The 57,671-nt window shown below is 45.4% G+C and carries 43 protein-coding genes, 2 pseudogenes, 1 CRISPR repeat array and 1 riboswitch (1 of these 47 running past the window's edge); of the genes and pseudogenes, 18 read left to right on the top strand and 27 right to left on the bottom strand.

Annotated elements, in window-relative coordinates; genetic code table 11:
- The 6 genes from M3085_RS01745 to M3085_RS01765 form a co-directional block, all read right to left on the bottom strand.
- Positions 1 to 258, bottom strand: a 258-nt coding sequence (locus M3085_RS01745; protein ID WP_249052158.1) for a DUF3853 family protein, incomplete at its 3' end; no start/stop codon positions are given.
- Between the two features lie 223 nt (positions 259 to 481).
- Positions 482 to 1,501 carry a hypothetical protein gene (locus tag M3085_RS01750; protein ID WP_249052159.1) on the bottom strand — a complete coding sequence of 340 codons (1,020 nt, stop codon included), beginning with the start codon at positions 1,499 to 1,501 and terminating at the stop codon, positions 482 to 484.
- Positions 1,502 to 1,508: 7 nt separating this feature from the next.
- Positions 1,509 to 2,804, bottom strand: a complete 1,296-nt coding sequence (locus tag M3085_RS01755) for a YhcG family protein (protein ID WP_249052160.1) — start codon at positions 2,802 to 2,804, stop codon at positions 1,509 to 1,511.
- 69 nt (positions 2,805 to 2,873) lie between these two features.
- A complete protein-coding gene (locus M3085_RS01760) occupies positions 2,874 to 4,157 on the bottom strand; it encodes a site-specific integrase (RefSeq protein ID WP_249052161.1) in 1,284 nt (427 codons plus the stop codon).
- 249 nt (positions 4,158 to 4,406) lie between these two features.
- Positions 4,407 to 5,195, bottom strand: a complete 789-nt coding sequence (locus M3085_RS13880; RefSeq protein ID WP_317239264.1) for a hypothetical protein — start codon at positions 5,193 to 5,195, stop codon at positions 4,407 to 4,409.
- 3 nt (positions 5,196 to 5,198) lie between these two features.
- Positions 5,199 to 7,010, bottom strand: a complete 1,812-nt coding sequence (locus tag M3085_RS01765; protein ID WP_317239265.1) for a fimbrillin family protein — start codon at positions 7,008 to 7,010, stop codon at positions 5,199 to 5,201.
- A gap of 634 nt (positions 7,011 to 7,644) precedes the next feature.
- Between M3085_RS01765 and M3085_RS01770 the strand changes: the two genes are divergently transcribed.
- From M3085_RS01770 to M3085_RS01785, 4 genes and pseudogenes are all read left to right on the top strand, one after another.
- The gene (locus M3085_RS01770; RefSeq protein ID WP_178255666.1) at positions 7,645 to 7,794 is read left to right on the top strand and encodes a hypothetical protein; all 150 of its coding nucleotides are present in this window, start codon (positions 7,645 to 7,647) and stop codon (positions 7,792 to 7,794) included.
- 149 nt (positions 7,795 to 7,943) lie between these two features.
- Complete coding sequence (locus M3085_RS01775; RefSeq protein WP_225230972.1) at positions 7,944 to 8,312, top strand: cyclophilin-like fold protein; 369 nt, start codon at positions 7,944 to 7,946, stop codon at positions 8,310 to 8,312.
- 37 nt (positions 8,313 to 8,349) lie between these two features.
- The gene (locus tag M3085_RS01780; RefSeq protein WP_249052162.1) at positions 8,350 to 8,997 is read left to right on the top strand and encodes a flavodoxin family protein; all 648 of its coding nucleotides are present in this window, start codon (positions 8,350 to 8,352) and stop codon (positions 8,995 to 8,997) included.
- A gap of 45 nt (positions 8,998 to 9,042) precedes the next feature.
- Positions 9,043 to 9,177 (top strand): annotated as a pseudogene (locus M3085_RS01785) (carboxymuconolactone decarboxylase family protein); the annotation flags it as partial.
- 11 nt (positions 9,178 to 9,188) lie between these two features.
- On the opposite strand, the gene M3085_RS01790 reads toward M3085_RS01785, so the two are convergent.
- The 6 genes from M3085_RS01790 to cas9 all read right to left on the bottom strand — a co-directional run bounded on the left by M3085_RS01790 (position 9,189) and on the right by cas9 (position 19,127).
- Positions 9,189 to 9,467 carry a hypothetical protein gene (locus M3085_RS01790; RefSeq protein ID WP_249052279.1) on the bottom strand — a complete coding sequence of 93 codons (279 nt, stop codon included), beginning with the start codon at positions 9,465 to 9,467 and terminating at the stop codon, positions 9,189 to 9,191.
- On the bottom strand, positions 9,418 to 10,341 hold the full coding sequence (locus M3085_RS01795) for a helix-turn-helix domain-containing protein (protein ID WP_249052164.1): 924 nt from the start codon (positions 10,339 to 10,341) through the stop codon (positions 9,418 to 9,420). The genes M3085_RS01790 and M3085_RS01795 overlap by 50 nt, the downstream gene beginning before the upstream one ends.
- A 121-nt stretch (positions 10,342 to 10,462) precedes the next feature.
- Positions 10,463 to 10,891, bottom strand: coding sequence for a hypothetical protein (locus M3085_RS01800; protein ID WP_191710489.1), 429 nt, complete (start codon positions 10,889 to 10,891; stop codon positions 10,463 to 10,465).
- Between the two features lie 778 nt (positions 10,892 to 11,669).
- Positions 11,670 to 13,250: direct repeats of the CRISPR family, unit length 47 nt; unit sequence GTTGTGATTTGCTTTCAAATTAGTATCTTTGTCCTATTGGAAACAGC.
- A gap of 108 nt (positions 13,251 to 13,358) precedes the next feature.
- Entirely contained in the window at positions 13,359 to 13,691 is a 333-nt protein-coding gene (cas2, locus tag M3085_RS01805; protein WP_178255981.1) for a CRISPR-associated endonuclease Cas2, read from the bottom strand.
- Positions 13,678 to 14,622 carry a type II CRISPR-associated endonuclease Cas1 gene (gene cas1 / locus M3085_RS01810; RefSeq protein WP_178255980.1) on the bottom strand — a complete coding sequence of 315 codons (945 nt, stop codon included), beginning with the start codon at positions 14,620 to 14,622 and terminating at the stop codon, positions 13,678 to 13,680. Before cas1 ends, cas2 begins: the two co-directional genes overlap by 14 nt.
- A gap of 2 nt (positions 14,623 to 14,624) precedes the next feature.
- Entirely contained in the window at positions 14,625 to 19,127 is a 4,503-nt protein-coding gene (gene cas9, locus M3085_RS01815; RefSeq protein WP_178255979.1) for a type II CRISPR RNA-guided endonuclease Cas9, read from the bottom strand.
- 444 nt (positions 19,128 to 19,571) lie between these two features.
- Here cas9 and M3085_RS01820 point away from each other — a divergent pair, with 444 nt between their 5' ends.
- Positions 19,572 to 20,507 (top strand): EFR1 family ferrodoxin, encoded by a 936-nt coding sequence (locus M3085_RS01820; RefSeq protein ID WP_262921546.1) that lies wholly within the window; start codon positions 19,572 to 19,574, stop codon positions 20,505 to 20,507.
- Between the two features lie 50 nt (positions 20,508 to 20,557).
- Here the strand turns inward: M3085_RS01820 and M3085_RS01825 are convergent, their stop codons facing one another.
- Positions 20,558 to 21,025, bottom strand: a complete 468-nt coding sequence (locus M3085_RS01825) for a TIGR04076 family protein (RefSeq protein WP_225230960.1) — start codon at positions 21,023 to 21,025, stop codon at positions 20,558 to 20,560.
- A gap of 145 nt (positions 21,026 to 21,170) precedes the next feature.
- On the opposite strand from M3085_RS01825, the gene M3085_RS01830 reads away from it, so the two are divergent.
- From M3085_RS01830 to M3085_RS01840, 3 genes and pseudogenes are all read left to right on the top strand, one after another.
- Entirely contained in the window at positions 21,171 to 21,524 is a 354-nt protein-coding gene (locus M3085_RS01830; protein ID WP_249052166.1) for a winged helix-turn-helix transcriptional regulator, read from the top strand.
- 67 nt (positions 21,525 to 21,591) lie between these two features.
- Positions 21,592 to 22,128: pseudogene (locus M3085_RS01835) on the top strand (GNAT family N-acetyltransferase); the annotation flags it as partial.
- Positions 22,102 to 22,605 carry a GNAT family N-acetyltransferase gene (locus M3085_RS01840; RefSeq protein ID WP_249052269.1) on the top strand — a complete coding sequence of 168 codons (504 nt, stop codon included), beginning with the start codon at positions 22,102 to 22,104 and terminating at the stop codon, positions 22,603 to 22,605. The pseudogene M3085_RS01835 and the gene M3085_RS01840, both read left to right, overlap by 27 nt.
- A gap of 180 nt (positions 22,606 to 22,785) precedes the next feature.
- On the opposite strand, the gene M3085_RS01845 is transcribed toward M3085_RS01840, so the two are convergent.
- Positions 22,786 to 23,337 (bottom strand): flavodoxin family protein, encoded by a 552-nt coding sequence (locus tag M3085_RS01845; protein ID WP_178255976.1) that lies wholly within the window; start codon positions 23,335 to 23,337, stop codon positions 22,786 to 22,788.
- A gap of 9 nt (positions 23,338 to 23,346) precedes the next feature.
- Positions 23,347 to 23,730, bottom strand: a complete 384-nt coding sequence (locus M3085_RS01850) for a nuclear transport factor 2 family protein (protein ID WP_178255975.1) — start codon at positions 23,728 to 23,730, stop codon at positions 23,347 to 23,349.
- A 169-nt stretch (positions 23,731 to 23,899) separates the two neighbouring features.
- Here M3085_RS01850 and M3085_RS01855 point away from each other — a divergent pair, with 169 nt between their 5' ends.
- From M3085_RS01855 to nudC, 3 genes are all read left to right on the top strand, one after another.
- Entirely contained in the window at positions 23,900 to 24,271 is a 372-nt protein-coding gene (locus M3085_RS01855) for a winged helix-turn-helix transcriptional regulator (RefSeq protein WP_178255974.1), read from the top strand.
- A 72-nt stretch (positions 24,272 to 24,343) separates the two neighbouring features.
- Positions 24,344 to 26,479 (top strand): Tex family protein, encoded by a 2,136-nt coding sequence (locus M3085_RS01860; protein ID WP_249052167.1) that lies wholly within the window; start codon positions 24,344 to 24,346, stop codon positions 26,477 to 26,479.
- 2 nt (positions 26,480 to 26,481) lie between these two features.
- Positions 26,482 to 27,279: an NAD(+) diphosphatase gene (nudC, locus tag M3085_RS01865; RefSeq protein ID WP_178255972.1), complete on the top strand. Its 798-nt coding sequence runs from the start codon at positions 26,482 to 26,484 to the stop codon at positions 27,277 to 27,279.
- Between the two features lie 14 nt (positions 27,280 to 27,293).
- Here nudC and M3085_RS01870 read toward each other — a convergent pair whose 3' ends face one another.
- Positions 27,294 to 28,457, bottom strand: coding sequence for a hypothetical protein (locus M3085_RS01870; RefSeq protein ID WP_249052168.1), 1,164 nt, complete (start codon positions 28,455 to 28,457; stop codon positions 27,294 to 27,296).
- 401 nt (positions 28,458 to 28,858) lie between these two features.
- On the opposite strand from M3085_RS01870, the gene M3085_RS01875 reads away from it, so the two are divergent.
- The 5 genes from M3085_RS01875 (at position 28,859) to yfcE (ending at position 36,632) form a co-directional block, all read left to right on the top strand.
- Entirely contained in the window at positions 28,859 to 30,409 is a 1,551-nt protein-coding gene (locus M3085_RS01875; protein ID WP_249052270.1) for an alpha-galactosidase D, read from the top strand.
- A 124-nt stretch (positions 30,410 to 30,533) separates the two neighbouring features.
- Positions 30,534 to 31,712: an ATP-binding protein gene (locus M3085_RS01880; RefSeq protein WP_178255969.1), complete on the top strand. Its 1,179-nt coding sequence runs from the start codon at positions 30,534 to 30,536 to the stop codon at positions 31,710 to 31,712.
- A 77-nt stretch (positions 31,713 to 31,789) separates the two neighbouring features.
- Complete coding sequence (gene nifJ, locus M3085_RS01885; RefSeq protein ID WP_191710471.1) at positions 31,790 to 35,347, top strand: pyruvate:ferredoxin (flavodoxin) oxidoreductase; 3,558 nt, start codon at positions 31,790 to 31,792, stop codon at positions 35,345 to 35,347.
- Between the two features lie 351 nt (positions 35,348 to 35,698).
- Complete coding sequence (locus M3085_RS01890) at positions 35,699 to 36,088, top strand: DUF6565 domain-containing protein (RefSeq protein ID WP_249052169.1); 390 nt, start codon at positions 35,699 to 35,701, stop codon at positions 36,086 to 36,088.
- Positions 36,089 to 36,092: 4 nt separating this feature from the next.
- The gene (gene yfcE, locus M3085_RS01895; protein WP_249052170.1) at positions 36,093 to 36,632 is read left to right on the top strand and encodes a phosphodiesterase; all 540 of its coding nucleotides are present in this window, start codon (positions 36,093 to 36,095) and stop codon (positions 36,630 to 36,632) included.
- Between the two features lie 232 nt (positions 36,633 to 36,864).
- Here yfcE and M3085_RS01900 read toward each other — a convergent pair whose 3' ends face one another.
- The 11 genes from M3085_RS01900 to M3085_RS01950 all read right to left on the bottom strand — a co-directional run bounded on the left by M3085_RS01900 (position 36,865) and on the right by M3085_RS01950 (position 54,151).
- A complete protein-coding gene (locus M3085_RS01900; RefSeq protein ID WP_191710468.1) occupies positions 36,865 to 37,674 on the bottom strand; it encodes an N-acetylmuramoyl-L-alanine amidase in 810 nt (269 codons plus the stop codon).
- The gene (locus tag M3085_RS01905; protein WP_204499025.1) at positions 37,671 to 38,204 is read right to left on the bottom strand and encodes a peroxiredoxin family protein; all 534 of its coding nucleotides are present in this window, start codon (positions 38,202 to 38,204) and stop codon (positions 37,671 to 37,673) included. Before M3085_RS01905 ends, M3085_RS01900 begins: the two co-directional genes overlap by 4 nt.
- Positions 38,205 to 38,492: 288 nt before the next feature.
- On the bottom strand, positions 38,493 to 38,975 hold the full coding sequence (locus tag M3085_RS01910; protein ID WP_249052171.1) for a lipocalin family protein: 483 nt from the start codon (positions 38,973 to 38,975) through the stop codon (positions 38,493 to 38,495).
- A gap of 6 nt (positions 38,976 to 38,981) precedes the next feature.
- On the bottom strand, positions 38,982 to 39,809 hold the full coding sequence (locus M3085_RS01915; protein WP_249052172.1) for a DUF1573 domain-containing protein: 828 nt from the start codon (positions 39,807 to 39,809) through the stop codon (positions 38,982 to 38,984).
- A gap of 16 nt (positions 39,810 to 39,825) precedes the next feature.
- Positions 39,826 to 41,943 carry a subtilase family N-terminal domain-containing protein gene (locus M3085_RS01920; protein ID WP_249052271.1) on the bottom strand — a complete coding sequence of 706 codons (2,118 nt, stop codon included), beginning with the start codon at positions 41,941 to 41,943 and terminating at the stop codon, positions 39,826 to 39,828.
- A gap of 35 nt (positions 41,944 to 41,978) precedes the next feature.
- Entirely contained in the window at positions 41,979 to 43,964 is a 1,986-nt protein-coding gene (locus M3085_RS01925) for a hypothetical protein (RefSeq protein WP_249052173.1), read from the bottom strand.
- 14 nt (positions 43,965 to 43,978) lie between these two features.
- Entirely contained in the window at positions 43,979 to 46,717 is a 2,739-nt protein-coding gene (locus M3085_RS01930; protein ID WP_249052174.1) for a DUF4458 domain-containing protein, read from the bottom strand.
- A 30-nt stretch (positions 46,718 to 46,747) separates the two neighbouring features.
- Entirely contained in the window at positions 46,748 to 48,724 is a 1,977-nt protein-coding gene (locus M3085_RS01935) for a DUF5003 domain-containing protein (protein ID WP_249052175.1), read from the bottom strand.
- 29 nt (positions 48,725 to 48,753) lie between these two features.
- The gene (locus M3085_RS01940) at positions 48,754 to 49,662 is read right to left on the bottom strand and encodes a DUF4984 domain-containing protein (protein ID WP_191710462.1); all 909 of its coding nucleotides are present in this window, start codon (positions 49,660 to 49,662) and stop codon (positions 48,754 to 48,756) included.
- Between the two features lie 14 nt (positions 49,663 to 49,676).
- On the bottom strand, positions 49,677 to 51,194 hold the full coding sequence (locus tag M3085_RS01945) for a RagB/SusD family nutrient uptake outer membrane protein (RefSeq protein WP_204499021.1): 1,518 nt from the start codon (positions 51,192 to 51,194) through the stop codon (positions 49,677 to 49,679).
- A 26-nt stretch (positions 51,195 to 51,220) separates the two neighbouring features.
- The gene (locus M3085_RS01950) at positions 51,221 to 54,151 is read right to left on the bottom strand and encodes a SusC/RagA family TonB-linked outer membrane protein (RefSeq protein ID WP_249052176.1); all 2,931 of its coding nucleotides are present in this window, start codon (positions 54,149 to 54,151) and stop codon (positions 51,221 to 51,223) included.
- 798 nt (positions 54,152 to 54,949) lie between these two features.
- Positions 54,950 to 55,171: riboswitch (cobalamin riboswitch) on the top strand.
- A 64-nt stretch (positions 55,172 to 55,235) separates the two neighbouring features.
- Between M3085_RS01950 and M3085_RS01955 the strand changes: the two genes are divergently transcribed.
- Complete coding sequence (locus M3085_RS01955; RefSeq protein WP_249052177.1) at positions 55,236 to 57,248, top strand: TonB-dependent receptor plug domain-containing protein; 2,013 nt, start codon at positions 55,236 to 55,238, stop codon at positions 57,246 to 57,248.
- A gap of 11 nt (positions 57,249 to 57,259) precedes the next feature.
- Positions 57,260 to 57,671, top strand: the beginning of a protein-coding gene (locus M3085_RS01960) for a YncE family protein (protein ID WP_249052178.1). The gene runs 686 nt beyond the window's last position; only the first 412 of its 1,098 coding nucleotides appear in the window; it begins with the start codon at positions 57,260 to 57,262; the stop codon falls past the right edge of the window.

Here is a 57,671-nt window from a genome sequence, read left to right on the forward strand (position 1 = left end):
ATCCACGATAATCTTGCGCCCTATCTGGGTGATGGCCTTGTCTATTTTTCCGCTTTTCTTTATGCGGTTGGCGGTAGGCAGGCTGCACCCGAACAGCTTGGCTATGCCGAGTATTCCGTACACATACTTCCTGCCTGTGTCCGTTACGGGCTGCGGCTGCGCTTCCGGCTGACCGGATGCGTGCCTGCTTAACATGATGAACTCTTCGCCTGTCATCTGCCAGACGGGTTTGGATAATAATTCTTGGATATTTGTCATAGTCCAATCTAATTAGTCGTTAAACAATCAGCCCTGCGCACTGGCTGTTATTTCTGTTCTCGAACGATGCAAAATTAGATATGGATACGGGTGGTAAGGATGGGGATGATATAATCCGAATTTCGTTGTATCTTATTGAATATCAGAAAATAAAAATACCACTCAAAAATTAATTTGAGTGGTAAAAGTGGAACTTTCGTAAAGAATCAGGATATATCACGGATTATCTGAATATATGTTCCATTTCCTTGGCGAAATTCTGGTTGCTGTCACTGGGGAAATCAGAAACTGGCTCCTTGTACTTTGACTTGTAGTAGCTGTCATCAATATCCAGCAGTTTCAGTATTCCGGCTTTCCATTTGTCCCTGTCCTGTTTGGGGAGCTTTTCGCTCATGAGGAATATCAGATAACATACACGTATCTTCTCTCTCGGTTTGGTTTTCAGCTTGCAGTTGCAGGGGTGCAGGTTCATGTTGGCATAGAAATCCGGTGCGGAAATTTCTTCGAACTGTTCTCCCACACATACCTCATGAATGAGCGAAAGTAATTTCATGCTGAAGTATTCGTGTCGTTCCGTTGTTGTTTCCTGCTGGCTGACCGGTTTGCCCGGCTCGTCCTGTCGTTTCCCGTCAGGAATGTATTTCTTCAATATATCCAGAAAAAGACAGCTTTGGCGGTATATGTCCGCACAACGGTTCTTCATATATTGGAATGCCTCATTTCTTGCAGCCTTTTGCAGGTCATAGAGTTCGTTCAGTCTGGCTTTTTCCCTGTCATATTCAGCCTTGCAGCGTTCATATTCTTTTTCTGCCTGTTTTTCCTCTTCGGCAGTATGTTCCCGGTAGCCAATGGAATCATACCTGTTGTTGGCTTCATTCAGCGGCTTGTTCAGACTTCTTGTGACATCCAGCTGGGCTTCAATTTCAAGGGAATACCTTTCCATGTGCTGATGGCAGACACGCTCTATGGCACTGTTACTTATGGGGCGTGTTTCATAAGCCTGTATGCTCTTTTCTATTTCAGTTTTCAGGCTGTTGAGTATCAGGGTGTATTGTTCTTTTTGCCTGTCAAGCACCAGTTCAAGGATGGCGGCTTCAAAAGATTTCATGTCATTGTACTGCTGACAGAAATCGGAAATAAATTTCTGCCTGTCAAAAGAAAAAGTGCTGTTGTCTATATAGTCCCTGTATATTCTGTTGAGTTCCCCGTATCGGGGAATCATCGTCTGTATATTGTCTGCCATAGGTGTCCTACTTTTGTCTGTTCTTTTCATTGTCAAGAAGCATCGTCAGTTCTTCTTCCACCTGTTCTATGCTCGGCAGTGCCGATTTCAGGTTTTCCGGCACAGCCTTGCTGAGCTGATAATCGCTGATGCCGATAGGCTGGTCATAGCCGGTCAGCGCATATTGTGCGACAATCTCATCCTTGCCTTTGCACAACAGCAGCCCGATGGTCTTGTTGTCATTCTCTCCCCTAAGTTTGTCGTCCACCACATTGATGTAGAAGTTCAACTGCCCGGCGTATTCCGGTTTGAACGGGGTAGCTTTCAGTTCCACGACCACATAGGCATGGAGTTTTATGTTATACAGGATTAGGTCGGCATAGAAATCGCTGTCGCCAATCTGGAAATGCTTCTGCCTTGCGACAAAGGCGAATCCGCTGCCCATTTCCAGCAGATAGCGGGTGACGTGCTTCACCAGTTGTTCCTCTATGTCCCTTTCGTCCGCACGTTCTTTGGCTTCCGCCAAGTCAAAAATATACGGGTCTTTCAACAGGTAGTTGGCAAGGTCGCTTTGGGGCGCAGGAAGCGTGGCGGTAAAATTATTGACCTTGTGGCTGTTGATTTGCCTTTCGTACAATTTGCTTTCAATCTGCATTTTAAGAGTATTGCTGCTCCAGCCCATTTCCACGGATTGCTTCATATACCAGTAATCGACACCCAACGGAAGGGAACTGTTCAGCAGAATCACATGGCTTGCCCAATTGATTCTTGCAACAGGTGATGCCAGGAACAGTTTTTCTATGTCCTCAATCGCTATTTGGTAAGCGGCAGCGACTGTTTGGGCTACATCCTGAATTTGTGCAAGAGGTTCTTGCACAATTGCAACTTCCTTGTTGTCTGAAGATTGAATTTGCGCAAGAGGCTCTTGCGTAAATGTCATATTGTTCAGGCTTTGAAGTTCATCCGTGATTTTCTGCACACTTGGAGCAAGTAATTTCGTATCGGTTTCTATAAAACTCCGTAATGCGCCCAATGGATAGGAGCGTGCGAACTGGCACATATAAGCCAAGTTCCTGACCGAATATCCTTTCTTTTCGGGATAACTGAACCGTATCGCCTGCGCCAGTCTCTTGATGACCTTGCCGCCCCAGCCTTGTCGGTTCTGGTGGTACAATATGTAATTGCCCATCTTCCAGTAGTGGAACAGCATCTGCGCATTGGCGGCACTGATGAGCCGGACTTGCGCCTGTTCAATTTCTGAACCGATGGCATTGACGAAAGCCTCGAAACTTCTTTTCTCTATGTTGTTATCGTTGTTGCTCATTGTTGTATGTATTGAAAGTTACAAAGATATGCCCAATAACAGGCATACCGTGAAACTTGCTGATTGTTTTTATAGTTGGTTGAATTTATTCATTGCATTTGCCTTGATGTCATCTGCGATGTCAATGTAGGGTTTCATGGCTTTATAATCACTATGTCCCGTCCATTTCATGACCACTTGTGCCGGGATACCGAGAGCCAAGGCGTTACAAATGAATGTCCTTCGTCCGGCATGGGTACTTAACAATGCGTACTTTGGCGTAACTTCATCTATACGTTCATTTCCTTTATAATATGTTTCCCTTACAGGCTCGTTGATTTCGGCAAGCTCGCCCAACTCTTTCAGATAATCATTCATTTTCTGATTGCTGATGACTGGCAGTGCCATGTTGTCCTCAAAGTGAATGTCCTTGTATTTTTCAAGTATGGCTTTGCTGTATTTGTTCAGCTCTATGTTTAGGCTGTCCGCCGTTTTGACGGTAGTAACTTCTATGTGGTCGGATTTGACGTCACTTCGCTTCAAGTTACGGACATCCGAATACCTTAGACTCGTAAAGCAGCAGAACAGAAAAACATCCCTGACACGTTCCAGATATTGTTTGTCTTTGGGTATCTGATAGTCTTTCAGTCTATTCAATTCGTCCCATGTCAGAAAGATTACTTTCTTTGAGGTGGTTTTCAATTTCGGTTTGAATGTATCGTATGCAATGTTTTGATTATATCCCTTTTTGAAGCTCCATCGCAGGAACCATTTGAGGAATCCTATCTGTTTGCCGATGGTACTGTTTCTCATGTCTTTTTTGTCACGCAAGAAGTTAACATACTCGTTTAGTCCGAACTCATCGAAATGCTCAAAAGTCACATTTTCTTTGAACTCTTTCAGGTGATTTTTTACGGCTGCAAATTTTTCGTATGTGGATTCTGTCCAGTTGTTCTGATTGCCACATTCCTTGACAAACTCATCAAATACCTCCCAAAAACTTATTTTAGTATCTTCCTGCTGCTCCTCGTTGTTATTTTTCATTTTCAGATTGAACGCATCTTTCAATTGTTGGGTGGTCGGCATGGTTTCCTGTACCTCAAATTCTTTGAACACGTTTTGAATTTCGGCATAGTATCTTAGCAAATCCGCATTGATTTCGGATGCGCTTTGCTTTAACTTATTGGTACATCCGTTCTTTACACGCTGCTTGTCTGCATCCCACTTGGCTACATCAATGCGGTAGCCGGTTGTAAACTCGATGCGGTGGCTTGCGTATATGACACGCATACGGATGGGAACGTTCTCCACGATTGGAACTCCGTTCTTTTTGCGGCTTTCAGGTGCAAAAATGATGTTTCGTTTGATGTTCATGAGTGGGTGTATTTGAAATTCTGCACCCAAATATACACCCAAAAATTGAAATAGCGAGCGATATTCAATAATATTTAGATTTAATTATGATTGTAATAAGCTGGTTATTAATAGGTATTTGCGATTGTATGATATTTTGAGATAGCACAGGTTCGAGAGCCTCTCTCTCCGCTTCCAACAAGAAGAACCGCTGAAAGTTCAGCGGTTTTTTTGTTTTTATATCCTATGTTTATTCCGCCGTAAAAACGGCTATTCTTGAACAGGACGTAGACCGTACCCGGCAGAACGGTAGTAGTTGCCCAAAGGGTTCACATACGACGACCTGAAGTTCAGGCGCCACCCGCTACTTTGGTTGTGCGGTCCAGTCGACCAATAGAAGCCGTCGCTGTTAATGAGGCTAACCTTGCCGTCGATATAGTTTCGAGTACCCGATGCAGGAAAGAAAATCTGTTGTCCGGTCCTGTTGGCTTGGGCGTAGAAGTTCCAACCATTGCGCGTACTGTCCCAAGTACCATTGGCTGGATAAGCAGTAGAGCTGCTGCTTCCTGTTGTTGTAAATCCCGTAAATGCATTGCTGGCAGGAAGTTTGAAACCGACAGGGCAGGGATTGTAAATGGTTTTGACGACCTGATTGTCATTGGTAGAATACGTATTGTTGTCGGCGTCCCATAGGTTGTAGTAGGCATTGTCTCCCTCTTTATTCTTTTGCATTACATCAGGTTTAAGTATATAGTTCCTGATACATTCTGCTCCATACGAGAATGACTCCACTTTTACATTATTGGCAGAAGATGTGCCGTTTACATCATACCATATTTTATTGCCGTTCACACCGTTGGACGGACGGAACGGGTCCTTGCGTCCCCATTGGTAATAGGGATGATTACCACCGATTGTGACGATTGAGCTTTTTTGGGAAACGACAATATCAGATGTCTGTTCACCGGCTGTAAAACGCACTTTGCAGTTACGCGCCTCATAGGTGACGGTCTCTCCATCACACCATCCGAGGGGAACCGGCATGAAGCTGTATTCCACATTCTAGTGATTGGTCACTTCAATAACATTGTCTACATCTTCGTCTGTCACCCAAATGTGCCAAGACCAGAGGACGTCGCCCGAGGCATCCTTGACTGCAATCACCGCATTGCCTTGCTGTATGGTGTTCTGGTCCACCTTGAAAGAGATGTTACCGCCATTGCTTCCGGCATTGTATTTTATTTCGCTGACCAGCGAGGGGGCATCTTGCCAAACCAGTTCCGCTTTTGCGGGAACACATCCGTTGTCCGTGAGATAAGGACCGGTAATACCGGCTCCTGCATGGTTGATGAGCGGGTTCAGAATGTTGGGGCTTGATGGGGCAGCAGAGCTATACGCGGAACTATTGGTCGCTCCGTCTTTGATCGCATTGCCATAAACCAGCGGAAATGAATAATATCCCGGAGCATCTATCACATAACAGTTGGCAGTATTTTCAATCGCGGGTCCACCTTGCCCGTTTGCCAAGTTGTACGGTGCTTTTTCCGTTCCCTGCCCGACCCTCTGTTCTCTTAATATCCTTGTATGCGGACTATCCGTTGTGCCTGTCTGTGCGCCAACCGTCGCGTTGAGGGATGCTGCGGTCGTACTGCCCACACCACTTGCCGTGAATGCGGTGAGCCAGTCGGGTCTTGCATCGCTCCACGTCTTTCCATCATCGGTAGAGAACTGTGCCTTCCATTTTACGGGTTCTTTTTTCCCCTGACTGTTTTGCCGGTAACTGGTCACTCTGTAGGTTTTCGTCTCTCCGGCATAGGTAAAGTCGGCAGGACCGTTGACGGTGAGCACGTAGTCCCAGTTGACGGAAGTGGTGGATATTTTGTAGGTTACAGTTTTTCCCATCGGCCACACTTGTTTTCCTATATTCCCGGTCAGGATATGTTCTGTTCCGTCGTTGAAAACCACCTCGATCACCGCACCGTCGGGGAGCGTCTGCGGAACCATCATGAAGGTTTGCGCCTCTGTAGTGATGGCTTCGTTCGGTGTTCCACTGGAAGCCTTGCCCAGCGTTTGGGAAAAGTCCTTCACCGCACCGATACCGCTCCATGTATGTGTGCCGAAGTTATAAGTACCTGTGGAATTCACTCCTTTCAGCGTTACGCTTTTTATAGTACCCGCCTTCATGTCGCTACCGCATACGAATCTCACGGCAGTCAATGCGTGGCGGAAAGTAAGAGCGACCGAAGTGTTGGAATTGCCCGGGAGCTCATCGGATGCTGCCACAAGCAGGTCCTGTTGATTGGTCACATCATCAGGTATCGTACAAGTAATGGTCGGCGCTCCGGATGCTTCCCGACCGGAAAGGCGGTAAGCCTCATTACCCTTCGGAGCATAGGCAAAGAATTTCATCTTATAGGCACTGCCGGGCCAGTAATTGCTGGATGATGGCATCCACGAGTCTCCGGTTTTGCTGACAAGAACGTCATACATGTAATTAGGGGTTTGCGTGCCGTTCCATTCACCCGTATAGGAATAGGCCGACACTCCGAACGTTTCGTACATGTTGCCGACATTTACCGGGGTGGCACGGGTGGACGGGATTGTATTATTCGCAGACAGAGGCTCTATGCTGTCAGTATAGAGGGTGTGCAGGTAAAGGAGATTCATGCCGTCAGTCTTCAAGAGAGAGGCAGACGGATGCGTGTCTTCTGTTGTTCCCCTTGTTCCGACGGAAAACCATGTATTCTGAACATCCGATATAAACCTGATACTGTCTGAGACACGTATCATTTCATCGTCATCTGTACAAGAAATCATGAAGCACAAACCTAAAAAGACAAGTGAGAAAAAGTAATGTTTTATAAGATTATTCATACAGTCAGTCATATTTGATTTTATCGTAACAAATATAAACCGATATAAGAATCTCATAAAATATGGGGCATGTACATTTTCTTTTGTTATATCTCTAAAAATAAGAATGTTATATTGTTTTCCGATATACATCTGACAGTACCCTTATACTCAAGATTCTAATTCAAGGTTTAAAGGAGCTGCGTTCAGCAGCTGTCTTGGCTCGTTATCATGTGAAGCACACACGAAAATGAAAACAGTTTATTAAGCCTTCTCCAGCCTATCCGGAGGCTCGAAAAATTCTATGGGTAGAACCGGGCAACGCTATGGGTAGAACCTCTTAACACTACCGCATGGGATGGATAACACTAACGGTAGCGTTTTTTCAGGGCATAGCGGCGGAGAATTTATTAAGAGATAGGCTATGTGTGCTTTAGCAAAGGTATCGGCATACTCAAACGAAGAAACAGAGGAGAAGGCTATTAAAATGCCGAATACTTTGAGCAAATATTACCACATCACCTGAAAGATATAATCTGTAAATGAGGTACAAACCTCAGTAAATAGGTTACAGACCTGAACTTGAATGTGGGTTATCTTTGCAGAAAAGATAAGACGATGGAAGATAATATGAAAATGTTTCGGTAGTTTCTGCATGAATCGGGTACACGGCGACAAAGTAAATGTATGGGCGGCTAAAAAAGCTATCGAAACAAGCGGCGGATTGTGCCGGTGCATACCGTGTCCGCAGCATTTGGATATTCCCGACTTATTGAAACAAGTAAAAGAGACTATGGGAAAATAAATCTACAAGACTCAAAGAGATGTGAGGATTAAAAAATACACAAGGTTATGAAGTTCATGAGAGTAATAATACTATTGTTCACCATCGTATCAATAAGTTCATCGGTGTTCGGACTATCGGATGGAATAAACGACAAAAATCACAAATATATGGAAAGAAATTCAATCAAACTAACAATCAAAAACGGCGAAACATTTACCGCTACACTCACTGACAATTCGTCGGCAAAAGGCTTAATGGAACTGCTTTCAAAAGGAGATATCACAATCGAAATGGAAGATTACGGGAATATGGAAAAAGTCGGACCGCTGGGAACAAACCTTCCGCGCAATGACCGACAGACGACAACCGGTCCCGGCGATATCATTCTTTATCAAGGCAAATATTTAGTAATTTATTACGATACCAATTCGTGGAATTTCACACGGATAGGTAAGATAGACAACGCTAACGCTGCGCACTTAAAATCGGCTTTAGGAAATGGCAACGTTACCGTTACCCTCTCATTAAACCGATAGTTTCTTACAAACCGACCATGAAATACAACCTGAACTGATGGAACGTAGAGACTTTTTCCGCAAATCACTGCTTGCGGCTGCCGGAAGTGTTGTCTTGGGCAGCGGCTTGGTGAAAGCTGTAGAAAACTTGAATACTAAAAATAATGGCAAAATGAAGATAACAGTGTTAACCGGAAGTCCCCGCCGGAATGGAAATTCTGCTTATCTGGCAGAACAGTTTATTAAAGGGGCACAAGAAAAGGGACATGAAATATTCCGTTTCGACTGTGCATTTAAGCAAGTAGAGCCATGCCGTGCCTGCAACCGCTGCGGAATGGACGGCCCGTGTATCATAAAAGATGATTTCAACGAGTTACGTCCGCACCTGATAGAATCTGACATGGTGGTATTCGCCACGCCAATGTATTATTTCGGTATTTCGGCACAAATGAAACGGGTGATAGACCGCTTTTATGCCATCAACGGACAGATTAAAGGTCATTACAAGAAAGCTGCTTTCTTAATGACTTACGCCGACACCGAAAAGAAAGAAGCCGAGCCTATGCTTCTACATTACCACACGCTGATGGAATATCTCGGATGGGAAAGCGTGGGCGAGGTAGTAGCTTCGGGCGTATGGACGGCAGGATCAATACGCAACACGCATTACGGAGAACAGGCTTATCGATTAGGGAAAAGTATATAACCAACACCATAATGAAGAAATATATTATCGCAATCGTATTCTTTCCTGAGCCTAAAACAACGCGAGATGATAACTTGTGTTACCCTTGCTATGATGCAGACACTTCCACAGCTAAAAGCTCATGCCGGGGCTGCACTCAATGTAGGGGTTACTCCCGTCGAACTGCGTGAAGCCATGTACTCACCGCACCGTTACCCGGTAATCTGAATGAAGATGTATCGCGCTTTCTGACAGATTATTTCTTTAGCGAAATCTATACGCGCGGTACTCTCTATATTAATAGAAATGGTAGAAAACTTGGTACTTACCGATACCCAACCGCTTATTCCGAACCTGAGAATCAAATAAAACCATTTTCCCATTGATGAGCCAGCAAGAGTTGCCACCAGCTTCACTGCCGGTTCATCAATGGAAAACAAGTCATCTGCTTTCCGATATCCCGCCACGAACGATGCTATTCCGGTATTCATTGGGAGTACATCCTGCCACTTTCTTAAATAACCTGCTAAGATGATGCGGATATTGAAAGCCGGTTTCGTAAGCTATTTCACTCACCGTCTTATTGGTTTCCAGCAAGCGGTCTTTTACCTTATTGATAATGGCAAGATGGATGTATTCTATCGCTGATTTGCCTGTCTGCTTCTTCACCAAATCGCCGAAATAATTGGCGGAGAAATGAAGCTGGTCGGCACACCATGCCACAGAAGGCAGCCCCAGTTCAACCGGTTTCTCTGTATCGAAATAACCGTCTAACAGCGTCTCGAAGCGGGTAAGAACGTCACTGTTGATGGCTTCGCGGGTAGCAAACTGGCGATCGTAAAAGCGGAGGCAATGGTTGAGCAACACCTCGATATTGGAGACGATGATGGAACGGCTGTGTTTGTCGATGGTGTGTTGCAGCTCTTCTTCTATCTCGCCGAAACAGTTGAACACGGTCTGACGCTCACGCTCCGACATGTGTAGGGCTTCGTTCACTTCGTATGAGAAGAAAGTATACTCTTTCATTCTGCGGGCAAGCGACGTACCTCGAATCAAGTCAGGATGAAACAGCAGGGCATAACCTTGCGGATGTATGGTTTCCCCGTCGTCGTCAATGCCAGCCACCTGTCCGGGCGCAACGAACACGAGCGTACCTTCCTGATAATCGTACTTGCTTCGTCCGTAAACCAGCGGTCCGTGAATCTTCTCCTTGAGAAAGATGCCGTAAAAGTTGAAACACTTGCGGCGGTGAACCAACACTTCTACTCTCGACAAATCCACAAAACTCACCAGCGGATTCAACGTTTCCAGTCCCAAAAACACATTATAATCGTGTATCGTATTCAAATTCAATATTTCGCCCATAACGTCCTGCATTTTTCATGAAATCATCCCAAAGATATTGATTTTCCCTGATTAACAGGCACATCCGCAAAGCCTTTCAGTAAAATGGGTATAAAGATCAGTAAAATGTGTTTTTCCGTAATCACAGAACCTCAATTTTCAACTTACAGCACCTTGCTCCTTGTAAAATAGACTGACAAAGCGTAACACGAAACTGGTGACTTTTCCACAAATGATGCAAAGCATAAATTACGCTTTGACGAGAACATTCACACAACAAAGGCGAAGTAACATAGCCTTCCTTATATAACCCGCAAGTACATTCCAAGAAAGTAAGACCATACACCCTACCCTTCTCTACCACCTCACTTTCCACTCCCGATAAATCGTTTGCTTTCAGGAAGAAAACATCCATATCACCCCCAGCCTTCTCGTAAAGTTCTTCATAAACAGAAAGTACGCCATTCTTCACACAATTTTTACCACATTCAAAGAAAAGCCGCTCCCTCTCTTCACCCGACAGTTTTTCCAATCCTTTTTCAAAACCTTTAAACCAGCTTGAGACATCCATAACTCATTTGTTTACAAAAATTACCAAAAGCAAAAGTAACGATTATCAAAGGAAAAACCAAAAGAAAGCCGTATATATCCCCCTCAAAAACGCAACCGTTAGTGTTACTCATTCCATGCGGATGCGTTACCCATTTCTACCCATACTGTTACCCTGTTCTACCGTTAGCGTTTTTCAAGCTCTCGAACAAGCGGGAGGGAGGGGATGATAGACTTATCCACCTTTAACTTCATTGAAAAGAACTTCATATACACGGATCTTCGGTGTTATTCATTTGTCATTCAATTTTAAAATTGTATATTTGTGACGAAGTCCTGACTGAGCGGAGTAATCAAGCGTGCCAACACCTCGGGGGCGATGGGGCCACGTGAAGGCTGATAATGACAGCGCGCAGGCAGGATGAACCCCAAGTTGGGATATGACACCGGCTATCCAATCCGGACTGGCGGAGAGCCACGGGCTGGCTTCCCTTTACGGGCCGGACGGACGCAAGGACATATCTCAGCGTTTTTTTTTGCCAGCAGCCCCATCGACGTTGGTCTCATATCCTCCTTTTCATATAGGTATGATTTGCTTTCAAATTAGTATCTTTGTCTTATTGGAAACAGCCCTGCATTTCATGAGGCTGCTATAACGTAAAAAGGCACTGCCCCGTCTCTTCCCTGTGTGCTTTCGCGCGGGACAACTGCGGGCAATGCCTTCTGTGTAGGCAAATATAGTTATTAAAAACCAATTATCAAACAATTCACCATGAATATTTCAGAATTCAAGAAACTGTGTTGTGATTTGCTTTCAAATTAGTATCTTTGTCCTATTGGAAACAGCGGGAGTGTCTTCCCCGGCAACCTACAAGGGTTGTGATTTGCTTTCAAATTAGTATCTTTGTCCTATTGGAAACAGCCTTTTGCTGTTTCAGGACTGCTTACATCGTGTTGTGATTTGCTTTCAAATTAGTATCTTTGTCCTATTGGAAACAGCGTATAATTTTGACCGTTTTCGTGAACGCGGTTGTGATTTGCTTTCAAATTAGTATCTTTGTCCTATTGGAAACAGCTGAAGCCACGCTACCCTTCGGGAAAAGTGGTTGTGATTTGCTTTCAAATTAGTATCTTTGTCCTATTGGAAACAGCAAGTTCAGAGGCTGTAATCTGATTTTGCATGTTGTGATTTGCTTTCAAATTAGTATCTTTGTCCTATTGGAAACAGCGGATATTGAAGCCGGAAGAGTTGAAGAAGCGTTGTGATTTGCTTTCAAATTAGTATCTTTGTCCTATTGGAAACAGCGGATATTGAAGCCGGAAGAGTTGAAGAAGCGTTGTGATTTGCTTTCAAATTAGTATCTTTGTCCTATTGGAAACAGCTTCGTACATAGGCGTGTCACTTTTTCAAGGGTTGTGATTTGCTTTCAAATTAGTATCTTTGTCCTATTGGAAACAGCCAAAAAGACATGTGGAATTACACAAACTATGTTGTGATTTGCTTTCAAATTAGTATCTTTGTCCTATTGGAAACAGCTTCCAAGCGAATAGAATCCATAGCATTCTGTTGTGATTTGCTTTCAAATTAGTATCTTTGTCCTATTGGAAACAGCAAAGTACCACCTGAGAGAGCAATACGACCCGTTGTGATTTGCTTTCAAATTAGTATCTTTGTCCTATTGGAAACAGCAACACGCAGTGGAACGCAGTTATTAACAATGTTGTGATTTGCTTTCAAATTAGTATCTTTGTCCTATTGGAAACAGCATTAACTCTTTAGAAAAAGGTAACAAATGGTTGTGATTTGCTTTCAAATTAGTATCTTTGTCCTATTGGAAACAGCTCTGCAAACGAATAGATTTCGTAACCTGTTGTTGTGATTTGCTTTCAAATTAGTATCTTTGTCCTATTGGAAACAGCAACGGTGACGTTTTGAAAGTTGCATTATTAGTTGTGATTTGCTTTCAAATTAGTATCTTTGTCCTATTGGAAACAGCGGTGATAGCCAACGGAATAAGAGCGAACAGGTTGTGATTTGCTTTCAAATTAGTATCTTTGTCCTATTGGAAACAGCGGAACACGGGTAGATAACCAAGACACGGCAGTTGTGATTTGCTTTCAAATTAGTATCTTTGTCCTATTGGAAACAGCTTCAGAGCTATACAAACATGAGATACAAAAGTTGTGATTTGCTTTCAAATTAGTATCTTTGTCCTATTGGAAACAGCAAAGAAACATTCGGATTATCATCAGGAGTCGTTGTGATTTGCTTTCAAATTAGTATCTTTGTCCTATTGGAAACAGCTAGCCCAAAATGCAAAAATGTATGGATTTGTTGTGATTTGCTTTCAAATTAGTATCTTTGTCCTATTGGAAACAGCTGAATATAAAGAATACACTAATATTCAGTCTATTACAAGTATTTTTAGAAAAAGAAAAAAATGCGTTTCCAATCATAAACCCCGTCTAAAGAGGCGGGATTTATGATTTCAAAATAGTTCTAACTGCTGTCCTGGAGTCTTTACTCCTTGCGGCTTTTTTCCGTAAAAAACTTCTATCTGCGCAAATTGCTTATCCGTTATACAAAGAATACCTACCTGCCCAAACTCAGGAAGAAAAGATTTTACTCTTTTAATATGTACCGCTGCGTTCTCACTACTCGCACAATGACGAACGTAAATGGAAAACTGAAACATAGTAAAGCCATCTCGCTGTAAATTCTTGCGAAAATCCATATAAGCCTTTTTATCTTTCTTTGTTTCCGTAGGTAAATCAAAAAGAACCAATACCCACATAACCCGATATTCACTAAAACGATCCATTAAAATCCGGATAAACAATTCTACGTAATTCGCCTGTAAAACATTTGTAAAGAGAAGCGGTAGTTTGAGATACAGCAACCATGAGAGGACTACGCTTCCTATTAATATTTACTTCAATAGTTGGGATTGAAAGCAAAGCTATTTTAATTTCTTTTGTCAACAAAACATCAGCTCCGTATTTGAGATATAGATCAAAAACCAACCGATCTACAAATGGACGGTAAGGTTCCATGATATCATCTGCCAGACAATAGGCATTATAACGATTATGATGATGAATACCTAACGTTGGCAATAATCCACTAATAACCAACCCGCGCGCTACCACCGCACGTAGAATCGCATAACCATAATTGAGTAAATTATTGGGTGGAACTCCTTCACGCTCTCGAGTAAAACCAGTTATATCTGAAAATAAGTTTTTCCAATAATAAGCAGCAGCACGAGCTTCTAAATTTTCAGGATCACCACTCCGTACTTCGTTTGCCCATATATACATACATTTTGACATGTCTCCTGTACAAGCAGACAATACTGCAGCCTGATTAGTTATCTTAGCCTGAACCGTTTGTTGCCACAATTGTTTTCTCAGAGGCAAGGAGGCTTCTAATTGTTTCCGGTAACGCTCGTTTTGAGTAGTGTTACCATACAAAGGTAACATCAATCCTACAGGCATACTTTTACTGTCGCATGTTATCAATGCACTATTATTCTCCAATAATGCCTCAATAACACCGGAGGTAATCGTAATCTGCCGATGATCTAAAATCACCAATCCAATGTCTTCTATCGGCTTCGTTACCAAAGATTGACATTTCATTGTATCCGGAAGCGAAGGATTATTCTCCACTTCCGGAAGTTTGATTACTAATTGGGCGTTACGTAATGACAAATAAGCAGGATTGCTGAAATAAAGAGTTTTCTTAATCATAACTATTTAATCAAATTACCTAATCTGTCTACATTGATAGGAATACATATCTCTTTTATAGACTGTTTGTCTTTTGTAAACTCATCTTTATATTCATATTTATCAACAATCATACTGGCCACAAAATATGGTAAAAAGTAAACCCTGCCTCCTGTACAACTAATCATTCTATAAATTCTGTTCTCATCTAACGGGTAACAAATATGTCCGCTCTTCAATTCTTCTTGCGTAGGAAGATACACCAAATCATTGGGCGATAATACATATTTAGGCGAATTGCCATTTTTATCTTCCGGTGCAGGTGATAACCCACGCTTCAGGCGATTTATTACCACATTTAATGGTATAGTTGCATAACTTCGTTTTCGGGTTATCTCACCTGTTTTGGGATCTTCTTGTTCCGTCTCATAAATGGCAAAGAATAAATTCTTAGCCGCTTCCACAAACTTAGAACCTTTATTCCCTTTCTGGCCTACTGCAAACTTATCTGCTTTTTCATAAACGCGTACCTTACGGATGGGTTGATGCCATTTACCATTATTCAACAAGACTATATTCTTATTCATTTCCTCTATACCTTCCGGTGAGAAAGCTTTTTGTGCTACATTTCCATTCGCTTCCAAATGACGCAACAATATCTTTTGGATACCTGTATCTGTTACTTTTTCCGTTATTTTCTTTTGATTGAAACTTGAATCCAACGGTTTACGAGAAGCAAAAAACCGGTCTTTTGTCTCGTTAGAAAAATAATAGATTTTTATTCTCTTCAAATCCACATCTTGCCAAACATCTTTATGCTCTTCGAAATAACCTTTTATCTGCTTTTCATTGAAATGCAAACGCAACAATTCCTTCAACTTCTTCTTCAAATCTTTTTCTACAATAGCATTCGGATTTTTTATGGCGTTTTTCAACGCCACTGTTTTTATGTCGCGCAAATTCACTTCACCGAAAACAGTCTCCTTATGCAAAGATTTCCGGATAGCCCATTCTTTTTGTTTCACCATCTTCTTTTTACCGTCTACATAACGTTGATAATAATTCGTCGTTTTATTGATAACACGAAGATTCTGTTTGAAACTGACAATTACATTCCGCAAAACAGCATATACATCTTGTGTAAATGAATCCCACGGCTTCTTAATCATCCAACAATAATTTCCCTGAGCATCCACTTTTTGTTTATCACATAAAAGACGCTGCAAGTCATAACGAGAAATCTTTGAATTTTTACAAGCCGATTCATTGCTAAGATAATTTACTATATTACGCCCTGCACAAGCTATCACAATAGCATCCATAGCATGATGACGATGGTCAATCCGCTTCTTATTAAATCCTTTCTGAAATTCTAAAGGTACAGTAGGAATAATATGAGCATTGGCACTGACAGATGTAAAACAAGTATTGCCACTTAATTTATTCAGTTGCTGAAAGCGTGGAAGAATAATTTTATTCCATACATCGTTTATCCCCCAATCTTTCTTCAATCGGTCTGTTACACCACCCGTACAAACAATCACGTTCTTTGAGATATCTTCTTGCTCGTCGCTTTCACGCACAATGTTAGAAAGTAAAGATTTTACCAACTTACTAATATAACGACTATCATTCAACTGACGAGCAATGAATTGTTCGGGAATATCATCCATCATCAATTTTTTCAGTTTGACCGGATTGCGAGAATAATTATCCTTGACAAATCTTTCATAATCCTCAACAGAGAAGACATTGATACATTTGCCATTTGCCAATAATACCTTTTCGCCGTGATGCTTAGATATAAATTCATGACCGAGTAAATTTGTTTTCAATTTATTCACTTCCGATTCACATATCACCTTATTGCTGAAAGAGTCATCGAAATAGCGAGACTGAGGTATAATATGTTCAATCTCATAAGCCGGTGTAAATAATTTACCCAGTGGTATCATCTCTCCCGTATAAGGAGAACGGTATTTTTGTTCCAGCCAAAGTTTATACTTCAATACCTCTGATGTAGTGGGACGTTTCTTTATATCGCTTTCATTAAATTTCTTAATGATGGTAGCTATTTCATCTGATATTTCACTTACACTATTGAGAACCCCTTCTTCATAAATTCGTAACAATTCTTGTTGACTTGGAGAATACGGACGAACATTTTCAATCTCAAATTCAGGATTCATAAACTCTACAAGCATCGCTTTAATACGGAGATTTGCATTTTCATTTTCCTGCATCTGGCGAGTCATTTTAGCGCGTTTATCTTTTGGATTTTTCATTTCACGCCCTAACTCCACATGGATTTCATCAATATGTCCTACTTGCCTCCATATATCACGAACTGTACGTAATGTTTCAAGAATTATTTGTTCTACGATGGGGTTATGTAACGAATGCTGTTTAAACTTACGCAAATAATCATCAATATCGGCAGGTTCTGTCCATTTTTTGACATCTCGTGCCTCAGAGTGACGATTATACACAATATAACAGGCCAACCACAGCGGGAGCCCTCTGAATGAAGTTACATCCGTCAGATGAATAGCCTTTTCTCTTACCCGATTTCGAATGGTATCATCATACTCTCCCGATATCATTTTATCAATACGCCTGCGTGTCTGTTCATCAATGTTATCTTCACTCCAATATTTCCCCATCCGCATTAAAGGCAACAGTTTTTTTATAGCCTTAGCTGAATAAGCTCCATAATCTTTCTCAAAAGGCGGAACAGACTGGAATACTTCAACAAATTTTGCGGCAAGTCCATATCTTTCTGCAAATTTGTTTAATGCTTTTTCTAATTCATTTTTATCCGAAACAGAATAAAGAATATGCCATAAATCTTCTTCGGTCGTAGAGTTCAAAAAAGAAGATGCTATGCCTGCTTTATTCAACCATTCAAGAAGAAGTGCATGAGTCTCATTACATGGATAGGATTTATCCTCCACATAATTCCAACGATACTTATTAATATCATTCTTTTTCAAGCCGAAAACCGGGCATTTCAATATACTGTCTTGCTTTATGCTTTTTTGCTCACACAACCAATCGAATAATTCTGTATAATCATCTTCCGTCTTTAAAAAATCAGAAGTAACGTCTACATCATAACAGGTTTTTCCATTGTCTACTTGTTCTTTCTGATATATACGTAAGTTCGCGAGAAATTGCCACAAGCGGAATTCCTGATACAATGGGTGAGACTTGGCAATACACTTCACTCCGAAATGCTCTATCTCTCCTGTTTCTTTATTTGTACAAGTATATTCCTCGTAAGGACAGTCAGCGATCAATGACTTTTTACTCTTTAACGGACGTTGATAAAACAAGATATCTTCAATGAACAGATAAACAAGATTACGACTGGCTATTTCATTACGATGTGCTTCATTCAGAGAATAGAGTTCATTGATACAAGCCAAATACAGGTCTCGATTACGGAACTCTTCATGAAACTCTTTCTGTTTTTCCAGAATCTGATACAATTCTTTCTTATAATATTTTCGTTCGATGGTCCTTACCAATTTTCCACGTACTTTCTGACAAGGCATTTGCAACAAAGTGTCATAGATGTAAGCACCCACTGTTTTATCTGACACATCTAAATCATGCTGTGTCTTAGTTTTTATCAATTCCCATTTTTCATCCCATTCCTGCTCTGAAGGAATCTTGAAACGGCAACTTAATTCACCATTTTCATCGTATTTATCATTACCATCCTTATCAATATCAACAGATGCTATAATGTCTTTTTTCTGACCAATCCAGTCTGGAATTTCTTTCTTAAAAATTTTACCTTTTGAGCCATCCTCCAATACTACGGTAAGAACTTTCATCCCTTTATAAAGTTGTCCTGTATCAATAATATCAATAACTATCTGACTATCGAAATACTGACGACTTTTAGCAGTAGTAGATGTATTGGTTTCTTCCCCACGCAACTGATAATATCCCCGTTTTTGATTGAAATTAAGCAAAATCCATGCCAATTCTTCTTTCCGAATCTTTTGGGTAAGTGCTTTCTTTCGCAAATAATAAATGGTCCAATCGTATGGCACTTTCCGACCGTTATCAACCAAAGCTGGCTGAAACTGACGAAAATCATTCAACATTTCATCAAACGAATCTTGAAAAATAAAAACGGGATGCCCCTGTTCATCCTTATCCCAAGACAATTTAGGCTCTGCATAATCAATAAACCGTCCGTACCGGTCTATATAACGAGCATAATGAGCTGGCAAAAAGCCAAGCAAAGACAAAACCCGATGTAACCTTTCACGCCGTAAATTAGACCGTTCATACAAACGGCGTATACCCCGGCTTTGTGTACGGTCGGCTGTCTGCGATTTTGAATTTCCTTTATCAAAATCGCCCAATATTGCTGCATCCATCGGAATTATACGCGAACCTGCACTGTCTATATTATGTAATTGTTCTTTCCCTTCTTCATTTGTCGAAGCCTTAATTACGGCCCAACCAATACTATTGGTTCCTAAATCAAGTCCTAAAATATTCTTCATAACGTGTTTTTTATAGCATAAAAATTCTCTTATTTTTCAAAGTTATAAAATTTCCGCAAAAGACTTGGCTATCTTTAACTATTATATTATATTTGCAATACTATTTTGAAGCAAATCACAATAAGGATTATTCCGTTGTGAAAACATTAGGTTTCCCTCGACCTTAACGGGGGATTTTTTATTCCTCTCATTTTACAGCGCTCAAGAAAAATAAGCATTTGAATTACCTATTCAATTATTAATCTTTCTATCAACGGAGAGCATACCGCAAGCATAAAAACCTAATTACTTCCATTGTTACAGAAAAGTCGTTTGCCAACCTCCACAAGATTTACCGCATTTCTGCCTTTCTTTTACTGTAAAATAGGTGAATTATTCTGTAATTTGTGTATTAATGGAGTATGTGATTCGGCGTACATTTGTAAAAACTAAAAACAAGTGTCTATGGAAAAAGAACATACCGGAGGAATATCTCGCCGTTCTGCTCTCAAGCGGATGGGGGCGTTTATTGCTGGAACGGCTGCATGGGGAATGACTTCGCTTACCGGGTGTGGCAAAACGGAAAAGAAACGTATCATTCTTTATTTTACGGGGACGGGGAATTGTTTATATGTGGCACGTCAGTTAGCTGACGAGCATACTGAGCTGCTCAGTATTCCGCAGTTGGTAAAGGAGAAGCGTTACGAACTGGAGGCGGACGAGATTGGTATCGTTTATCCTATCTACGGACACATGCCGCCCAACATGGTGCGCGAGTACATCAAACGGGCGAAACTGGCGGCGGGATATAAGTTTGCCGTGCTGACTTACGGCAGGCGCAAATGTAATGCCGTAGGGATATGGGATGAGATTACTCAACGTGCCGGATGTCCTTTCGATTATATCACTACGATGATTATGGTGGATAACTGGTTGCCGAATTTTGATATGGCGGAAGAGATGAAATTAGACAAACAGATTCCCGAAAGTCTGAAGCGCATCACCTCCGACCTTCAGGCGAAACGCCACTGGCACGAACCTTTCAGCGATGACGAACGTCGCCAACATGAGGGATTCATGGCTTATACGGGGCTTGACCCGGAGGTAGGATTCCTGATGCGGAGCGAAAAATATTTTGCAGTAACAGATGCCTGCATCGACTGCGGAATCTGTACGGAGGTTTGTCCGCGAGGTAATTACAAGCTGACTTCGCAGGGAGTGGAGACGGAGGGCGACTGTGATTTTTGTTTTGCCTGCATCCAGAACTGCCCGCAGAAAGCAATACAGTTCAAATCGCTGCCCGACGACCCGTTGCTTGCACGCGGCGAGATAAATCCTAACGCCCGCTACCGTAACGAGCATGTTTCGCTTTGGAGCATCAAGGAGGCAAACCGACAATAAATTTCCGAAGGTTCGATTCGGGTCGGTTTGCCTGTTGCAGAGACTCGGTGTTATTCTTCTTCGTCCAACCGTTCGAGCTTGAAGATAACCGGGCGTGTGCCGTCGTTACAGCAGGTTATCATGACTTTCTCGTCGTTTGTCCAACCACGCATAATCGAGCCGCCTTGCAAGGCAGCATAAACATACCGGCTGATGCAGTCCCATGCTTCCGAACAGAATCCTCCGTTCAGCATACGGAAAAAGTTGTCGCTGTCTACGATAATTTCTTGTCCTTCATGAAAATAAGGACAGGGTCCCGACTGTGGGTCTGCCAGATACTCAGCTTGCAGGTTTTTGTAACATTCTCGCTTTAATACGGTTATCTTACATTTGTGTTTCATACGTTTTTTATTATAATGATTCAATGATTCCGTCTGAATAACATTATAGAACAGCTCATTGCCTCCGGCAGGCAGACAATGGGTGCCCGCTGCCGCAACAAGTATGCTTGCCGTTTTGAAAAATTTGCGCCTGTCCATACGTCCGTTCTTTTACCCGCAAAAATAAACGATTGGAAAAAGCAGGTCAAGTAGGGTCGAATTATTCAGATAGGGATAAATTTCTCCTTTTTATATTCGGGCAAAACAATTATTTTTGTTGGCAGAACCATTATCAACGGAACTTATGTATAAAAAGAAGATACCTTTAGACCTTGATTGCGGAGTGGCTGTGGCAATGGAAGTGATGGGCGGAAAGTGGAAATCATGTATCCTCTACGAGCTGGAAAAAGGCTGCAAGCGTCCCAGCGAACTGCACCGCCATTTTGAAGACACCAGTCCGCGTGTCATTAATCAGCAACTGAAGGAGCTGGAACGCCACGGCATGATTCGGAAAAAGATTTATCCGGAAATGCCTCCCCGCGTGGAATATTTCATTACCGACGAAGGTTTGACCTCAATACCTATCATCCGCATGTTGGAAGAATGGGGAAACAATTTCCGTCCCCGTATGCAGGAGATTTTGAAGCAGGAAAAATAAGAACTGACTTTACAGGCAACGAAAGCACTGCAATTCATACAAACCATTCAAAGAAAGATTATTACTTATGAGCAACCATCTTGAAACCTCACGACTGATTCTCCGCCCGTGGCAGGAAGCCGACGCGGAGGCTTTATATAAGTATGCGAAAAACCCTGCCATTGGTCCCATAGCCGGATGGCATCCGCACACCTCCGTAGCCGAGAGTCTGGAGATTATACGCACCGTTTTCGCCGCTCCCGAAACTTACGCCGTGGTGCTGAAAGAAACGGGCGAGCCGGTAGGAAGCGCAGGCATCATGTTTACCGACGGGATGCACAGTGCAGCCATGCAGGACAACGAGGCTGAAATAGGTTACTGGATTGGCGTGCCTTATTGGGGACAAGGACTGATACCCGAAGCTGTGAGATGCCTGTTGGAAAGATGTTTCATTGATTTGGGAGTATCGGCTGTATGGTGCGGATATTATGACGGCAACAACCGGTCGAGGCGGGTGATGGAGAAGTGCGGACTGACGTATCATCACACCGAAACCGGCAATGTCTCTCCGCTCGGCGATGTACGCACGGAACATTTCATGCGGATTACAGCGGAAGAATGGCAATCGCTCCGGCTGATTCGGGAAATCGGGCGGACTGAACGTACCGATGAATTTACGGAACAGTTGGTTCGGGTATGGGAAGCCTCGGTACGCGCCTCCCATCACTTCCTTACAGGCGAGGACATCCGCCGCCTCAGCCCGTGGGTAGCTCCTGCCCTGAAGGAAACAGAAACCTTGCTCGTTTCTTTTCAAGCCGATGTGCCCGTCGGTTTCATGGGCATACAAGACCGGAAAATAGAGATGCTTTTTCTCGCTCCCTCCTGCATAGGAAAAGGATTGGGAAAACAGTTCGTGCATCTTGCCGTCAACCGCTATCAAGTTGCTTACGTAGACGTAAACGAACAGAATCCCCATGCAGCAGGTTTTTACCGTCACCTCGGCTTCGAAACTTTCCGTCGCGATGAAACGGACGATCAAGGCAATCCGTTCCCCATACTGCGGATGAAGTTGAGCAGCCCTGATTCCGACGGAAAGGAATGATAACCCAAACCAATCATCCAAGAAAACCGCAACAGTTATCCTACAAAAAACGCTTCGGTTAGCGTCACCCATCCCATGCGGAAGAACACACTCATTCTACCCATAGAACTCCATCGTCCTACGAGTAGAATTTTCAGGTGTTGGCGCAGGCACCTCCATGTGAGTATAATACACTCTGAATCAATCAGCTTTACCAAACTTTCTTGCTAACTCCGCCGCCCGTTCACATCCGTCGGTGCTGTTAATGTCACCTTCGTTCATCACACCGGTCACCAGCACTTCGCCCACCATTTTCCACTGCAACAGAGCGACAGAGCGTTCTATGGGGATACGCACTCCGTCCATTACTGCTGGGTCGTCTTCCTCGCAGCAGGCTATCAAACCACACTTTTTACCTGCTACCTTTTTCCCTCCCACCACGAAAGAAAACATGCGGTCTATCACACCCTTTATCTGTGCCGGGATGGAATACCAATAGGTAGGCATGGTAAACACAATGGCATCCGCCTCTAACATGGCAGGCGCGATGAGGTTGAAATCATCGTCAAACGAACAAGCCTTGCCCGTTTTGAAACAAGTCTGACAGGCACGGCATCCGCCTATCTTCATAAACGCTGTATCAAACTGACGCACGCTATGCCCCAGTTTTTCAGCTTCACTGGCAAATGCCCCCGTCATAGCAAAACTGTTTCCCCGCTTGCGGGGACTTCCGGTAATAACTACTATTTGCATAATGTACTTTTATTTTTGTATCGTATCAGAGTTCTGATTATACGCTTTAGCCACACACCGCCATTCGCCATCCATTTTCATCAGTAAAAGGTAGTCGGTAAAGTCTATCCTTCCACCCCATTTCTCCTCCAACACACGGACTACGGCAAGAGATTCTTCCACATCCACTACGTCGATACGCGCCTTGAAATCATTGCCTGCGCTCACTGTGTCTACATTCCGGTAGAACTGCTCAATGCTTCCGTGTTCCAACCTGCCGTCCAAATAACCGAACAAAACGGCTTCGTCGACAAACAATTCTTTGGCATACTTACTGTTGCCTTCTGCCACGCTTCTTACAAACTTCATCGCAGCAGCCTCTACTGCCTTGTATTCTTCGATACTCGCTCTCATAATAATATGTTTTCTAATAGGTTATTTACTGATGCAAAAGTACGGAACAGCCCCTACAAATACAAGTACTGATTAATTATTCGGGTACTGATAATTTATTCGGTATCTGCTTGTTCCGAATAAGTATCATTATATTTGCACCGTATTAACCAAGTAACAACGTCATGCCATGTACGAAAGAAAGATACCCATTGATTTAGGTTGTCCGCTGCGACTGACCATTAGTCTGATAGGCGCGAAATGGAAATCGTGTATCTTGGACGAACTGCGCCATAAGCCGTTGCGTCCGAGTGAACTGCACAAGATTTTTCCAGAAGCTACTCCCCGTGTGCTCGACCTCCAGTTGAAAGAGCTGGTTGAAGACGGACTGGTCTCCAAAACCATTTATCCCGAATTGCCTCCGCGTTCCGAATACGCCATCACTCCGCTGGGGCAAACACTGATTCCCATTATCGATGCCATGATTCAATGGGGAAGCAACAACACCGAACTGTTTGAACGAAAATACGCTAAGACTGACACCTCACCATCCGGTTGTTAAATTCTATATATTATCGCCGCAATTTATAAGGATTCGCTAACTTCGCGTTCCGAATCTGAACAGAAACAAGACATGGAAGAATTTAGCCGGATGATTTCCGATGCGCTCAAGCTGCCGGAACATCGCGTACAGAATACGCTTAAACTGTTGCTCGACGGGGCAACGATTCCTTTTATCAGCCGCTACCGCAAAGAGGCTACGGGCGGAATGGATGAGGTACAAATCAGCGAAATAAACGCCCGTTACGAAAAGTTGTGCGAACTCGCCAAACGGAAAGAAACGATTTTATCGACCATCGGAGAGCTTGGGAAGCTGACTCCTGAACTGAGCAAACGCATTGCCGACTGTTGGGAGGGCACGGAACTGGAGGATATTTACCTGCCTTACAAGCCGAAGCGCAAGACGCGCGCCGAGATAGCCCGACAGAAGGGATTGGAACCGCTTGCGGTTTTGTTGCTGATGCAGCGCGAAAACAACCTTGCTGCAAAGGCCCGCGCTTTCGTTAAGGGCGATGTCAAAGACAAGGAGGATGCGCTGAAAGGAGCGCGTGACATCATAGCCGAACAGGTGAACGAGGACGAGCGTGCCCGCAACCAGATTCGCCGGCAGTTTGAGCGTCAGGGTGTGATTACGGCAAAGGTGGTAAAGGGTAAGGAAGGCGACGAGGCGGCTGCCAAGTACCGCGATTACTTTGATTTCAGTGAGCCGCTGAAGCGATGCACGTCCCACCGTCTGCTTGCCATCCGCCGGGGTGAGAAGGAAGGCATACTGAAGGTAAGCATCACGCCTGCCGATGAAACGGAATGCGGCGAATGGCTGGAGCGGCTGTTCGTAAAAACTAATAACGAGTGCGCACATCAGGTAGCCGAAGCGGTGAACGATGCGTACAAGCGTCTGCTTAAACCTTCCATCGAGACCGAATACGCTGCCATCAGCAAAGAGAAAGCCGACGATGAGGCTATCCGTGTTTTTGCCGGAAACCTCCGCCAACTGTTGCTCGCCCCGCCGCTGGGACAAAAGCGCGTGATGGGTATCGACCCCGGATTCCGCACGGGTTGCAAGGTGGTGTGTCTGGATGCGCAAGGGGCTTTGCTTCATAACGAGGCGATTTATCCCCATCCGCCCAAGTCGGAATATAAGCAGGCGGCACGCAAGCTGACCCAATTAGTAGAGCAATACAAGATAGAGGCGATAGCCATAGGAAACGGAACGGCAAGCCGGGAGACGGAACAGTTTGTCACCTCCCAGCGGTACGACCGTGAGATACAGGTATTCGTGGTGAGCGAGGATGGGGCTTCCATTTACTCGGCATCCAAGACGGCGCGCGAGGAGTTCCCCGACTACGATGTAACGGTGCGCGGAGCGGTATCCATCGGCAGGCGTCTGATAGACCCGCTTGCGGAGTTGGTCAAGATAGACCCGAAGTCTATCGGCGTGGGGCAATACCAGCACGATGTAGACCAGAGCAAACTGAAAGCCTCGCTCGACCAGACTGTGGAGAGCTGTGTGAACCTTGTGGGGGTTAATGTGAACACGGCAAGCAAGCATCTGCTGACATACGTTTCGGGGCTGGGTGCGGCTTTGGCTCAGAACATCGTGGATTACCGCACGGAAAACGGTGCGTTCCGCTCGCGCCGCGAATTGCTGAAAGTGCCGCGCATGGGGGCTAAGGCTTTCGAGCAGTGCGCGGGATTTCTTCGGATTCCGGGGGCGGAAAACCCGCTCGATAACTCTGCCGTCCATCCCGAAAGTTATTCTGTGGTGGAACGTATGGCGAAAGACCTCGGCTGCTCGGTAACGGACTTGATAAAGGATAAGGAACTGCGCAGCCGGATAAAGATAGAAAATTACATCACCGACTCGGTAGGACTGCCCACGCTGACCGACATCATGCAGGAGTTGGATAAACCGGGACGAGACCCGCGCCGGAAGATAGAGATGTTTGAGTTCGACAAAAATGTACGCACGCTCGATGATTTGCAGGAGGGCATGGAACTGCCGGGCATCGTGACCAATATCACCAACTTCGGTTGCTTTGTCGACATTGGCATCAAAGAGAACGGACTGGTGCATGTATCCCAACTTGCCGACCGCTTCATCTCCGACCCCTCCACGGTGGTAAGCATTCACCAGCACGTGCGTGTCCGTGTGATGAGCATCGACCGCGAACGAAAACGCATCCAACTAACAATGAAAGGACTGAACTGATTATGGAAAAAGACATGAAACAAGCCGCTGCATACGGCTGGTTCGCTTTTTACAACGGACAAGTATTGATAGAGAAACAGGCAGACGGTTATCATATTCCCACGGGGGAAAAGCCTCCCGTAGCCGTCCCTGCGGGAAACACCGTACACGAGATAGGCAGCCTGAACGGACTTACCGCACGGGCGTATGCGCTCGATGCACCGATAGCAGAAGAAGGTACGCCGTATTTGCTGAAAGACCTGCGGGCTTCGTTCGATGTGCTTCCGCGCTGTGAATACGACCTTGCCGGAAAAGCCTCACAAATCCTGACGTGGGACAAGAACAGCCGCTACTGTCCCGCCTGCGGAGTTGCCACCGTACAGGTAGGCCCCATTGCCAAACGTTGCCCGAAGTGCGGACAGGAAATTTACCCGCGTATCTCTCCGGCGGTCATCGTACTGATTAAGAAAGGAGACAGCATCCTGCTGGTACACGCGCGTAACTTCCGGGGAACGTTCAAGGGACTGGTGGCCGGATTTCTCGAACCGGGCGAAACGCTGGAGGAATGTGTGTGCCGCGAAGTGATGGAAGAGACCGAACTGCGCATCAAAAACCTCAGATACTTCGGCAGTCAGCCGTGGCCTTATCCCAGCGGAATCATGGTGGGCTATACCGCCGAGTATGAAAGCGGAACCATCAAGCTGCAAGACGACGAGCTGAGTGCCGGAGCGTTTTATACCCGCGACAATCTGCCAGAGATTCCTAAGAAACTGAGCATAGCCCGCCGGCTGATAGACGCATGGTTGGAGGGGAAAGTATGACAGCTCTCCGCCGCTTACCCCACCGTGATGTAGGCTTGATAGCGCGTATCTTCCCGAACGGGAGTGAGCGAGAGATATCCTTTCGCGATACCGCCTGCCTGCATCTCCAGCGGGAAATCACGGCTCATCTGCTGATGGAAAGCCCATGCTTCCCCGTCGGCTGAATAATGCTCTACCACATACCTGCCCGTAGCGAGCGGATGAAGGTAACGGGCGGAAAGCACGTGCGACACCACTCCCATGTTCATGCGAAGGTTGATTTCCACACACGGATGAATCAGCAGACCGCCGTTGTCCGAGCAAATCATCATGTCTACTCCCAAATAACCTGCGTAGTCTGACGCTAACAGCAGCGAAAGCCGGCGTTCCAACTCACGGCGCACGGCATTCAGTTGTTCCACCGGAACGTATCGGGACAGCCGCCGTTCTATCTCCGCATCCGCAGCCAGCAAGTTTGCCTTGTAGTTTCCAAACCCATCCGTTTCAAATAATGAATAGCCGACAAAGTCCACCCTGCCGCTACCGTCTGCCCGAAACTCCATTGCGAAATCGCATACCTTATTATAGAAAGGCTCTGCCATGATTGCTCCCTGCGTGCGGAGTATGCGTGACACCCATCCCTCCAACGACGGACTCCACTGCGCTTCCGAGACGCGCGCCAACCCTCTGCCGCTGCCCGACCACGGAGCTTTCAGTACCGCCGTACCCCACTCCGAGACACGTTTCTTCACTTCGTCCACTGAACGGCAAACCACTGCCTGCCCACATACGAAAGGCATCCCCCGAAACCCGTCCAACACATCCACACAGCGTTGCCTGCCTGAAAGATGGCGAATCCGCTCCATGCGCTCATCGGAAAGCAGGCATCCCTCACCGACTCCCGCCTCGCGAAGCCTGTGCAGCAACGCCGGATTCCATCCCCACGGACGGTAATCGGCATCCCTCCACCCGGTAATCCACGCCACTTTCTCCGGATAAAGCGGAGACTTCCACCCCTCTACACGTCCGGCGGAATCAATCTTCACCAATGCCTCATCCTCCTCTTCGGCATACCACGCCGGAAGCACCGACAAGTCGTTTGCCATACGCCGGATTTCGGAAGGAGCTTTATAGTACGGCGTAAAGTTAGCCAAAGCCATATCATGTTCCGGATTAAAAAGATAAAGAGACTGCGCCATATCGTCTGTTTCTGTTCGGGTTTGGATTCATCGCGCAAAAATAGGGAAATTACGTCATACCCTGCCCAAAGCTTCACGGATTTTACTCTATTTGTACCGGAAAACCCATCGGAATGGAACACAAAAACGCTACCGCATGTACCAAGCATTTCTACCGCAAGCGTCAGCCCATGCTACGGCTTGCGTTGGGTAGTGCTACGGCTTGCGTTTGGAATTGCATTTAAGAGCCTGTCGTTTAAATTTTCCAATAAGTTGTTTTGCCGAGCAAAATTTAAACGAACTCTAAAGCACCTCTCAATTCAATATTTCTTTCTATATTTACCGCCGATTAACAACACGCAGGTATGAAAACAAGCACTATTATCCGACTGGCAGCAACAGCTCTTTGTCTTCTCCCGCTAATGGGAAATGCAATCCCCCCGAAAACGGAACAACCGTTTAACCCTCCCATCATGGGGTGGAGTTCATGGAACACGTATCGGGTAAACATCAACGATTCGCTGATAAGAAAACAAGCCAAAGCTTTAATAGACAATGGGCTGAAAGCGAAGGGATACGGCTACATCAACATCGATGACGGATTTTTCGGTTACCGCGACAGTACCGGACGAATGCACACGCATCCGCAGCGTTTTCCAAACGGGCTGGAGGGAATTGCCCGGTACATCCATTCGTTAGGGCTGAAGGCGGGGATTTATTCTGACGCCGGAGCCGATACCTGCGGGTCGCAGTTTGATAACGACACGAACGGAATCGGTGCCGGACTGTACGGACATGAAACCCAAGATGCCCTGCTGTATTTCAAAGAATGGGGATTCGACTTCATTAAAATAGATTACTGCGGAGCGGGATACGAACTGAACCTCGACGAACGAATCCGCTATACGGAAATACGCGAGGCGTTCGACAAGGCGGGATGCAGCAATGTGAGCATAAACATCTGCCGCTGGACTTTCCCCGGCACGTGGGCGAAAGACATCGCTGCATCGTGGCGCATCAGTCCGGACATCCGCCCGGAATGGGCTTCGATAAAAGACATCGTAAACCGGAATCTTTACCTGTCGGCTTACTGTAAAGACGGGCATTATAACGACATGGATATGCTTGAAATCGGACGAGGGCTTCCTGCCAACGAAGAAGAGGCACATTTCGGATTATGGTGCATCATGAGTTCGCCGCTGCTTATCGGGTGCGACCTGACCACGATTCCGCAACCGTCGCTCGACTTGCTGAAAAACGAAGAGCTGATTGCGCTCAACCAAGACCCGTTGGGGCTGCAAGCCTACGTAGTGCAACGCCGGTCCGGTGCTTACGTACTGGTGAAGGACATCGAAAAACGGAGAGGCAACACGCGCGCCGTGGCATTGTACAATCCATCGGATTCCGCTTGCCATGTGTCCGTACCGCTGAGCGAATTAGAACTGGCGGGCAAGGTAAAACTGCGTGACCTGATACGCCGCCGGAATATTGATTCAGCCACAGACAGCCTGTCGTACCACCTCCCGCCGCGCAGCGTGATGATACTCCGCGCCGAAGGAGAACGGAGGCTCGAACCACGCAGATACGAGGCCGAATGGGGGTACCTGCCTTGCTTCGACGCATTAGGCAAACGCGAAAAGCAAGTGTTATATGCTTTCAACGAAAACGCTTCGGGAAGCATGGTTGTAGCGTACTTGGGAGGACGCAAGGAAAACATCCTGCGCTGGGACAACGTTTACAGCGAACAGGGAGGAGACTACCTGATGACCATCAGCTACATCCCTGCCAAACACAGGCAACTGGAAGTAAGCATAAACGGAGTGACGAAGAAGCTAACCGGCTTACAGGAGAGCGAGGAAACAGCTACCGTAACCCTCCCCGTTGAGCTGAAACAAGGATATAATAAAGTAGAAATGGGAAATCCTTACGGATGGGCAACAGACATCGACAAGTTTGAACTGGTCAAGCAATGACTTACGCAGCGTTTGCTCCGTTCTTTTGCTTCCGCCGCTTTCAATGGATGTATAATTTCTGCAATCTCCAGTTTGCAATATAAGGAAGTATTCGTATATTTGCAGCGAAGAAACCCAAACATTCATGGAATCATTTTACAGGACACACAGCTATCTGGTAGAGCATACGAATGCACCCGTACGCCGCGATTTGATGGACGAAATAGACTGGAACGCACGTCTTATCGGCATTAAAGGAACGCGAGGCGTGGGAAAAACCACTTTTCTGTTACAATACGCGAAAGAAAAATTCGGGCTCGACCGCTCTTGCCTGTTTGTCAACATGAATAACTTCTACTTCTCACAATGCAATTTAGTGGATTTTGCAGGCGAATTCGTGAAACGCGGAGGAAAAGTCTTGCTTATCGACCAAGTATTCAAGCTCCCCGACTGGAGCCATGCGCTGCGCACGTGTTACGAACGCTATCCCAACCTGAAAATCGTATTCAGCGGTTCATCGGTAATGCGGCTGAAAGATGAGAATCCGGAGCTGAACGGAATCGTAAAATCGTATAACCTGCGCGGATTCTCGTTCCGCGAATTTCTGAACCTGCAAACAGGAAGCCATTTCTCACCCTATACATTGGAAGAAATCTTGACCAACCACGAACACATCGCCAAAACCATCCTTCCTCACCTCAATCCGCTGAACTATCTGCAAGACTATATCCATCATGGTTTTTATCCGTTTTTCTTGGAAAAAAGAAACTTTTCGGAGAATTTGCTGAAGACCATGAACATGATGATTGAAGTAGATATTCTTCTTATAAAACAAATTGAACTGAAATATCTCTCAAAGATAAAAAAATTACTATATTTGTTGGCAGTAGACGGCCCGGTGGCTCCTAACGTGAGCCAGCTTGCCACGGACATACAAACTTCGCGTGCCACGGTTATGAATTACATTAAATATCTTGCCGACGCGCGACTGATAAACATGGTTTACCCGAAAGGTGAAGTATTTCCGAAGAAGCCGGCTAAAATCATGATGCACAATACAAATCTGATGTACAGCATCTACCCGGTAAAAGTGGAAGAACAGGATGTTCTGGAAACGTTCTTCGTAAATACGATGTGGAAAGACCATAAGGTGAACAAAGGCGAAAAGGGTACTTCGTTCCTTGTAGACGGTAATTTGCATTTCCGCATCTGCGCCGAAGGAAGCAAGGTAAAAAGCAACCCGAACGTTTATTACGCCATGCACAAATTAGAATTAGGACACGGAAGCCAAATACCTTTATGGCTGTTCGGCTTCCTCTATTAAGATTATTCTGTCCGGTTTTACCGGAACGGAATGCGGAGAACAAATATTTTATTAACTAAGTTATAATTAGTAATCGTATGACTAAACAAAAAAAATTTATCACATGTGATGGTAACGAAGCTGCTGCTCACATTTCGTACATGTTTACGGAAGTAGCTGCCATCTACCCCATCACTCCGTCGTCTACTATGGCAGAACACGTAGACGAATGGGCTGCCGCAGGTCGTAAAAACATCTTCGGCGAAACTGTTTTGGTTCAGGAAATGCAGTCTGAAGGCGGTGCCGCAGGTGCTGTTCACGGTTCACTTCAGGCAGGCGCATTGACCACTACTTATACAGCTTCTCAGGGTCTTCTGTTGATGATTCCTAACATGTATAAGATTGCAGGTGAATTCTTGCCTTGCGTATTCCATGTTTCTGCCCGTACACTGGCTTCTCATGCTTTGTGTATCTTCGGCGACCATCAGGATGTTATGTCTACCCGTCAGACCGGTTTCGCTATGCTGTGCGAAGGTTCTGTACAGGAAGTTATGGACTTGGCGGGCGTGGCTCACTTGGCTACTATCAAGTCTCGCGTTCCGTTCGTAAACTTCTTCGACGGTTTCCGTACTTCTCACGAAATTCAGAAGATTGAAAAGCTGGACAACGAAGACCTTGCTCCGCTTATCGACCAGAAGGCTTTGGCTGAATTCCGTAACCGTGCTTTGTCTCCTAACAAACCGGTGGCTCGCGGTATGGCTGAAAACCCTGACCATTTCTTCCAACACAGAGAATCATGCAACCCGTTCTATGAAGCTGTTCCGGCTATCGTAGAAGAATATATGAATGAAATCAACAAGATTACCGGACGTAACTATGGTTTGTTCGACTACTATGGTGCTGAAGATGCAGAAAACATCATCATCGCTATGGGTTCAGTAACCGAAGCTACGCGCGAAGCTATCGATTACCTGATGGCTCAAGGCAAGAAGGTTGGTTTGGTAGCTGTTCACTTGTATCGTCCGTTCTCTGCTAAACATTTCTTGGCAAAAGTGCCTAAAACAGTGAAACGCATTGCTGTTCTTGACCGCACGAAAGAACCGGGTTCTAACGGCGAACCGTTGTACTTGGATGTAAGAGACTGCTTCTACGGACAGGAAAATGCCCCGATCATCGTAGGCGGACGTTACGGTCTGGGTTCTAAGGATACTACTCCGGCTCAAATCTTATCGGTATTCGAAAACTTGGAACTCCCGATGCCGAAAGACCACTTTACCATCGGTATCGTAGACGACGTTACGTTTACTTCTCTGCCCCAGAAAGAAGAAATCGCTTTGGGTGGCGAAGGCGTATTCGAAGCTAAGTTCTATGGTTTGGGAGCTGACGGTACGGTAGGTGCCAACAAGAACTCTGTAAAAATCATCGGTGACAATACCGACAAATATTGTCAGGCTTACTTCTCTTACGACTCTAAGAAGTCGGGAGGTTTCACCTGCTCTCACTTGCGTTTCGGCGACCATCCGATTCGTTCTACTTACTTGGTTACTACCCCGAACTTTGTAGCTTGCCACGTTCAGGCTTACCTGCACATGTACGATGTTACACGCGGTTTGCGTAAGAACGGTACTTTCTTGCTGAACACCATTTGGGAAGGCGAAGAATTGGCTAAGAACCTGCCTAACAAAGTTAAGAAGTATTTCGCTCAAAACAATATCACGGTTTACTACATCAACGCTACTCAGATTGCACAGGAAATTGGTTTGGGTAACCGTACAAATACCATCCTTCAGTCGGCATTCTTCCGCATTACGGGAGTTATTCCGGTAGACTTGGCTGTTGAACAGATGAAGAAGTTCATCGTGAAGTCATACGGTAAGAAGGGTGAAGACGTGGTGAACAAGAACTATGCAGCCGTTGACCGCGGTGGTGAATACAAGCAGCTGACCGTTGACCCGGCTTGGGCTAACTTGGAAGTTGAACCTGCTGCTGCCAACAACGACCCGGCATTCATCAACGAAGTAGTTCGTCCGATTAATGCACAAGACGGTGACTTGCTGCCGGTATCTGCATTCAAAGGTATCGAAGACGGTACTTGGTATCAGGGCACGGCAAAATACGAAAAACGCGGTGTGGCTGCTTTCGTACCCGAATGGAATCCTGAAACTTGTATCCAGTGTAACAAGTGTGCATACGTTTGTCCGCACGCTGCTATTCGTCCGTTCGTTCTCGATGCTGAAGAACAGAAGGGTGCAAACTTCCCGATGCTGAAAGCCGTAGGAAAACAATTCGACGGTATGACTTTCCGCGTACAGGTAGACGTACTCGACTGCTTGGGCTGTGGTAACTGTGCCGATGTATGTCCGGGCAATCCGAAGAAGGGTGGCAAGGCTCTTACGATGAAGCACTTGGAAAGCCAATTGGCTGAAGCAGACAACTGGACTTACTGTTCTGAAAACGTGAAGAGCAAACAACACCTTGTTGATATCAAGGCAAACGTGAAGAACTCGCAGTTTGCTACTCCGCTGTTCGAGTTCTCAGGAGCTTGTGCAGGATGTGGTGAAACTCCGTACGTAAAACTGATTTCTCAGCTGTTTGGCGACCGTGAAATGGTATCTAACGCTACCGGATGTTCTTCTATCTACTCTGGTTCTGTTCCTTCAACTCCGTATACTACCAACGAAAAAGGTCAGGGTCCGGCTTGGGCAAACTCTTTGTTCGAAGACTTCTGCGAATTTGGTTTGGGTATGGAATTGGCAAACAAGAAGCTGCGTAACCGCATTGAAGAAGCTATGCAGACTGCTATTGCTGCTGAAGGTACTCCGGCTGAATACAAAGAAGCATTCCAAGAATGGATTGACGGACGCAACGATGCCGACAAGAGCAAGGCTGCTGCCGAAAAGATTATCCCGCTGGTAGAAGCTGCTAAAGACAAATGTCCGTCTTGCGCTACCATCTACGAATTCAGAGATTACCTGATTAAACGTTCACAGTGGATTATCGGTGGTGACGGTGCTTCTTACGATATCGGTTACGGAGGTCTTGACCATGTTATCGCTTCGGGCGAAGACGTAAACATCCTCGTTCTCGATACGGAAGTTTATTCTAACACCGGTGGTCAGTCATCTAAGGCTACTCCGATGGGAGCTATTGCTAAGTTTGCTGCTTCAGGTAAGCGAGTACGCAAGAAAGACCTCGGTATGATTGCCACTACTTACGGATACGTTTACGTAGCTCAAATCGCTATGGGAGCCGACCAAGCTCAGACGCTGAAAGCTATCCGCGAAGCCGAAGCATACCCCGGACCGTCATTGGTTATCGCTTACGCTCCGTGTATCAACCACGGATTGAAGTCGGGCATGGGTAAATCACAGGCTGAAGAAGCGAAAGCGGTTGAATGCGGTTACTGGCATCTGTGGCGCTTCAACCCGGCTCTGGAAGAAGAAGGTAAGAATCCGTTCTCACTCGACTCTAAAGAACCGAACTGGGAAGGCTTCCAAGACTATCTGAAGGGTGAAGTTCGTTTCGCATCGGTAATGAAACAATACCCGACAGAAGCTGCCGACCTGTTTGCTGCCTGCGAAGAAATGGCTAAGAAACGTTATGCCTCTTACAAACGCATGGCTGCTATGGACTGGAGCAACGAACCTCATGAATAAAGAATAAAAAAACTTATATTCATTCTCACCTCAACGGTCGCTTTTCGCTGGAAAGGCGACCGTTTTTTTCATTCTTTTTAGAGCCTGTTTAAATTTTGCTCTGCCTCAATTTGAGAATTGTTTTCGAGGATGTTTTTCCGTTTTTACGAGGAGGATAGCGGACTATCTGACGAGTAAAAACGGGGAAACAGACCGGAAACAAACTCAAAAAGGGGCGGATAAAAATACTTAATCGGAAAATTAAAACAGGCTCTTATCAAAAAAAATAGTTGTCGGAAACCCTTGAATGGTTGATTATTCTAACGATATTTTTATCTTTGCAAAAACTAATTCACCAAAACACCTACGCTTATGAAAAAGAATTTAGCCAAAATGCTGATAACGGCTGTTATCTGCGGAAGTTGTCTTACGGCATGTACCGGTTACACAGCCGAAGATTACGCGAGAGAGATGAAAGAACTTGCGGAAGAAACCATGCAGAATGCATCTTCATACACGGAAGAAGACTGGAAAGAGGTGGGCGAACGGTTCAAAGAAATCAACGCGAAAGGCAAAGGACTGCTCAACGAAATGACGGAAGAACAGCAAAAAGAGATAGAGAGTCTCTCGGAAGAATTTGTCAACAAGGCAGCCGATTTCAATCATCAGGAATTTAAAGAAGAACTGAATAATCTGTTAGATAAGGCAGACAGCTTTATCGATGATGCTATCAAACAACTAAAAGAAGGAGAGGAAGAATAATCGTATGAAATATCTGATAATATCCGACATACACGGCTCGCTGCCGGCTTTGGAAAAAGCCCTGAAGTTTTACGACGAACAGCATTGTGACATGCTTTGCGTCTTGGGAGACATTTTGAATTACGGGCCGCGCAACCGGCTGCCGGAGGGACTGGACCCGAAGGGTATCGCTGCACGTCTGAACGCCATGGCAGACTCCGTTATCGCCATCCGGGGGAATTGCGACGCAGAGGTAGACCAGATGTTGCTCGATTTCCCGATTCTGTCGGATTATGCATTGGTGGTAGATGAAGGGAAACGCCTTTTCCTCACCCACGGACACGTGTATAACGAGGAGAAACAGCCGAGAGGCAAATTCGACTGCTTTGTTTACGGGCATACACATCTTTGGAAGGTAGAGCACCACGAGGGCAAAATCATCTGTAACACCGGCTCGATTACTTTCCCCAAAGGTGGAAACGAACCCACATTTGCCGTCTACGAAAGCGGCAAGATGTCGGTTTACAACCTCGATGGTATGCTGCTGAAAGAGTGTCGGCTCTGATGGGATGAAAGGCAGACATCCGTAAAAATATACCCGGAATTCCGTGACTGAACAGCCTTGACTTTTCACGAAATTCCGGGTAATTCATATCCTCTCAACGCATACGGATAAGTCTATCGACGCAAGCGTTAGTTTTCCTCGGTCTGTCGGCTTGCGTTACCTGACGCATCCGCATGAATTTCGGATGGCATTCTCGCAGAAACCATTACCTGTTTTCTTTACGACAGTTAGCTTATTTCGACTTCTTATAATCCGCCTCGATAGCCAGTGTAATCCAGTTTGCCAGTGCCTGACGGTTATCGGCTATCACCAACCGCTTTTGGTCTTGTGCATTCTGGATGTTTCCCACTTCCAAGAAAACCGCTACCGGAGCCGTTTTATTCAACACAAACAAATCACGCTCACTCACCGTTCCCCGGAAACCTCGGGTCGGCTGATGATAATCGTATTTTGCTTTAAAAGTCTGCCTGATTCCCTGAGCCAAACGCTTTCCGTATCGGCTGCCGTGAGCATAATAAAAATAAGTATCGGTTTGCTTTCCGCGTTCCCGGCTATCCACATGGATGAATACGGCACGTTTATAACGGCTTTTATCACTATGATACAGGCGATTTATGGCATCGCAACGCTGTTGCAGGCGGGCAACCTGATTCAAGGGAATAGCCTTCCCCATACACGTTTCTCGCTTGCTGTTGTTTAAAACAGCTTGGTTGCGTATGCCGTCTTTCGCATCCTGAATGATAAAATGTACCTCCGCACCGCGTTTCAGCAACTCGCGTCCCAAGCGCAGGATGATGTCGTAAGCATACTCATCTTCGTGTAAATTATGCCCCTGATACCGCCCAATACATCCGGGGTCAGGACCTCCGTGACCACTTACCAAATAAAACGTCGCTCCCTTCAGCGAACTGGACGTTACAGAATAAGAAGCCAGCGCTTTACCAAACAGCGGCTCGTAATTCTCACGTTTCTTCTTACGGGGAAACGCCGGAAGCGCCATCAGGCAGCAAAGCAAAACAATCAAAAACCTTACCTTATTCATTTCAGCAGTTCATCTATTTTTTTACAAAGCGCGGCAAATTCTTCCTCGTTATACAGGCGTGTCATCATCACGATTTTCCCCTCTTTGTCGATTAACACGTTACGGGTGATGCCCGCCTTGCGGTCGGCATACAGTGCAAAAATATCTGCTCCGGGGTCGAGCCCTAACGGGTAAGTCACCTTCGTCTGTTTGGCAAAAGCCTTTACGCGCTCTAACGGTTCGTCACGGTCGATGCCGTACAGTGCAAACCCGTCGTTATCTTTGTGTTTCTGCCAAATATCCCGCTCGATGAACGGCATCTCTTTGCGGCATACCCCGCACCAGCTTGCCGTAAATTGCAGCATCACCACCTTTCCACGCAGCGAAGAGAGTTTAACTTGCTGTCCGTCGGTAAGCGTCATTTCAAAGTCGGGAGCCGTGTCGCCCACTTTCACGATATACCCCGCAGCATCGGGGGTAACTTGTGCCTGAACCGTCATAGCGGCAAGCAGACAGCCGATAAAGGCTGCCAAAATCATACACTTCTTCATCATTTTTTCAGATATGGTTATTTATAATGCGTCAAAGTTAGAGAAAATCTATGGAAAAACCGCTGAAAATATGCAGATTTGAGGAAGGTTAATTTTTTTTGCGAAAACTCTATCTCAGACACACTTTTTAGAACAGTATCATTTCATTACTTTTTCGGGAGGGGATAGGGATGAAAACAAATCATCCGGTACAGCCGAGAACTTCGTGGCAGGAATTATCCTGCGAGGTCTCCAGCCATACCGGATGAGAAAACAAATGTCTGTTAAGGAACGTTTCTTACCCTGCTATTAATTGCCGGCATTTTCTATGCGTGCCTCTTCTACGATTTCATCGGGCACTTTGTCGCAACGCACGTATTTGCTGACGTCGTTTTCGTTGTCTTTTGCCGTCCATATCATCGAACCGCTTTCCAACAAATCGGTCACGATGTATTCATGATTCCAGTCGCCGTTCCAATAATCGTATTCGCCGCTGATTACCGAACCCAGATAGGGGTCGTCTTCAATATCGAAACTGCCTGTAATGTAGCGGGCATACATGCTGTCGAACTTCTGATACATCTCGAAAGTCTGCTCGCGGCGGTTAAACACGACATAACAATAAACTCCTTCTGCCAAAGGTTGTCCGTTCCATTCTGCCAGTTGCCACGTTCCGTTCAGGTTGGCAGGCGTTACCTCCAGTGTAGGAACTATCGGCTCATCGTCATCGCTGCACGAAGAAAATCCGCACAACAGCGTAAGCAGAAACATTAATTTAAAAATATTCTTCATATCGTTTTATTCTTTATTTAAATTATCATTCGATACAGTTTTCACCGTTATTTTCAAAGTACGGTCGGAAGGTCGTCCGTCTACTCCCTCGACTACAACGGAAAACGTCAGGCTTGCTTTTCTGTTTGCAGGCAACATCGATTTCCGGATGCTGATTACAAGGTCTGCCTCACTGCCCGGATGAATCACTTCCGGCTCGGTATGAAAATCTGCAAACTCCGGAATCATCAAAGCCGACAGGCGCAACGGTTTCTCGCCGCTGTTGGCACAAAGAATACGTCCGGTCACCACCTCGCTTTCTTCCACCTCAAGGGTCAGTTGTTTTTGTTTCAGGCGCAATTTCCCCATAAAGTAAGGATACCTCCCCCACTCGTCTGCACCCGGTATCACATTGCCAATCAGCGTCAGCCGCGCAACGGGCGTTTCAGGTGAAAGCGAAAGATAAACAAACGCATTCGAATCGACCGTACCAGGATGGTTTTTCGGGAAATAGGTCAATGTTATTTCCCGCTGTCCGCCCGAAGGAATCACCCCTTTGGCATAACCGGCAGTCATACAACTGCATGTGGTCTGTACCCGTACCAATTCAACCGCCTGACTGCCCATGTTCGTACAAACAAACTTCCGAACCACCGGTTCATCGTCTTCCGTCAAGGTTCCTACGCTTTGTACCGTTTCATCAAAACGGAGAATGGTTTCAGCGTTCTGCAACAACGGCGGATTAAGCAACGAGTCGATTTCGGCACGCGAACGGAAGCGGACATCCTGCGCTTGAGCTTTCAGTCCGCCTGCCGTGAAAACAGTAAAAATCAGTATGCAAGCAATGATTTTCATTTATACTTTCAAAAAATTACATCCATCCGCTGTCGTTTGCCTTATCGCGCACCGTAACCACGATGGTTTGTGAAGCGCCGTTACTTACCTGTACGGTTACCTGTGCCGCTCCCGTCTTGACACCGGTTACCGACATCATCGTTCCATTGACAGATACAGTTGCCACCGCCTCATCAGAAGAAGTACAAGTGTAAGTAAGGTTTTCACCATCCACAAAATAAGCAGCCAAGTCGATTGCCGACGAAGTTCCTTCTGCCACGTACATGTTGGGCACTTTCATGTCAGTACCTGCACCGGCGATGTTATTCAGCAACAAGCCGGCATCGATGATACCGCTACCCATCTTGTTTACATAATCGCCCAAGTTCATCTGAGTAGTCGAAGGCGATGCATACGTATGGTTACGGAAGTAGGTTTTAATCACACCACCGGCGTAATAACCGTTGACATCTCTGGTAGACTGTTTCAGCAAATCTACAAATTCGGCAGCTTTGAAATGGCGACGCTGTTTCACCGCATACGACAATCCCAATGCTGCAACCCCCGACACATGAGGACATGCCATAGAAGTACCTTCCATGTACCCATAAGCGGGCTGTCCGTTCCGAATCAGTGTAGACAGTATAGAACCCATCGCCTTATTTGTTTCACCATCCTGCAAATCCGATCCGGGAGTCCAGTATTCGGTTTCATCCTCACCTATTTTTCCGTAATATTCCGTATCCCCACCCGGAGCAGACAGCGCAACAATCTCTCCGTAGTTAGAGAAGCTCGACGGAGTGTAATCGGCAGCCAACGCAGCAACGCTGACGCACTTCGAATAGGCTCCGGGGTATCCCGGAAGAGCGGCATACTCGTTTCCGGCAGCGAAAATGGCTACACCCCCGTCGATTACCCCGTTAGGCGAACCGGCATTGTTGATGAAATAATCCAGCGCTTCTTTTTCGAGCGGATAAAGTTCTGCCCATTCTTTTTCAGACGTAGGACCGGGAACATAACCATCTACCGCATTTGCAGCTCCGGAGTTATACCCCCAGCTACACTGCAAAATAACAGCTCCGTTATCGGCAGCATACTTGATGGCTTGTGCTTCTTTATCCAACGTTACTCCACCGCTTCCGGCAAAGACCTGACACGACATGATTTTCACACCCGGATGACTGCCATCGCCTCCCGCGATACCGCAAACGCCTTCACCGTTGCCGTTTACGGCAGCAATCGTTCCGGCTACGTGCGTACCGTGTCCGGTATCTTCAGCATCCGACCATGTAATGACACCCGAATCGGTCACGAAATTATAACCGTATTTATCATCTTTGTAGCCGTTACCGTCGGCATCTTTTCCGGCATATTCTTCTTCGCCTTCATTTATCCAGATGTTGTTCCGCAAGTCAGGATGCGTATTCATGACACCTTCATCGAGCACGGCTACGATAATAGACGGGTCGCCGGTACACAATTTCCAAGCATCAAAACAGTTTACATCACAATCGGCTATCGCCGGCGATTCAAACCCTCTGTCTAAATTGGCATTGGCAAAATCATAATCGCCCGTATTATTGTATCCCCACTGACAGCTTAAACCCGGATCGTTGAAAGGAGCATCACTGCCCGCACGGGTCAACGCTGTACGCTGTATGGCTGCCGTACTCATATAAACACGTTTCTGATTGATGTCGTAAGAACGTTTGATACGGCTGTTTGCTTGAATCTTTGAAATTTCGCCCAATTTGCGGAGGCGGTTAAATGCCTCCTGCAAATCGGTGTTTTCATCAAATTTCACCCGATACCACAAATGCAGACCTGCTTCACGGGTACGCTCCTCGTTCTTCTTATCAACCGGGAAAATACGTTCGAAAGAATATGCCCCCAAAATATCCAACACTTCATCGGTAGAGGGAATACCCGAACGGCTTGCTACTCCTCCGCTGCGCGAAACAACAGTGAACGTTTGGTCAAGTATATCCGTCATTTTCGGGTCGAACTTAATCAACAGTTCACCATCGGCTGCATCTTCCGGCACTGTTACCTCTTCACTGCCTGAAGGCACGGAAGGCTGGTCTACCCAATCTTCATCGGCACATGCAGATAAAGTCAATGCGAACAAGGCTGTATATAAAAATCTTTTCTTCATCATTAATTTCTAATATTTATTTTTTGTTGTTTGCTTTATTCACTGGCATCCTCATCTAAGGCTACATACCTGAAATAGTAAAGCGGATAAGCTACATTTTCATACGTACTCGGGTCGCTCATGTCCGGACGATCTTTACCATAATAATAAGAATAGTTAAAGTCGTATGGTGATATATTATCGAACCCTACGATAACCCCGTCGCTATTCTTTCCTTTTTCTTGCTGGTTTAACACCATGCTGCTCGGATTCCATTCTACGAAATACGGATGGAACATAATCCAATTAGGCATCGGACCGGTCAGGAAATTCAAGTTAATAGAGAACACACGTGCGAACGGAAGTACACGAGGTACATCTGTTCCGCGTACATTGCTTGACAGGGCATTCGTTATCGGCCGGTCATCAGACAATAACCACTGGCAGGTATCTTTCGAAATCTTATACTCCCAGTCTGTAGCCGCTGCTCCTCCTTCAAAGAAATCGCTTTCAGAATAATGAGCCTTCGCGCCGAGAGCCGCAACCATTTCTTCATCCGAAGGAAGTTCGCCTTCAATGTATCCGTACGACAAACCGAAAGAAGTCAAGTTATCCCACGACAGCAAGTCAATAAGTGCCTGCCGTTCGGGGTTAACCGTTCCTACCTTACCGATATTGATACACAACCCAAGCGGAACTCCATTATAAGTATTGTCGGAAGTTGCACTTAAATCAATAAAAGCATCCGAACGACGGCAGCCCGACAAATCAAGCATTTTCAAATTGGGGAAATTATCTTTGTTGATAACAGCCGTCAAATCAGCCAATGAAGCGAAGTTATTACTGCTCAGCACCAACGACTCCAGACTCTTCAGATTCTGAATATTTTCCGGCAAATCCACCAATCCATAAGAAGTGATATTCAGGTTTTTCAAATATTTCAAATCGCAGATATCCTCACCAAAGTGCATTTCACGGCTCTGACGGTTCGTATTACTCTGTATATACAAACCTTCAAGATATTTCAGATAACGGATTTCACGCGGGAAATCTTCGCCTTCTTTGATATCGAATCCCATGAAATTAACCGAACGTACACGGCCTATCGCCGCTTCTTTATCCATTCCTTCGGGGAAATCGTCAGTACGCTCCCATAACGTTACACCATCCCAGTTACGCATGTTTTCACTCGGGTCATAAGATACCATCGACTGTATCTTTTCACAAATCATTATGATAGCCAATGAATCGCCGGCACGGTCGTCTGTAATCTTCGGTGCAGCTTCTTGAGTTACGGTCAACGTTACTTTTTCTATCGGGTTTCCGTCGTTATCCACCAACTGGTCTTCTTCCGGATGAAGCGGAACCAAGCTCACTTTCGCCACGCGCGTATACGCAATCGTATTCATATCCCAACGGAAACGCACTTTTACCGTACGCGGACGAGCCTTTCGGTCTAAATCAACCACAGGCGTATTGCTTCCTTCCAATTCTATCCAACCGGTCTTTTGCGAATTGGCTTCTTCTTCATCTTCAGCAGAAGGTTCTCCTTCGGCAAATGAATAATCAATATTATCCATGTCTATCTTAAGCTCCACATTCGTCGAGATGGTTACATCGAAATAGCGGTCATCATAGTTTGCCGAACTTTCAAGCTCCACTTCAGGGTCTTTAATCAAAATCTGTTTGCCGAAACCAAACTGAGTCACCGTCAATGTCTGAGGTTGCTGCCCCTGAGGAGCATACTTTATTTCGAGCGTACGCGAAGTATTCTCCAAAGTTGAATCGACCGACAATATACATTCAGCCGACCCGATTCCGTTGGCAGGGGAAACACTGACCCACGGTCCGGAAACACTGGACACCCAGCTGAGGTTAGAGGTAACCTGTACTCGTTCCGTTCCTCCTTCAGGTCCCATCGTAATTTCTGTCTTATCAAGCGTAAGCGCTTCCGACGTGCCGGGTTCGTCATCGTCTTTACATGAAACCACCAGTCCCATGCAAAGTATCAGTGCCCATGTTATGTTATTTATATATTTCATAAAAGTATCTGTTTTTATTCGAATAATATATCACAACCACGTATATCCTGTGTCTTGTCGTAGAACAAGTAATAAAGTCCCTGAGAGATAGCCGAACATACGCCAGACAAATCTATTGTAATATTCGGATTATCTGCGATATCCAAAACATAGATATAAGGAGTCATGACTTCTTCCACCTTGCGGATATCGTTCGAACCAATCTGGAACTGATACAGACTGGGGCAAGTGGTGATTCCTTCCGGCCATTCGCGCAAGCAGCGTTCGCCTTTGTCATCACGCTGATGGCGAATTGCAATCGCTCTCAGCTGAGAAACGTTCAACGGTTCGGTCGGGAATTTAGAGAAACTATTATAACTCAAATCAATGCCCTGCAAATAAGGAATCGTTGTAGCACGGAAATCGTCAGACAATTCAGTCAGTCTGTTGAAACGCAAATCAATGTTCTCTAACAGATGAGCTTTTTCTCCGGTAAGCGAACCCTTTGGAACTTTTGTCAACTTATTTCCGCTTATGTCTAATGTCTGGATAGGTGAACCGGCAGCAAACAATTCTTTGGGAAACTCTTCAATCAAATTGTTTGCCAGCGAAACCGTACTCGCATTGATACCTTTAAAAGCAGAACCATTTTGCACTTTCGTTATCTTATTGTGTGAGAAATCAACCGACCCCATCACATATACCGACTTCGCATCGAAAATATCGGGAACTTCTGTCAACAGATTATTCGAGAAATTGAACGTTTCCATTTCGTTGGTGAATCCACAAAAGTTCTCAGGAATCTCGGTTATCCGATTATTCTGAAGGTATACAGTTGCAAACTTAATATCTGTACCAAAGGCTGTTACTTTCTCCACCTGATTATCGGTCAAGTCGAGCAGTCCAAGTTTCTTCATATTGGTCAGCACGCCACCTTGTCCGTTGGCATCGGCACCTTCATCGGGGAATTCTTTCAGGTTGTTATATCCCATGTAAAGAATCTGAATCTTCGGACCGGTTATATCCGATTTAGCCAAAGCTGTCCAGTCGGCTTTCAACTGTTCTGCCTCAATACCCCGATTACATGCAATGTTCAGCAACTGGATTTCAGGCAACTGATACAAGAATGCAGGAAGTGTTTTTACATTCTGACAGTTGTATACCTCAACATCGGTCAGTTCTTTCATGTTGCTCCAGCTCAGCTTGCCTTCGTCTTCCTCTTGCTGGTATTGCTTCGCATATTCCGAGTTCGAATCTTCCCATTCGGTACAGAAGTTATCAACACCTCCCGGCACACAAGCTATCGGAGCATTTGCAATATAAAGCTGCTGAAGTTTGGTTAAGCGCATCACCGCTTTTGATATACCGTCCAAACGGCTGGTCGTTCCACCTATTTGAGTATCTTTCAATGATATACGGCTGCTCTTTACTATTTTTGATTGCTTCGGATCATTGTTGATAACATCTTGCAGCATCTCGGAAAGATTTTCGCGCACATCATATTTCAAGAACATTTCTTCATAATGATGACGCATTTTCTGCTTATGTTCTTCGCTCATACCCACCGTAATGCCTTCAGAGCTAAACAACTTGCCTCCTACTTTTTCATCGTGCGAACCAAGTGCCAAAATCTGAACTTCCGTAAGCTGACCGATGGCATCGGGAACAAATCCGCTTATACCGAAACCGGACAAAACCAAACCTGTTACACGTCCGTTATTACCCAGCGTCACTCCCGGCTGTTCTCCCCACAAATCTATATCTTTATTAAAGTTCCAATTTGTACCTTCAGGATATTCAGCACCGTAATAACTCCAGTTTTTACCGCCCATCTTATCCCAGATTTCTTTCAAAGCCTTGTAGTCTTTAATGTTTTCCGAGGTTTCAGAAAGCAGTATGGGGACAAAAGCATTTTCTGTCACTTCATTGTTTGACACAACAAAACTTTCTCCTTTTACAACCTGAGTTTCCAATTCCGTACGGCTCACACCACTTCTTGAGTAAGTAGTATAAGAAGTTACCTGATAAGTTCCGGCAGGAAGCCATACCAGCGAATCGCAGGAAGCCTTACCTACTTCTTTATAATGGTCGTCAGGATTATCAGTTCCCACAGACTCTTCGTAATCGGTTTCATACGTTACTTTCATTTTCTCGAAAGTAGTTACCTCACGTGTAAACATGTTTTTTACCGTTACATCTATCTCTGCGATGGCATTGAACAGATAACCTTCTTCCGTTGCACGTGAAAGCACTTGCTTCTCTAATTGAAACTTCACCATACCGCGAGATACGGCATCTACAGAAAGCTCTTGTACATATAATCCGCCGCTTACCACAGTGAAATCGCTATTATCTCCGGAGCCCCCCGCATAAAGTTGCTCGTCTACTGCATCATACAGATAATAGCCCACTACCTTATAAGCTCCTGCCACCAATTGAAGTTTATCACTGCGGAGACCAAATTCCGCATTTTCATCATTGTAGCTATTCAGAAGCAAGGTCTGCGATACGGTAGTGCCATCGTGAAGCAACACGACCTGTATTTTTTTCGCATCCGCCAGCTTGTCCAGTTTGTCCGTCATCGTACGCGAAGCGGGTTCTTCTGTTTCGGGCGCAGACTCAAAAGAGCTTTTGGTCAGCTTGAACTGTACGTAACCGTAACCGCTCTGTGCCAAATCTTCGTCATCGTCCGAACAACTTGTCACCGCTACCATCGCCAGCATACTGACGAGGAGCGATAAAAAGTATTTGGAATATAATTTATATATGTTCATCTCAATTTTGTGTTTTAAGAAACAATATTATTACTCAGCCGGAGTACCTACGATTAAACCGTATTTAACCCCCGAATTGTCCGTTATTACAATGAATACAACATCGTGTTCAACGAAAGCGCCACCAATCCATATATTGATGACAGAACCATCGCCATTTACATCCATTATCTCATCTTGAGTGAGTGATATCGGACTTTCAGTTGCAAAATCATAGCAATCCCATGAAGCAATCGTTTTACCTAAGGTACTCAACGCAACATCCAAACTGCCAGTTGGTTTTTCTACCTGCCAGATGCTTTCAACACCATAATTCTGCTTAAACCAGTCAAGACTTGGACCTGCATATTCCGTACATGCCACAGAAGAAGCCGTAGAAGCATTTGTTATAGAGAATACGCCTTCAGAAGGTTCTTCGCTACCGCCTTCTTCTACATTCGATAAATGTATAATAACCATTGCTTTTCTCGGAGTTCCGGCTTCCACCCATTCTGTTACAACAAAGAAGATATCTTTTTTACCAACAATAGAAGCATCAACTCCCACATAATTTCCCGACAGTTCAAAACCTCCTACTTCAACAGGCTCTTCCGTTGATAAATCATACGCCTCAATGTTTACTCCTTCAAAAGCAAACGTAATCAATGTATTCATTGCAGGCTTGTTGATTTCAGTAACAGACTGTACGCCGTAAGTTGACTGATAATGACTAAGATTTTCTCCGGTATATGCTACGAAATCGATAACAGTAGAACCGTCGCCGCTCGTCACACTATTAACCAACTGTTCACCGGTAGTTGTTTCCTGTTCTTTCTGGGTAATCTGAATCAACAGATTGCTCTGCTGGTAAGCATATTTAATATCTCCGTTTTCTACAATATTTGCTTCCAGATTTTCTTTTATGCTTTCATATTCCGCACGCGAGAAAGCCAATACATAACCCGTTCTTTCTTCTGCCGGAACTCCTGCATACTGAGGCTCGTTTTCATCAACACGCAAAGAGATATCACCTTTTTCTCCTTCACAATGCAACCACAACATAGACGGATCAATCAGAGAAATATTTTTCGTGCCGGAAACATCTTCCCATTCTTCCAAATAAACAAACTCATAATCATCGTTCAGCACCTTAACCGTAAAGGGGATTCTGTTAGTATAAGTGCTGCCGCCTCCGGAAGTTCCTTGTCCGCCTTCTTGAGCAAAGCTCTTTCCGTCCATCGAAACCGTCCAACCGTATCTGTTGGCAGAAGGAGCTGTTACATCAATATCCATCGGGTCCATACCCGCATAAATCAGCGGGAATGAGAAAGAAGCCTTTCCGTCTTCTGCACTGAACACAATCATCTTGTTATCTGTTGCGGCTACCGGATATTTTTCAACCGTTCCGTCTTGAATCACTCTCAATCCGCCTGCTACTTCCTGATTAGAAACTCCAACCAGCGAACCACCTTCTACTTCCACCCAATTGGGAGTTCCGGTTACGGCAAAATGGAAGTTTGCCTTCACTGTAAAGGGTTCAAAATCATCGTATCCTACGGTAAGAGCTTCCAGTTCGTTACCTTCCATATCATAGATTTTCAGCTCGCTGCCTTTAGCCGAACGGGTCACCTCACCGATAACAATGGTTTGCGAACCCATAGTCAGCTCTAATTTCGCTACGCTTGCCTCATCCACGGTAGCAGCTTCGTCTGTTACACGGATAGTGATGTTCTGTGTACCTGCCTTTCCTGACAATACGAACGATTCAACATCGTCTTTCACGAACTTACACCACAGTTCGGTTGAAGCCAAGCTCCAATTAGTATTCGCCTCAAAAGTAAACTCCTTTGTTTCTCCGGCGTTACAGCTTATGGTTTGCAATTCCGGAAAAACCGGAGCTACCGAGTTTTCGTCATCGTCTGAACATGCTGTAAGGCTACATGCTGCAACCAAACCAACCAACAGACATCCCTTATACAACATCTTCTTGCAAGTATTTGCAACTGGTATCAAATCGAGATGTTTCATACTTTTTATTCTATTTTTATTTGTGTGTTTTAATATCCTTGTTCTCTTAAATCTTCGGCTTCGCCTTCGCTAATCCATTCCAAAATGTTCACATACGTACCCACTGTACCATAGATCGAACCGTCATCATTATACACATTAAGCGTAACATACTGAAGAACAAAATCTTCGCAGGTACTGTAATAAGATACGTAAGCCGTAGGCTGGCTTATCATCAAATCTCCATTGCCATGTATGTTACCCAAAAAGGCATCGGCTGTGGTAGCCAGCAACTGTTCGTCCATCTCAACCAGCGGTTCCAAAGCGTCGTCTGTATTAAATTTCAGTTTGATATCGTAACCGTCGTAATACAGGTCATGAAGTACAATCGTGTTTTCTTCATCCTCCGCAACATCGGTAGTAATCAAACGCATGGTAGTAGTCCCGGTCCAGTTGTCGCTCGTAAAGAAAGTCGAAGTAACCACGCAGTTTCCCGCAAAGTTATTGATGTCAAACGGACAGACTTTCTGAAGCACCACTTTCGCTTCCGTACCATACAAGTCCCACTTATCTTCATCGGGAATAACTAATCTCAAGGCAAAACCCAGCGAGTCTGTATTCGCGATATTTTCATAGATACCCTGAACTTTTACATCCGTAGCCAGTTCGCCCGCTTTTATCGTTACGGTATTCGACAGCAGATTATAATGTTTGCCTTCCACCGCATTGCTTTCTTGGTCGATAATTTCCACAGCAAGCGTACGGTCATAATCGGCAGCCCGTGTAGCCGAGACAGGAATATTAAACACCTCGCCCGACTCTTTTACGCCATAATGATACAGCGTGTCGGAAAACATAAGATAATTGGGTCCGCTATAATTCACTCTGTTCGGTTCGCATCCCGAAAAGATCATTGCCACGACTACTGCCGCGATAGCTCCTATAAATATTTTCTTCATCACCATAATGTTTTTTATTTATTACTTTCATTAGGTTCAATCTGCGAGCCCGGAGCTTCAATCTCATGCTGCGGTATCGGCCATACGAACATCGGGTCGTCGGCTGCCACTTTCAGACTGCTGCCGTTATCCAGCGACTGGTCTTGCGGCGTGCGCTCGAAACCTTTGTGCCAACGCTTCAGGTCGTGCAGGCGGAAACCTTCCATATAAAGTTCTTTTACTCGCTCTTCTTCGATGACATCCATTGCCGTTTCAGCATTCAAGGATACTGCTCCACCTGCCGAATAGCGTGCACTGTGAAGTTCGGTTATATCCTCGCTTGCTCCTCCGTAATTGCCTTGCTGGGCACGCGCCTCGGCACGAATCAGATATTGCTCTGACAGACGGAACACTTTCGGCATACACACATGGTAGATGTTATACGCCTGAAATTCTTCGTTACCAAAATACTTTTGAAGTAACGGCCACATCAAACCGTATGCCGTAGTATACGACTGGAAGATATCTGTATAACGCAAATCAGAGGCAGCATACAGACCTAAAACCCACTGAGCCGGCACGTAGTCGGGACGCACGTTCGACTGGTCGAAATTGAAAAATACCCGTCCCAACGCACCGCCATACGAGCTGACGGTAAACGAAATTTTCCAGATAGCTTCTGTACTGTGATCGTTCGTCCACATGTATTTATAATAGCTCACACCCGATGATATCTGCCGGTTACAGCTTGACAGCATGTAGTAATCGCTGTCGATAACCTTTCCGGCGTATTCTTCCGCCTCTTTCCAGTTTTTCATGTAAAGGGCTACACGAGCGCGTAAGGCGTAAACCGTATATTCGTTGAAATATACCGTGTCATACAAAGAGCCGTCGACAGAAGGATTGAAGTCTTCTTCCAGCTGAAGGAGGTCTTCTGCACGGTCGAGGTCGTCAATAATAAACTGGTAAGATTCTTGCAGTGTGGCGCGTTTCATCGGCTCTTGGTTATCGTAATGTTCGTTTATCACCACGCCCAACTGGTTAGCTGCATCTTCTTCGCTTTCGTATGCTTTACAGAACAGCTTTACCAGCTCAGAGTATGCCAGCGCACGTGCGAAATAGGCTTCGCCGCAATATTGGTCCAAGCGGTCAAGGTCATCATCGTCCGTAGTTTTCGCCCGAACCGCCTCTACATGGTCAAGCAAGAAATTACAGCGGTTAACCACCGTATACAGAGCCGCATACACATCTTCGATATCTGTATTGGTAGGTTTGATGTCGTTCCAACGCCAAATATCTCCATAAACATTCGTATTTCCCGTTACGCCGTATACCAAGTCGGTCTGAATATCCGGCAGCAAAGTCAGATTGCCGGAATACAGCGCACCATCTTTGAACGCAGCATAGATTCCCATCACCAACTGGTTCACATCGTCAGGGGTATTGACCGCCTTATCTGCCTCTATCGCATTATCCGGATACTTGTCTAAGCAAGAAGTGAAGGACAATGCCATCGCAGCCAACACCGCATATAATTGTATTTTTTTAATCATCATCTTTCTCTATACATTTATATATATTAGAATGAAACTTCTACGCCGAAGGTAAACTGGCGTGAAGGAGGATATACTCCCAAATATACGTTTCCGGAATATTCGGGGTCGAAACCCGTAAAGCCTGTAAACGTCAGCAGGTTTTGTCCTTGTACATATACCCGTGCCGCTGTAAAGAATTTGCTCTTTTCCAACCACAAGCGGGGCAATGAATACGACAGAGTGACGTTTTTCAGACGCAGGAATGAGGTATTCTCCAAGAAACGGTCGTCCAACTGGGCTATTTCTCCGTAACGGGGGATGTCTGTCACGTCGCCCGGCTTCTTCCATCCATCGTACAACAGGCGTTTCGACTGGTTGTAACCGGAGAATCCGCCATTATTTTCTTCAAAGTAACGGTCATTGTTCATCACCCAGCGGTCGGCAAGCCAACTGAATTGTGCCGACAGCGACAAGCCTTTCCATGAGAATGTGGTTCCGAAACCTCCCATCCACGGAGCATCGAAGGTTTTTCCGGTCATCACGCGGTCTTCTTCACGGAACTCGTTGGTCAGTTCACCGTCTTTCGTGTACCACAACTGTTCGCCGTTTGCCGGATTCACACCAGCATAACGGTTCAAGAAAAACTCATTAATAGGACGTCCTACCTCGTAACGGATACCCGTAGTAGAGTTTACATACTCATCTACACCGTTATAAAGTTCTTTCAGTTCATTCTTGTTATAAGAGATATTTGCATTCAGATTCCAAGTAAAGTCGTTAAGACGAAGCACATCGGCATTTGCACTGATTTCCACACCGCGGTTTGCCATCACACCGATGTTTTCCCAACGTACACCCTCGCCCGTAATAGCATACGACTCAGGCACTTCCATCAACATGTCAGTCGTCCGCTTGTTATACAGCTCGATATCCACATTGATGCGGTCGATGAATCCCAAATGGAAAGCCAGATTGGTAGCCCATGTGGTTTCCCAACTCAAATCGGGGTTGCTGCTCTGCGCCGGATAGATACCAGCCTCATCATTATAATTCGGACCTCCCGCCACTAAAGCCAAATGATAGTAATCGCTCGGCAGCAAAGAGTTACCCGTAGTACCGGAACTTAACGCAATCTGCGCATTGGTCAGCCATTCTACATCTTTCAAGAACTTTTCGTTTTTGATGTTCCACATCAAGCCAACCGACCAGAAACCTCCCCAGCGGTTGTTTTTACCGAAACGCGAAGAAGCATCTGCACGCACCGAAAAATCGGCATAATATAAATCTTTGTAATTATATTCGGCACGGGCGAAGAACGACAGGTAAGCGTATGACGTAGCCGAGTTCATCCATGACGATGCACGCACACCCGAAGACAGGTCGGTAAGCAAATCGTTCGTCTGCCCCTCTGTATAAACTTGGAATCCTTCGGTATCGTAGTTCACTGCTTCCTGACCCAACATGAAGTTGAAAGCATGGTCTTCTTTATAAGTCCAGCGGTAATTGGCAGTAGTAGTTTCCGTGAGGTTCATCGTGTCATACGAACTGCGTCCTGCCGAGCCCAGTCCGGCATTCAGAATATAACTTGGGAACGACTGTGAAGAACCCGTAGAATGAGAGAAGTCCGCACCAAACTGCGCACGGATGGTAAGGTTCTCAATCGGAGTAATTTCAGCATATACCGTAGAAAGCACTTTGTATTTCTTGTTGGTCACCGGATTGTTCGCCAACCACTCCAGCGGGTTCTGCCCCGTACCCTTCCAAGTACCGTCGGTCTGCGAAGCGATGGAACCGTCTTCGTTATACGCATTCCAATAAGGAAGCATCAGGCGGCAGGCGAAAATCGGACTCGACAGACTGGGTGAACCTTCTTCGGTCTGCTCTATTTCCTCGTAGGCGGCCATCGTGTTGGTACCTAACTTCAGCCAGTTGCTTGCCTTAACTTCGGCATTGGCACGGATGTTATAACGACGGAATGAAGACCCCGGTGCGATACCGTCTTGGTCATAGAAACCTCCCGACACGTAATAATTCATTTTATCCGTAGCGCGGTTAACAGATAGTTCGTAATTCTGAAGCGGAGCATTGTCTTTAAAGATGGCATCCATCCAGTTCACATCTGTCCGCGAAAGCAAGTCGTAATCCTGTCCGTTATCCAAACCAACCAATTTTTCGAATTCGATGCGTTCGGCGGTATTCATCATGTTCCATTCCGTCCGCGCTAATTGCGACGTACCGTACTGCGCACGCAAAGTAACCTTCGCCTTGTCCATCGACAAGCCTCGTTTCGTAGTGATAACCACCACCCCGTTGGCAGCACGCGCACCGTAAATAGAAGTAGACGAAGCGTCTTTTAACACAGATACCGACTCAATATCGCCCGGGCTGATGGTATTGAAATCAGAGCTTTCGATAGGCACACCGTCTAAGATAAACAGCGGCGCCGTACCCGAATTGATAGAGTTCGTACCACGGATTTTGAAAACAGCCGCCTTGCTCGGCTCACCGGAAACAGAAACCACCGACAAACCGGCAGCCTGTCCCTGCAACGCTTGGTCGAAGCTCGGTGCCGGCACATTTTCCATCTTCTCGGCCTTTACCGACGAAACCGAACCGGCAATCGTACCTTTCTTTCGTACGCCGTAAGCCACCACCACCACTTCATTCATGATTTGTGAATCATCTTCCAGCGCCACGTTCAACACTCCGGTACGCGCATTCACCCGAAACTCTTGCGAGCGCATACCGATATACGAAAATACCAAGTCGGCATCTCCTCCTTGAATTTTCAACTCATAGTTACCATCGATATCGGTAACCACACCGTTCGTTGTTCCTTTTTGCATAATAGATACGCCAATCAGCGGCTCATTGTCTGCTTTAGAAACCACCGTTCCTTTCACGACAAACTGAGCAAAAGCCGATTGAATACCCAACATGACAAAAAAGACCAACCAAAGACATAATCTTCTCATCTCTTTGTCCGTAAAAAATATATTAGTGAATAAAAAAATCAAAAGAATCCAACCAATTCTTTTTAACACCATAAAAAGAAAGGTTGCCAGAGCAAACTTTACGAATAAATATGACTAAAAGGATCGCGTGATTTCACATTACGCAAAACCATGTCTAAATTAAAAAATGTTCTATTTACAATAACAAAGTTAATCATCAGTTAGGTTTTATTTTTAAACGAGCGCAAAAATACAATATTATTTTATTTTCCTTTTGTATATTTTATTCATTAACACATAATAAAAACAAAATTTATAATTTTTAGCTTATAAAAAGCAACAAGTTCAGCTTAAAGGAAAACATTTTTTTCAAAACAAACAGATTTTTACGTATTTCACTCGCATATTTATGCAACCCGTTTAATCTCCGAAGCCTCCTTACATCCCTGTTTTTCCGACCAATTTCCCCCCTCCAAACGCTACCGTTAGAACGGTTGCTTTCTACCGCTTATGTTATCTAACTTGTACGCATGTTTTCACTAAAACATGCGGTAGCGTTTTGGGAAAGAAAAAAAACAAATAAACCGAGACTGAAAAACAACATTCCGTCCTTCTCCATTACAACGGGAAACGACTTCTTTTATCTAAAAAATATTTACTTTTCAACTTCATAATTTCGATATTAAATTATCAATTCGCTTCAAATTTTTCACAAAAAACAGGAGGCAAACAGATTTAGAGCCTGTTTAAATTTTGATTGAAGTGATCTTTTTAACTTTCAATTATTCCGCCAAAAGAGCTTGATTTCTAAAAAGAATGTTTATCTTTGCAACGTTTTGTTCCGTACAGGCTTCCCAAGCGAGGCCGCGGATGAAAAGGGAATCGGGTGAAAGTCCCGGACAGTCCCGCTGCTGTGAGCTCCATGAAAAGAGGTTTGCTTATCTACTTCTTCAGCCACTGCCCTGAACTTGTTTTTAGAGGGTGGGAAGGCAAAGCAAACCGGAGTAAGTCAGAAGACCTGCAAAACAAAAGCCGTGCTTGCGCTTCTCGAGGAAAGAAGAACAAGGTCATGCAACGTTATACATTTATATTATATTCGTTTTTTATGAGCATCAAGCATCCCCGTAGTACAGGCGTGTGCATCGTCGCAGCCGTATCGGTGCTGGCAGTTGTTTCCGTCGAAGCTCAGACGGTGGCGACCGACAGCATGACTACACGTGTTCACGATATTCCGAGCGTAACGGTGAGCGCGCGGCGCACGCCCCCTGCCCTTACGTCTGCCTCTCCGCTGCAAGTAATGGGAAAGGCGGAAATGGAACGACTCGGAGTGTACGAAGTGGCAGACGCCGTGCGTCATTTTTCGGGAGTAAGCGTGAAAGATTACGGGGGGATAGGCGGACTGAAAACAATCTCTGTACGAAGCATGGGGGCGCAGCATACGGGGGTTATCTATGACGGAGTGAGCGTGAGCGACTGCCAGTCGGGACAAATAGACATATCGCGTTTCTCGCTTGACAATGTGTCGCAACTGACGATGACCATCGGACAGACGGACGATATTTATCAAACGGCACGCGCGTTTGCTTCGGCAGGCGTTCTCAGCATACAGACGGCACGCCCGGACTTCAAAGACCGCCCTTACCATGTATATGCCAATCTGAAAGCCGGCTCGTTCGGAATGGTGAACCCTTCGGTGTTGTACAGCCGGCAACTAACCCGAAAAACGGCACTGAGCGTATATGGCGACTTCCTGCGGGCAGACGGGAATTACCCGTTTGAGATGTGGAACGGAAACCACTTGATAGACAGCAAGCGGAATAACAGCGACATCCGTACTTACCGGGCGGAAGCCACGCTTTACACGGCTTTTACTCCCCGGCAGGATTTACAGGTAAAGGCTTATCTGTTCGACTCGGAACGCGGACTTCCGGGAGGGGTAATCTATGATAATCCATACGCAGCCGAACGTCTCTCCGACAAGAACTATTTCGGACAGTTCCGTTACGAGAACCGTTTCAGCGACCGCATAAAGCTGCAAGCCCTCGGAAAGTTCAATTACAGTTGGAACAAGGATTATAACAACGAGGCATCGGGCATTACCGACGACCGTTACCGACAGACGGAGACTTACGTGTCGGCAACGCTGTGGGCAGAACCGGTGGAACACTTTTCACTCTCCGTGGCACAGGATTTTGCTTATAATTACCTGCATACCACACTCGACCAGTGTCAGTTTCCGCAACGTTACACCCTGCTTACCGCCGTCGCTGCCCGCTATGAGCATCGGAAGTTCTCGGCTACGGCATCGCTGCTGAACACGTTTATTACCGAAGATGTGCGGATTGGTACGGCGGCTGACGACCGCAAACGCTTGTCTCCTGCCTTCAGCCTCTCTTGGAAACCATTTGAAAATGCCGGTCTGAGGGTCAGGGCTTCGTACAAAGACATCTTCCGAACCCCTACGTTTAACGACTTATATTATTTGGTTATCGGAAACACGGGATTGCGCCCCGAAACCACCAAGCAGGGAAATTTCGGTGTGACGTGGAGCCGGTCCGGTTTCGCCTGCTTCGATTTCCTCAGTCTCTCGGCAGACGCTTATTACAACAAGGTAGCCGACAAGATAGTAGCCGTGCCCACGATGTTTGTATGGCGGATGATGAACGTAGGCAAGGTGGAAACCATCGGGGTGGATGTCAATCTGTCTGCCGAATACAGCCTCAACGAGCGTTTCAAGTGGTATCTCACGGGAAATTATAATTTCATGCAGGCTGAAGATGTAACCGACCGCAACTCGAAAACATGGCGCAACCAGATTATTTATACGCCCCGCCATTCGGGAAGCGGAAACCTTACACTGGAAACACCGTGGGTAAACGTATCGTATAACCTAACGTATGCCTCGGAACGTTATACGCTGGCGCAGAATCTGCCGGAGTATCGCATTGCTCCTTATACCGACCACGGCATTTCGCTGTCGCACACATTTACGTGGAAACATCACCGCCTGCGCATACAGGCTGATGCCCTCAATCTTTCGAACAAGAACTATGAGATAATCCGTTTCTACCCCATGCCGGGACGAAACTACAAAATCTCTATTAATTACTATTTATAAACTAAAAGACCATGAACGTAATGAAAAAGAACTGGCTTTACTTGGCTTTCACCACTTTGCCTCTGGCTGCCGCACTGACGGCTTGTGATAATAACGACGACCCGACGCCTGTCCCTAATCCGGAACCGACTACCACCCTCGGCGCTTACATTGTCAATACGGGAAATTATAATGCAAACAACGGCTCCATACAATGGTATGATTTAACTACCCAAAGCACCGGCAATGACCTCTATGCCGCACAAAACGGACAAGGCATCGGAGACTTGCAGGATTTATGTGTATACGGGTCTAAACTTTATGCTATTTCTGCTACTTCCTCTAAAATAGAAATCCTTGAGCACAACGGGAAACTGATAAAACGTCTGCCAATGACTACTGCTGCCGACCAGCCCATGCAGCCGCGTTATGCCACAGCGGGCG

It is taken from the genome of Bacteroides caecicola (genome assembly GCF_023337095.1).
Taxonomy (GTDB): Bacteria; Bacteroidota; Bacteroidia; order Bacteroidales; family Bacteroidaceae; genus Phocaeicola; species Phocaeicola gallinarum.

Excerpts from the sequence above, each read along its gene's own strand:
- M3085_RS01920 (WP_249052271.1), bottom strand. The coding sequence starts at position 41,943 with ATGAAGAAAAGATTTTTATATACAGCCTTGTTCGCATTGACTTTATCT.
- M3085_RS01755 (WP_249052160.1), bottom strand. The coding sequence starts at position 2,804 with ATGAGCAACAACGATAACAACATAGAGAAAAGAAGTTTCGAGGCTTTC.
- M3085_RS01905 (WP_204499025.1), bottom strand. The coding sequence starts at position 38,204 with ATGAAGAAGTGTATGATTTTGGCAGCCTTTATCGGCTGTCTGCTTGCC.
- M3085_RS01870 (WP_249052168.1), bottom strand. The coding sequence starts at position 28,457 with ATGGCGCAGTCTCTTTATCTTTTTAATCCGGAACATGATATGGCTTTG.
- M3085_RS01750 (WP_249052159.1), bottom strand. The coding sequence starts at position 1,501 with ATGGCAGACAATATACAGACGATGATTCCCCGATACGGGGAACTCAAC.
- M3085_RS01825 (WP_225230960.1), bottom strand. The coding sequence starts at position 21,025 with ATGGACAGGCGCAAATTTTTCAAAACGGCAAGCATACTTGTTGCGGCA.
- M3085_RS01875 (WP_249052270.1), top strand. The coding sequence starts at position 28,859 with ATGGGAAATGCAATCCCCCCGAAAACGGAACAACCGTTTAACCCTCCC.
- M3085_RS01820 (WP_262921546.1), top strand. The coding sequence starts at position 19,572 with ATGGAAAAAGAACATACCGGAGGAATATCTCGCCGTTCTGCTCTCAAG.
- M3085_RS01795 (WP_249052164.1), bottom strand. The coding sequence starts at position 10,341 with ATGGGCGAAATATTGAATTTGAATACGATACACGATTATAATGTGTTT.
- M3085_RS01860 (WP_249052167.1), top strand. The coding sequence starts at position 24,344 with ATGGAAGAATTTAGCCGGATGATTTCCGATGCGCTCAAGCTGCCGGAA.
- M3085_RS01800 (WP_191710489.1), bottom strand. The coding sequence starts at position 10,891 with ATGGATGTCTCAAGCTGGTTTAAAGGTTTTGAAAAAGGATTGGAAAAA.
- M3085_RS01900 (WP_191710468.1), bottom strand. The coding sequence starts at position 37,674 with ATGAATAAGGTAAGGTTTTTGATTGTTTTGCTTTGCTGCCTGATGGCG.
- M3085_RS01955 (WP_249052177.1), top strand. The coding sequence starts at position 55,236 with ATGAGCATCAAGCATCCCCGTAGTACAGGCGTGTGCATCGTCGCAGCC.
- yfcE (WP_249052170.1), top strand. The coding sequence starts at position 36,093 with ATGAAATATCTGATAATATCCGACATACACGGCTCGCTGCCGGCTTTG.
- nifJ (WP_191710471.1), top strand. The coding sequence starts at position 31,790 with ATGACTAAACAAAAAAAATTTATCACATGTGATGGTAACGAAGCTGCT.
- M3085_RS01845 (WP_178255976.1), bottom strand. The coding sequence starts at position 23,337 with ATGCAAATAGTAGTTATTACCGGAAGTCCCCGCAAGCGGGGAAACAGT.
- M3085_RS01930 (WP_249052174.1), bottom strand. The coding sequence starts at position 46,717 with ATGAACATATATAAATTATATTCCAAATACTTTTTATCGCTCCTCGTC.
- M3085_RS01855 (WP_178255974.1), top strand. The coding sequence starts at position 23,900 with ATGTACGAAAGAAAGATACCCATTGATTTAGGTTGTCCGCTGCGACTG.
- M3085_RS01925 (WP_249052173.1), bottom strand. The coding sequence starts at position 43,964 with ATGAAATATATAAATAACATAACATGGGCACTGATACTTTGCATGGGA.
- M3085_RS01830 (WP_249052166.1), top strand. The coding sequence starts at position 21,171 with ATGTATAAAAAGAAGATACCTTTAGACCTTGATTGCGGAGTGGCTGTG.
- M3085_RS01790 (WP_249052279.1), bottom strand. The coding sequence starts at position 9,467 with ATGAATACCGGAATAGCATCGTTCGTGGCGGGATATCGGAAAGCAGAT.
- cas9 (WP_178255979.1), bottom strand. The coding sequence starts at position 19,127 with ATGAAGAATATTTTAGGACTTGATTTAGGAACCAATAGTATTGGTTGG.
- cas1 (WP_178255980.1), bottom strand. The coding sequence starts at position 14,622 with ATGATTAAGAAAACTCTTTATTTCAGCAATCCTGCTTATTTGTCATTA.
- M3085_RS01940 (WP_191710462.1), bottom strand. The coding sequence starts at position 49,662 with ATGAAGAAAATATTTATAGGAGCTATCGCGGCAGTAGTCGTGGCAATG.
- M3085_RS01950 (WP_249052176.1), bottom strand. The coding sequence starts at position 54,151 with ATGAGAAGATTATGTCTTTGGTTGGTCTTTTTTGTCATGTTGGGTATT.
- M3085_RS01935 (WP_249052175.1), bottom strand. The coding sequence starts at position 48,724 with ATGAAACATCTCGATTTGATACCAGTTGCAAATACTTGCAAGAAGATG.
- M3085_RS01880 (WP_178255969.1), top strand. The coding sequence starts at position 30,534 with ATGGAATCATTTTACAGGACACACAGCTATCTGGTAGAGCATACGAAT.
- M3085_RS01890 (WP_249052169.1), top strand. The coding sequence starts at position 35,699 with ATGAAAAAGAATTTAGCCAAAATGCTGATAACGGCTGTTATCTGCGGA.
- M3085_RS01840 (WP_249052269.1), top strand. The coding sequence starts at position 22,102 with ATGCGGATTACAGCGGAAGAATGGCAATCGCTCCGGCTGATTCGGGAA.
- M3085_RS01910 (WP_249052171.1), bottom strand. The coding sequence starts at position 38,975 with ATGAAGAATATTTTTAAATTAATGTTTCTGCTTACGCTGTTGTGCGGA.
- M3085_RS01775 (WP_225230972.1), top strand. The coding sequence starts at position 7,944 with ATGGAAAGAAATTCAATCAAACTAACAATCAAAAACGGCGAAACATTT.
- M3085_RS01915 (WP_249052172.1), bottom strand. The coding sequence starts at position 39,809 with ATGAAAATCATTGCTTGCATACTGATTTTTACTGTTTTCACGGCAGGC.
- M3085_RS01945 (WP_204499021.1), bottom strand. The coding sequence starts at position 51,194 with ATGATTAAAAAAATACAATTATATGCGGTGTTGGCTGCGATGGCATTG.
- M3085_RS01760 (WP_249052161.1), bottom strand. The coding sequence starts at position 4,157 with ATGAACATCAAACGAAACATCATTTTTGCACCTGAAAGCCGCAAAAAG.
- cas2 (WP_178255981.1), bottom strand. The coding sequence starts at position 13,691 with ATGGATCGTTTTAGTGAATATCGGGTTATGTGGGTATTGGTTCTTTTT.
- M3085_RS01770 (WP_178255666.1), top strand. The coding sequence starts at position 7,645 with ATGAATCGGGTACACGGCGACAAAGTAAATGTATGGGCGGCTAAAAAA.
- M3085_RS01780 (WP_249052162.1), top strand. The coding sequence starts at position 8,350 with ATGGAACGTAGAGACTTTTTCCGCAAATCACTGCTTGCGGCTGCCGGA.
- M3085_RS01765 (WP_317239265.1), bottom strand. The coding sequence starts at position 7,010 with ATGAATAATCTTATAAAACATTACTTTTTCTCACTTGTCTTTTTAGGT.
- nudC (WP_178255972.1), top strand. The coding sequence starts at position 26,482 with ATGGAAAAAGACATGAAACAAGCCGCTGCATACGGCTGGTTCGCTTTT.
- M3085_RS01850 (WP_178255975.1), bottom strand. The coding sequence starts at position 23,730 with ATGAGAGCGAGTATCGAAGAATACAAGGCAGTAGAGGCTGCTGCGATG.